General features: G+C 67.8%; 56 protein-coding genes (2 of these 56 cut by a window edge). 21 read left to right on the top strand and 35 right to left on the bottom strand.

Annotated elements, in window-relative coordinates:
- Together LGN10_RS14495 and epsC are read left to right on the top strand one after the other, a co-directional pair.
- Positions 1–139: the 3' portion of a hypothetical protein gene (locus LGN10_RS14495; protein WP_006480138.1), read on the top strand. The gene continues 95 nt to the left of window position 1, outside the view; only the last 139 of its 234 coding nucleotides appear in the window; its start codon lies beyond the left edge, outside the window; the stop codon is at positions 137–139.
- Between the two features lie 137 nt (positions 140–276).
- Positions 277–1,197 (top strand): serine O-acetyltransferase EpsC, encoded by a 921-nt coding sequence (gene epsC / locus LGN10_RS14490; protein ID WP_059581299.1) that lies wholly within the window; start codon positions 277–279, stop codon positions 1,195–1,197.
- 45 nt (positions 1,198–1,242) lie between these two features.
- Here the strand turns inward: epsC and LGN10_RS14485 are convergent, their stop codons facing one another.
- From LGN10_RS14485 to LGN10_RS14475, 3 genes are all read right to left on the bottom strand, one after another.
- On the bottom strand, positions 1,243–2,046 hold the full coding sequence (locus LGN10_RS14485; protein ID WP_124659257.1) for an SDR family oxidoreductase: 804 nt from the start codon (positions 2,044–2,046) through the stop codon (positions 1,243–1,245).
- Complete coding sequence (gene folE, locus LGN10_RS14480; protein WP_059645050.1) at positions 2,046–2,681, bottom strand: GTP cyclohydrolase I FolE; 636 nt, start codon at positions 2,679–2,681, stop codon at positions 2,046–2,048. Before folE ends, LGN10_RS14485 begins: the two co-directional genes overlap by 1 nt.
- 96 nt (positions 2,682–2,777) lie before the next feature.
- The gene (locus LGN10_RS14475) at positions 2,778–3,704 is read right to left on the bottom strand and encodes a LysR family transcriptional regulator (protein ID WP_226224057.1); all 927 of its coding nucleotides are present in this window, start codon (positions 3,702–3,704) and stop codon (positions 2,778–2,780) included.
- A gap of 116 nt (positions 3,705–3,820) precedes the next feature.
- On the opposite strand from LGN10_RS14475, the gene pobA reads away from it, so the two are divergent.
- The 7 genes from pobA (at position 3,821) to LGN10_RS14440 (ending at position 10,864) form a co-directional block, all read left to right on the top strand.
- The gene (gene pobA / locus LGN10_RS14470; protein WP_226224056.1) at positions 3,821–5,053 is read left to right on the top strand and encodes a 4-hydroxybenzoate 3-monooxygenase; all 1,233 of its coding nucleotides are present in this window, start codon (positions 3,821–3,823) and stop codon (positions 5,051–5,053) included.
- Between the two features lie 144 nt (positions 5,054–5,197).
- Entirely contained in the window at positions 5,198–5,914 is a 717-nt protein-coding gene (locus tag LGN10_RS14465; RefSeq protein WP_034205770.1) for a 3-oxoacid CoA-transferase subunit A, read from the top strand.
- A 69-nt stretch (positions 5,915–5,983) separates the two neighbouring features.
- Positions 5,984–6,640 (top strand): 3-oxoacid CoA-transferase subunit B, encoded by a 657-nt coding sequence (locus LGN10_RS14460; protein ID WP_226224055.1) that lies wholly within the window; start codon positions 5,984–5,986, stop codon positions 6,638–6,640.
- Positions 6,641–6,728: 88 nt separating this feature from the next.
- Positions 6,729–8,102, top strand: a complete 1,374-nt coding sequence (locus LGN10_RS14455; protein ID WP_226224054.1) for a 3-carboxy-cis,cis-muconate cycloisomerase — start codon at positions 6,729–6,731, stop codon at positions 8,100–8,102.
- On the top strand, positions 8,102–8,887 hold the full coding sequence (pcaD, locus tag LGN10_RS14450; protein ID WP_226224053.1) for a 3-oxoadipate enol-lactonase: 786 nt from the start codon (positions 8,102–8,104) through the stop codon (positions 8,885–8,887). The genes LGN10_RS14455 and pcaD overlap by 1 nt, the downstream gene beginning before the upstream one ends.
- Before the next feature lie 9 nt (positions 8,888–8,896).
- The gene (pcaC, locus tag LGN10_RS14445; RefSeq protein ID WP_059581279.1) at positions 8,897–9,283 is read left to right on the top strand and encodes a 4-carboxymuconolactone decarboxylase; all 387 of its coding nucleotides are present in this window, start codon (positions 8,897–8,899) and stop codon (positions 9,281–9,283) included.
- A gap of 222 nt (positions 9,284–9,505) precedes the next feature.
- Entirely contained in the window at positions 9,506–10,864 is a 1,359-nt protein-coding gene (locus LGN10_RS14440; RefSeq protein WP_060968130.1) for an MFS transporter, read from the top strand.
- Positions 10,865–10,994: 130 nt separating this feature from the next.
- Here LGN10_RS14440 and LGN10_RS14435 read toward each other — a convergent pair whose 3' ends face one another.
- From LGN10_RS14435 to LGN10_RS14405, 7 genes are all read right to left on the bottom strand, one after another.
- Entirely contained in the window at positions 10,995–11,243 is a 249-nt protein-coding gene (locus LGN10_RS14435; RefSeq protein WP_060317524.1) for a hypothetical protein, read from the bottom strand.
- 108 nt (positions 11,244–11,351) lie between these two features.
- Complete coding sequence (locus LGN10_RS14430) at positions 11,352–11,969, bottom strand: LysE family translocator (RefSeq protein WP_059581272.1); 618 nt, start codon at positions 11,967–11,969, stop codon at positions 11,352–11,354.
- 127 nt (positions 11,970–12,096) lie between these two features.
- Positions 12,097–13,305 (bottom strand): MFS transporter, encoded by a 1,209-nt coding sequence (locus tag LGN10_RS14425; RefSeq protein ID WP_226224052.1) that lies wholly within the window; start codon positions 13,303–13,305, stop codon positions 12,097–12,099.
- A 107-nt stretch (positions 13,306–13,412) separates the two neighbouring features.
- A complete protein-coding gene (locus LGN10_RS14420) occupies positions 13,413–13,748 on the bottom strand; it encodes an ectoine synthase (protein ID WP_264163152.1) in 336 nt (111 codons plus the stop codon).
- 378 nt (positions 13,749–14,126) lie between these two features.
- Entirely contained in the window at positions 14,127–14,861 is a 735-nt protein-coding gene (locus tag LGN10_RS14415) for a polysaccharide deacetylase family protein (protein WP_226224050.1), read from the bottom strand.
- Positions 14,862–14,884: 23 nt separating this feature from the next.
- On the bottom strand, positions 14,885–15,037 hold the full coding sequence (locus tag LGN10_RS14410; RefSeq protein ID WP_155634572.1) for a hypothetical protein: 153 nt from the start codon (positions 15,035–15,037) through the stop codon (positions 14,885–14,887).
- A gap of 2 nt (positions 15,038–15,039) precedes the next feature.
- A complete protein-coding gene (locus LGN10_RS14405; RefSeq protein WP_226224048.1) occupies positions 15,040–16,188 on the bottom strand; it encodes a glycosyltransferase in 1,149 nt (382 codons plus the stop codon).
- Between the two features lie 495 nt (positions 16,189–16,683).
- Here LGN10_RS14405 and LGN10_RS14400 point away from each other — a divergent pair, with 495 nt between their 5' ends.
- The 3 genes from LGN10_RS14400 (at position 16,684) to LGN10_RS14390 (ending at position 21,568) form a co-directional block, all read left to right on the top strand.
- Positions 16,684–17,982, top strand: coding sequence for a dicarboxylate/amino acid:cation symporter (locus LGN10_RS14400; protein ID WP_059645106.1), 1,299 nt, complete (start codon positions 16,684–16,686; stop codon positions 17,980–17,982).
- A gap of 457 nt (positions 17,983–18,439) precedes the next feature.
- Positions 18,440–20,374, top strand: coding sequence for an SMP-30/gluconolactonase/LRE family protein (locus LGN10_RS14395; RefSeq protein ID WP_226224046.1), 1,935 nt, complete (start codon positions 18,440–18,442; stop codon positions 20,372–20,374).
- A gap of 342 nt (positions 20,375–20,716) precedes the next feature.
- Positions 20,717–21,568 carry a peptidylprolyl isomerase gene (locus tag LGN10_RS14390; protein ID WP_226224045.1) on the top strand — a complete coding sequence of 284 codons (852 nt, stop codon included), beginning with the start codon at positions 20,717–20,719 and terminating at the stop codon, positions 21,566–21,568.
- 31 nt (positions 21,569–21,599) lie between these two features.
- Here LGN10_RS14390 and LGN10_RS14385 read toward each other — a convergent pair whose 3' ends face one another.
- The 16 genes from LGN10_RS14385 to LGN10_RS14310 all read right to left on the bottom strand — a co-directional run bounded on the left by LGN10_RS14385 (position 21,600) and on the right by LGN10_RS14310 (position 38,895).
- Positions 21,600–22,037, bottom strand: coding sequence for a GNAT family N-acetyltransferase (locus tag LGN10_RS14385; RefSeq protein ID WP_226224043.1), 438 nt, complete (start codon positions 22,035–22,037; stop codon positions 21,600–21,602).
- A 42-nt stretch (positions 22,038–22,079) separates the two neighbouring features.
- Positions 22,080–23,036, bottom strand: a complete 957-nt coding sequence (locus LGN10_RS14380) for a hypothetical protein (protein ID WP_319001235.1) — start codon at positions 23,034–23,036, stop codon at positions 22,080–22,082.
- A gap of 287 nt (positions 23,037–23,323) precedes the next feature.
- Positions 23,324–24,358, bottom strand: coding sequence for a MerR family transcriptional regulator (locus tag LGN10_RS14375; RefSeq protein WP_226224039.1), 1,035 nt, complete (start codon positions 24,356–24,358; stop codon positions 23,324–23,326).
- Between the two features lie 82 nt (positions 24,359–24,440).
- Positions 24,441–25,907 (bottom strand): xylulokinase, encoded by a 1,467-nt coding sequence (gene xylB, locus LGN10_RS14370; RefSeq protein WP_226224037.1) that lies wholly within the window; start codon positions 25,905–25,907, stop codon positions 24,441–24,443.
- Entirely contained in the window at positions 25,904–26,839 is a 936-nt protein-coding gene (locus LGN10_RS14365; RefSeq protein ID WP_060968105.1) for an AraC family transcriptional regulator, read from the bottom strand. Before LGN10_RS14365 ends, xylB begins: the two co-directional genes overlap by 4 nt.
- A gap of 29 nt (positions 26,840–26,868) precedes the next feature.
- Positions 26,869–28,062, bottom strand: a complete 1,194-nt coding sequence (locus LGN10_RS14360; protein ID WP_226224036.1) for an ABC transporter ATP-binding protein — start codon at positions 28,060–28,062, stop codon at positions 26,869–26,871.
- A gap of 3 nt (positions 28,063–28,065) precedes the next feature.
- Positions 28,066–29,100, bottom strand: coding sequence for an NAD(P)-dependent alcohol dehydrogenase (locus tag LGN10_RS14355; RefSeq protein WP_226224035.1), 1,035 nt, complete (start codon positions 29,098–29,100; stop codon positions 28,066–28,068).
- 10 nt (positions 29,101–29,110) lie between these two features.
- Positions 29,111–29,941, bottom strand: coding sequence for a carbohydrate ABC transporter permease (locus LGN10_RS14350; protein ID WP_059581236.1), 831 nt, complete (start codon positions 29,939–29,941; stop codon positions 29,111–29,113).
- On the bottom strand, positions 29,929–30,825 hold the full coding sequence (locus LGN10_RS14345; RefSeq protein ID WP_059581234.1) for a carbohydrate ABC transporter permease: 897 nt from the start codon (positions 30,823–30,825) through the stop codon (positions 29,929–29,931). The genes LGN10_RS14350 and LGN10_RS14345 overlap by 13 nt, the downstream gene beginning before the upstream one ends.
- A 46-nt stretch (positions 30,826–30,871) precedes the next feature.
- Positions 30,872–32,137: an ABC transporter substrate-binding protein gene (locus LGN10_RS14340; RefSeq protein ID WP_264160034.1), complete on the bottom strand. Its 1,266-nt coding sequence runs from the start codon at positions 32,135–32,137 to the stop codon at positions 30,872–30,874.
- Positions 32,138–32,348: 211 nt separating this feature from the next.
- A complete protein-coding gene (locus LGN10_RS14335) occupies positions 32,349–33,308 on the bottom strand; it encodes an amidohydrolase family protein (RefSeq protein ID WP_226224034.1) in 960 nt (319 codons plus the stop codon).
- 1 nt (position 33,309) lies between these two features.
- Entirely contained in the window at positions 33,310–34,257 is a 948-nt protein-coding gene (locus LGN10_RS14330) for a YncE family protein (RefSeq protein WP_060968100.1), read from the bottom strand.
- 43 nt (positions 34,258–34,300) lie between these two features.
- Entirely contained in the window at positions 34,301–35,593 is a 1,293-nt protein-coding gene (locus LGN10_RS14325; RefSeq protein ID WP_060968099.1) for an MFS transporter, read from the bottom strand.
- 97 nt (positions 35,594–35,690) lie between these two features.
- Positions 35,691–36,608: a dihydrodipicolinate synthase family protein gene (locus LGN10_RS14320; RefSeq protein ID WP_226224033.1), complete on the bottom strand. Its 918-nt coding sequence runs from the start codon at positions 36,606–36,608 to the stop codon at positions 35,691–35,693.
- 8 nt (positions 36,609–36,616) lie between these two features.
- Positions 36,617–37,789 (bottom strand): L-rhamnonate dehydratase, encoded by a 1,173-nt coding sequence (locus LGN10_RS14315; RefSeq protein WP_104013218.1) that lies wholly within the window; start codon positions 37,787–37,789, stop codon positions 36,617–36,619.
- Positions 37,790–37,839: 50 nt separating this feature from the next.
- Positions 37,840–38,895 carry a 4-hydroxythreonine-4-phosphate dehydrogenase PdxA gene (locus LGN10_RS14310; protein WP_226224032.1) on the bottom strand — a complete coding sequence of 352 codons (1,056 nt, stop codon included), beginning with the start codon at positions 38,893–38,895 and terminating at the stop codon, positions 37,840–37,842.
- Positions 38,896–39,014: 119 nt separating this feature from the next.
- Between LGN10_RS14310 and LGN10_RS14305 the strand changes: the two genes are divergently transcribed.
- Positions 39,015–39,962: a LysR family transcriptional regulator gene (locus LGN10_RS14305; RefSeq protein WP_226224031.1), complete on the top strand. Its 948-nt coding sequence runs from the start codon at positions 39,015–39,017 to the stop codon at positions 39,960–39,962.
- Between the two features lie 279 nt (positions 39,963–40,241).
- Here LGN10_RS14305 and LGN10_RS14300 read toward each other — a convergent pair whose 3' ends face one another.
- The 4 genes from LGN10_RS14300 to hchA all read right to left on the bottom strand — a co-directional run bounded on the left by LGN10_RS14300 (position 40,242) and on the right by hchA (position 44,668).
- Entirely contained in the window at positions 40,242–41,513 is a 1,272-nt protein-coding gene (locus tag LGN10_RS14300; RefSeq protein ID WP_226224030.1) for an MFS transporter, read from the bottom strand.
- A 332-nt stretch (positions 41,514–41,845) separates the two neighbouring features.
- Complete coding sequence (locus LGN10_RS14295) at positions 41,846–42,931, bottom strand: ATP-binding protein (RefSeq protein ID WP_059574784.1); 1,086 nt, start codon at positions 42,929–42,931, stop codon at positions 41,846–41,848.
- Positions 42,928–43,665 carry a response regulator gene (locus tag LGN10_RS14290; protein ID WP_059574782.1) on the bottom strand — a complete coding sequence of 246 codons (738 nt, stop codon included), beginning with the start codon at positions 43,663–43,665 and terminating at the stop codon, positions 42,928–42,930. The genes LGN10_RS14295 and LGN10_RS14290 overlap by 4 nt, the downstream gene beginning before the upstream one ends.
- 121 nt (positions 43,666–43,786) lie before the next feature.
- On the bottom strand, positions 43,787–44,668 hold the full coding sequence (hchA, locus tag LGN10_RS14285) for a glyoxalase III HchA (RefSeq protein ID WP_226224029.1): 882 nt from the start codon (positions 44,666–44,668) through the stop codon (positions 43,787–43,789).
- A 358-nt stretch (positions 44,669–45,026) separates the two neighbouring features.
- On the opposite strand from hchA, the gene LGN10_RS14280 reads away from it, so the two are divergent.
- Positions 45,027–46,694, top strand: coding sequence for a fatty acid--CoA ligase (locus tag LGN10_RS14280; RefSeq protein WP_226224028.1), 1,668 nt, complete (start codon positions 45,027–45,029; stop codon positions 46,692–46,694).
- A gap of 272 nt (positions 46,695–46,966) precedes the next feature.
- Here the strand turns inward: LGN10_RS14280 and LGN10_RS14275 are convergent, their stop codons facing one another.
- From LGN10_RS14275 to LGN10_RS14265, 3 genes are all read right to left on the bottom strand, one after another.
- A complete protein-coding gene (locus LGN10_RS14275; protein ID WP_226224027.1) occupies positions 46,967–47,104 on the bottom strand; it encodes a hypothetical protein in 138 nt (45 codons plus the stop codon).
- Positions 47,105–47,282: 178 nt separating this feature from the next.
- Positions 47,283–48,014 (bottom strand): hypothetical protein, encoded by a 732-nt coding sequence (locus LGN10_RS14270; RefSeq protein WP_226224026.1) that lies wholly within the window; start codon positions 48,012–48,014, stop codon positions 47,283–47,285.
- 14 nt (positions 48,015–48,028) lie between these two features.
- The gene (locus LGN10_RS14265) at positions 48,029–48,457 is read right to left on the bottom strand and encodes a hypothetical protein (protein ID WP_226224024.1); all 429 of its coding nucleotides are present in this window, start codon (positions 48,455–48,457) and stop codon (positions 48,029–48,031) included.
- A 182-nt stretch (positions 48,458–48,639) separates the two neighbouring features.
- On the opposite strand from LGN10_RS14265, the gene LGN10_RS14260 reads away from it, so the two are divergent.
- Positions 48,640–49,755 (top strand): LuxR C-terminal-related transcriptional regulator, encoded by a 1,116-nt coding sequence (locus tag LGN10_RS14260; RefSeq protein ID WP_319001233.1) that lies wholly within the window; start codon positions 48,640–48,642, stop codon positions 49,753–49,755.
- A 24-nt stretch (positions 49,756–49,779) separates the two neighbouring features.
- Here LGN10_RS14260 and LGN10_RS14255 read toward each other — a convergent pair whose 3' ends face one another.
- Complete coding sequence (locus LGN10_RS14255; RefSeq protein ID WP_196755121.1) at positions 49,780–50,673, bottom strand: LysR family transcriptional regulator; 894 nt, start codon at positions 50,671–50,673, stop codon at positions 49,780–49,782.
- A gap of 71 nt (positions 50,674–50,744) precedes the next feature.
- Here LGN10_RS14255 and LGN10_RS14250 point away from each other — a divergent pair, with 71 nt between their 5' ends.
- From LGN10_RS14250 to LGN10_RS14240, 3 genes are all read left to right on the top strand, one after another.
- The gene (locus LGN10_RS14250; protein ID WP_226224022.1) at positions 50,745–51,884 is read left to right on the top strand and encodes an NAD(P)H-quinone oxidoreductase; all 1,140 of its coding nucleotides are present in this window, start codon (positions 50,745–50,747) and stop codon (positions 51,882–51,884) included.
- 138 nt (positions 51,885–52,022) lie between these two features.
- Positions 52,023–53,006, top strand: a complete 984-nt coding sequence (locus tag LGN10_RS14245; RefSeq protein WP_059574772.1) for a LysR family transcriptional regulator — start codon at positions 52,023–52,025, stop codon at positions 53,004–53,006.
- 48 nt (positions 53,007–53,054) lie between these two features.
- Positions 53,055–53,432, top strand: coding sequence for a BON domain-containing protein (locus tag LGN10_RS14240; RefSeq protein ID WP_099318171.1), 378 nt, complete (start codon positions 53,055–53,057; stop codon positions 53,430–53,432).
- 127 nt (positions 53,433–53,559) lie between these two features.
- On the opposite strand, the gene LGN10_RS14235 is transcribed toward LGN10_RS14240, so the two are convergent.
- Positions 53,560–53,715: a DUF3309 family protein gene (locus LGN10_RS14235; RefSeq protein WP_006483086.1), complete on the bottom strand. Its 156-nt coding sequence runs from the start codon at positions 53,713–53,715 to the stop codon at positions 53,560–53,562.
- A 204-nt stretch (positions 53,716–53,919) separates the two neighbouring features.
- Here LGN10_RS14235 and LGN10_RS14230 point away from each other — a divergent pair, with 204 nt between their 5' ends.
- The 3 genes from LGN10_RS14230 to LGN10_RS14220 form a co-directional block, all read left to right on the top strand.
- The gene (locus tag LGN10_RS14230; protein ID WP_059574768.1) at positions 53,920–54,594 is read left to right on the top strand and encodes a histidine phosphatase family protein; all 675 of its coding nucleotides are present in this window, start codon (positions 53,920–53,922) and stop codon (positions 54,592–54,594) included.
- A gap of 19 nt (positions 54,595–54,613) precedes the next feature.
- Positions 54,614–55,645, top strand: a complete 1,032-nt coding sequence (locus LGN10_RS14225; protein WP_060314680.1) for a phosphotransferase — start codon at positions 54,614–54,616, stop codon at positions 55,643–55,645.
- Positions 55,646–55,724: 79 nt separating this feature from the next.
- On the top strand, positions 55,725–55,892 hold the start of the coding sequence (locus LGN10_RS14220) for an SDR family oxidoreductase (protein WP_226093831.1). The gene runs 597 nt beyond the window's last position; 168 of the gene's 765 nt are visible here — the first part of the coding sequence; its start codon is at positions 55,725–55,727; its stop codon lies beyond the right edge, outside the window.

Raw genomic sequence — 55,892 nt, 5'->3', positions numbered from 1 at the left:
CTCCCGATCGAGCGACGGGGAACTCGTGGCGAACCGTTTTTTCCCGATCGAGCTCCAGTTCAACGACGAAGGCGACGCGATCGCGCACGCGCGAGACTGGGCCGTGCGCTGGATCGACGCGAGCAGCATCTCGATGTGATGCCGTCGCGCGCGTACGGCGTCGGCCGTCCGGCCGATCCCCCAAGGGCCGCTCCCGGACAAAAAACGCGGTAATCTTGCGGAACCCGTCACTTTATTAGCGGCCGCGCGACTGAGCGCGGCTGCCCGCTTTGGCCTATGTCGACATCAGCCGCCCGTCAGTGGGGCCTCGAAGAAATCGTCGCCGGCTTGCGCGAATCGCGCGAGGAACTCCATCGCACGCGCCATCCGCGTGGCATCCGCGAACTGCCGTCGCGCGATGCAATCTGCAAGATTGTGACCGGCCTGCGCGCGTCGATGTTTCCGACGCACTACGGCGCGCCCGACCTGACCGACGAAAGCGTCGACTACTACGTCGGCCATACGCTCGAAAGCACGCTTCGCATCCTGTCCGAGCAGATCCGCCGCGCGTTGCCGTTCCTGCCCGAGCACGTCGATACGCCGTTCGCCGAGCTCGACGAACGCGCGTTCGAGATCGCGCGCGAATTCGGCCGGCAGTTGCCGGCGATCCGCGCGCTGCTCGTCAGCGACATCCAGGCCGCGTACGCGGGCGATCCGGCCGCGCAGCACATCACCGAGATCCTGCTGTGCTACCCCGGCGTGTTCGCGATGATGCACCATCGGCTCGCGCACGCGCTGCACCAACTCGGTGTGCCGTTGCTCGCGCGGTTCATCAATGAAATCGCGCACTCGGCCACCGGTATCGACATCCATCCGGGTGCGCAGATCGGCCCGAGCTTCTTCATCGACCACGGCACCGGTGTCGTGATCGGCGAAACCGCGATCATCGGCGAGCGCGTGCGCGTGTACCAGGCCGTCACGCTCGGCGCGAAGAGTTTCCCCGCCGATGGCGAAGGCGCGCTGGTGAAGGGCAATGCACGGCATCCGATCGTCGAGGACGACGTGGTGATCTATGCGGGCGCGACGATTCTCGGCCGCGTGACGATCGGGCGCGGCTCGGTGATCGGCGGCAACGTGTGGCTCACGCACAGCGTGCCGCCCGGCACGAGCGTCGCGCAGGGCAAGGTCCGCGAAGGCGGGAGCGCCGAGAAGCCGTAACGCGGCGGGCGGCGCGCCCGGTTCGCCCGGCGCGCGCCGCATGCGTCAGTGCTTGCCGTCCGGCGAGCGGTGCTTGTACAGCACGTCCTGATCCACGCGGATCAGGTTCTGGCCCGCATCGACGACGAAATCCACACCGTTGTACGCATTGCCCGTCAGCAGCAGGATCGCGCTTGCGACGTCGTCGGGGCCCGCGATGCGCGCGAGCGGCGTCGAGGCGCGGCTCGCGTGTTCGAAGTCGGCTTGCGTCTGGTCGTCGCTCGGCAGCATCAGCCCCGGGAACACCGCATTCACGCGCAGCACCGGCGCGGACGACAGCGCGAGCATCTGCGTCAGGTTACCGAGCGCGGCCTTCGCGACCGTGTAGCTGAAATGGTCGCGGTGGAAGTTTTCCTTGATCTTCTGGTCGACCACGTTCACGACGACGCCCTGCGTGCCGGCCGCGCGGGCCCGTTCGTAGAACGCGCGCGTGAGCAGGATCGGCGCGCGGCAATTGACGGCCCATGCCTGGTCGAACGCCGCGAGATCGAAGCTCGGGAAATGGTCCTGCCAGAACACCGACGCGTTGTTGACCAGCACGTCGAGACGCCCGAAGCGCGCGTAGACCTGGTCGATCAGCGCGGTGATCTGCGCGGCATCGGACAGGTCGGCCTGCAGCGCCGCCGAATCGTGCCCGCGTTCGGCAATCGCGCGGGCGGCGGCCCGCGCGGCATCGGCCGAACGGTCGTAGTGCACCGCGGTGCGATAGCCGTGCGCGGCGAAATACTCGGCGAACGCGCGCCCGGCCCGGCGCGCGGCGCCGGTCACGAGCACGACGGGCGCGTGTGCCGTTTGCTTCGTCTGCTCCATCAGGTATTCGTCAGGTTGACCGAGGAAGGATTCGCGACGATCGACAGGAATTCGCGACGCGTCGACGGATCGGTGCGGAACGTGCCCAGCATGCGCGACGTGACCATCTCGACGCCCGGCTTGTGCACGCCGCGCGTCGAGATGCACTGGTGCGCGGCTTCGAGGATCACGCCGACGCCCTTCGGCTGCAGCACGTCGAACAGCGTGTCGGCAATCTGCACGGTCATCTTTTCCTGGATCTGCAGGCGCTTCGCGAATGCGTCGACGAGGCGCGCGAGCTTCGAGATGCCGACGACGCGATGGTTCGGCAGATACGCGACGTGCGCGCGGCCGATGATCGGCACCATGTGATGCTCGCAGTAGCTCTCGAAGCGGATGTCCTTCAGCACGATCATTTCGTCGTAGCCGTCGACCTCGCTGAACGTGCGCGCGAGGATGTCGCGCGGCTCCAGCGCATAGCCGGCGAAGAACTGCTCGTATGCGCGCACGACGCGTGCGGGCGTGTCGAGCAGGCCTTCGCGCGCGGGGTCGTCGCCGGCCCAGCGCAACAGCACGCGCACGGCGTCTTCGGCTTCTTCACGGCTCGGCCGGGAGGCGACCGCCTCGGGCTGCGCGGATTTCTTTCCCTTACCCATCTAGTGGCTCCATCGAAGGCCGCCTGCGGCGGCCGATATCCGGGCATTGTTTCATGCTTTTGCCGGCCGTGCGTGCGGGCCGCCGCGCGTGCTTCTTCACTTCGGCCATTCGTCCTGCTCGTCGTTGAACAGCGCCGCGACGACGCCGCGCAGCCACGCGGTGCGCGGGTCGTTGTGGTACTTGCGGTGCCAGTGCTGCTTCAGGTCGAAGCGCGGCAGTGCGAGCGGCGGCTCGACCGGCACGATGAACGCGTGCTCGGCCGCGTACGCATAGCCGATCGCGTGCGGCACCGTCGCGATCAGGTCGGTGCGGCTCAGGATGAACGGCAGGCTCATGAAGTGCGGCGTCTCGAGCACCGCGCGGCGCTGCATGCGCTGCTTCGCCAGATATTTCTCGAGCACCTCCTGGCTGCGGCCCTCGGCGCGCACCACCGCGTGTCCGCACGCAAGGAACTGCTCGACCGTGAACGGCGGCGTCTGCTCGAACGGATGGCCGCGCCGCATCAGGCAGACGAACCGGTGCGTGAACAGCCGCTGCTGGAAGAAGTTGTTGCCGTCGAGATCGGGGAAGTAGCCGACCGCGAGATCGATCGACCCGGCCTCGAGGCCGCGTCCGACTTCGTCGTGCGCGAGCGAGACCGAACGCAGGTTCGCGTGCGGCGCATGCGTCGCGAACGCCTGCAACAGCTTCGGCAGGAACACGATCTCGCCGACGTCCGACAGCGCGATCGAGAACGTATGCGTGCTCGCGGCCGGGTCGAAATCGTGCGGCGCGACGAGGCCGCGCTCGATCTGCGCGAGCGCGTCGCGGGCGGCCGGCAGCAGCGCGAGCGCGCGCGGCGTCGGCTCCATCCCGCGCGACGTGCGTACGAACAGCGGATCGCCGAAGTACTCGCGCAGCCGGCCGAGCGCGGTGCTCACGCGCGGCTGGCTCACGCCGAGCAGGTCGCCCGCGCGGCTCACGTTGCGCGCGTCGTCGAGGGCGACGAGGTAGGGAATCAGGTTCAGATCGAGCGCTTCCATCGCCGGGCCGGTATCTCCAGAACGTATACAACATATCTCCTGAATCGCGTTGCCGCATAGTCGGGAAAGCGCTGAAATGTGTTTCATTACTCGAACCAATGTTCTGGAGACGAACAATGCGCACCCAAGTCGCGATCATCGGCGCCGGTCCGTCCGGCCTTCTGCTGTCCCATCTGCTGCGCCTGCAAGGCGTCGATTCGATCCTCGTCGAAGCGCGTTCGCGCGAATACTGCGAGAACCGCATTCGCGCCGGCGTGCTGGAGCAGGGCACGGTCGACACGCTGAACGAAGCCGGCCTCGGCGACCGGATGCGCCGCGAAGGGCTCGAACATCACGGCATCGAGCTCTTGTTCGACGGCCAGCGGCACCGCATCGACCTGTCCGAACTGACCGGCGGGCGCGCGATCACCGTCTACAGCCAGCACGAAGTCGTGCGCGACCTGATCGCGGCCGGCGTCGAGCACGGCCATCAGATGCACTTCGAAGTCAGCGACGTCGCGCTGCACGATGTCGAAAGCGAGCACCCGTTCGTCACGTTCAAGCATGCGGACGGCCGCGCGGACCGCATCGACTGCGATTACATCGCCGGTTGCGACGGCTTCCACGGCATCGCGCGCCAGACGATTCCGGCCGAGCGGCTGAACACGTTCGAGCGCGTCTATCCGTTCGCGTGGCTCGGCATCCTCGCCGACGCGGCGCCGTCGCTCGACGAGCTCGTCTACGCACATCACGACAACGGCTTCGCGCTGTTCTCGATGCGCTCGCCGACGGTCACGCGCCTGTACCTGCAGTGCAAGCCCGACGAGGATCTCGCTCAATGGTCCGACGCGCGGATCTGGGACGAGCTGCACACGCGCTTCTCGAACGACACCGGCTGGACGCCGACCGAGGGCAGGATCACGCAGAAGAGCGTGACGCCGATGCGCAGCTTCGTGTCGGAGACGATGCAGCACGGGCGTCTGTTCCTCGCCGGCGACGCCGCGCACATCGTGCCGCCGACCGGCGCGAAGGGGATGAATCTCGCGGTGGCCGACGTCCGCGCGCTGTCCCGCGCGCTGGGCGCGCGCTACCGGACCGGTGACGCGACGCCGCTCGAGCGCTATTCGGCGACCTGTCTCGAACGCGTGTGGCGCGCCGAGCACTTCTCGTACTTCATGACGAACATGTTGCATGCGTCGCCGGACGATTCGCCGTTCGTCAATCGCCTGAAGTTTGCCGAGCTGAAATACGTGACGCGCTCGCGAGCCGCCGCGCAGTCGCTCGCCGAAAACTACGTCGGCCTGCCGTTCGAAGACGCGACGGCCCCCGAGGGAACCCGCCTTGACAATGCGCTGTGCGCGCCCCTATGATCGGCCCATCGTTCGCTAATCGAATCTGGGTTCGATTAGCGAACAAATGCCGAGGGTCGACGAAGGCCTCCGGCGCGGCACGCGGCACGCGCGTGTCCCCTCGACAGGCCGCGCACGAGCCGCGGGTTCGCATCAGGAAGAGACATGGTCAACAAGATTTTCGAATCGCTTCAGTCGGCGGTCGCCGACGTCCACGATGGCGCGACAATCATGATCGGCGGTTTCGGCACGGCCGGCATGCCGTCGGAGCTGATCGACGCGCTGATCGAACAGGGCGCGCGCGACCTGACGATCGTCAACAACAACGCGGGCAATGGCGAGACGGGCCTCGCGGCGCTGCTGAAGGCGAAAAAGGTGCGCAAGATCATCTGTTCATTCCCGCGCCAGAGCGACTCGCAGGTGTTCGACGCGCTGTACCGCGCGGGCGAGATCGAGCTGGAACTCGTGCCGCAAGGCAACCTCGCCGAGCGCATCCGCGCGGCGGGCGCCGGCATCGGCGGTTTCTTCACGCCGACGGGCTACGGCACCAAGCTCGCGGAAGGCAAGGAAACGCGCGTGATCGACGGCAAGCCGTATGTATTCGAGACGCCGATTCACGCCGATTTCGCGCTGGTGAAAGCGTACAAGGGCGACCGCTGGGGCAATCTCGTCTATCGCAAGACCGCGCGCAATTTCGGGCCGATCATGGCCAGCGCCGCGAAGGTCGCGATCGTCCAGGTGTCGGAAGTCGTGCCGCTCGGCGCGCTGAACCCGGAACACATCGTGACGCCGGGCATTTTCGTCCAGCGCGTCGTCGAGGTGCCGCAGGCCGCGCACGCGGCCGAGCTGGCCGCCGAACACGCTGCATCGCAAGCCGCCTGACCCGCCTGGAACTTTGTATGGGACCGGAGTAAGCGCTGAAGCGCCAACTCCGGTCGACAGGAAACCGACATGAAACGACTGACCCGCGATGAAATGGCCAAGCGCGTCGCCCAGGACATCCCCGAAGGCGCGTACGTGAACCTCGGCATCGGCGTGCCGACGCTGGTGGCGAACCACCTCGACCCGAGCAAGGAGATCTTCCTGCACAGCGAGAACGGCTTGCTCGGCATGGGCCCGGCGCCCGCGCCCGGCGAGGAAGACGACGAACTGATCAACGCCGGCAAGCAGCACGTGACGCTGCTCACTGGCGGCGCGTATTTCCACCACTCGGATTCGTTCGCGATGATGCGCGGCGGCCATCTCGACTACTGCGTGCTCGGCGCGTTCCAGGTGTCGGCGAGCGGCGACCTCGCGAACTGGCATACGGGCGCGCCCGACGCGATTCCGGCCGTCGGCGGCGCGATGGACCTCGCGATCGGCGCGAAGCAGGTGTTCGTGATGATGGAGCGCCTGACGAAGCAGGGCGAGAGCAAGATCGTCGCGCAGTGCTCGTATCCCGTCACCGGCGTGCAATGCGTGAGCCGCATCTATACGGATCTGGCCGTGCTCGACGTGACGGCCGACGGCCTCGCGGTGAGCGAGATCTTCACCGACCTGTCGTTCGACGAGCTGCAGAAGCTGACCGGCGTGCCGCTGATCGACGCGACGCAGAAGGCCGCCGCCTGAACGGCAAGCGTGCCGGTGCGCGCATTCGAGCGCACGCCGGCGCGCTTGGGTAGACAATAGGCGCACGCCGTTTCCCCATCTTGATGCCATGCTCGAAGACAGCGCCCGCCTGACCTCCCTGATCTGCGGCACCGAGCCGCTCAACCGGATCTGGTCGCCCCGCGCGACGATCCAGCGGATGCTCGACGTCGAGGCCGCGCTCGCGCGTGCGCTCGCGGCGCAGCAGGTGATTCCCGCCACCGCGGTCGCGCCGATCGAACGCGCGTGCGACGCCGGCCGGCTCGACGCCGATGCGCTCGCGCACGGCGCGGCGCTCGGCGGCAATCTCGCGATTCCGCTCGTCAAGCAGCTCACCGCGCAAGTGAAGGCCGACGACCCCGAGGCCGCGAAGTTCGTGCACTGGGGCGCGACCAGCCAGGACATCATCGATACCGCGACCGTGCTGCAGTTGCGCGACACGCTGGACGTGCTCGAGCCGATGCTCGACGAAGCCTGTGCGTCGCTCGCGGCGCTCGCGCGCACGCATCGCGCGACGCCGATGATCGGCCGCACGTGGCTGCAGCAGGCGCTGCCGATCACGCTCGGCCTCAAATTCGCGCAGTGGCTCGACGCGCTGCTGCGCCATCGCACGCGTTTCGCCGAGTTGCGCGAGCGTTTGCTCGTGCTGCAGTTCGGCGGCGCGGCCGGCACGCTCGCGAGCCTGCGCGAGCATGCGGCCGGCGTGAGCGCCGCGCTCGCGTCCGACCTGAATCTCGCGCTGCCGGCCGTGCCGTGGCATACGCAGCGCGACCGCATCGCGGAAGCCGCGGCGTGCTTCGGCATGCTGACCGGCACGCTCGGCAAGATCGCGCGCGACGTGTCGCTGCAGATGCAGACCGAAGTGGGCGAGCTCGGCGAACCGGCGGCCGCGGGCAAGGGCGGCTCGTCGACGATGCCGCACAAGCGCAACCCGGTCGGCTGCGCGGCCGTGCTGACGGCTGCCGTGCGTGCGCCGAACCTCGTTGCGACCGTGTTCGCGGGGATGGTGCAGGAGCACGAGCGCGCGCTCGGCGGCTGGCAGGCCGAATGGGACGCGTTGCCCGATCTCGCCCGCCTGACGGGCGGCGCGCTCGCGCAGGTCGCGCAGATCGTCGCGGGCCTCGACGTCAACACCGAACGCCTCGCCGCGAACCTCGACCTCACGCACGGGCTGATTCTCGGCGAAGCGGTGATGCTCGCGCTCGGCGACAAGATCGGCCGGCTCGATGCGCACCACGTCGTCGAACATGCGTCGAAGGAAGCCGTGCGCACCGGCGCGACGCTGTTCGACGTGCTCGCGGGCGACGCAACCGTATCGGCCCACCTGTCGCGCGACGCGCTCGCGCGGCTGCTCGATCCCGCACATTACGTCGGCGAGGCGCAGGCCTACGTCGATGCCGTGCTCGCGCTGCACGCGGGCGCGAAACAACCAGGAGAACATTGATGCCTTTCGCCACTGTCAACGGCGTGAAACTGCATTACCGGATCGACCGTGCCGCGCGCGACGACGCGCCGTGGCTCGTCTTCTCGAATTCGCTCGGCGCCGATCTGCAGATGTGGGCGCCGCAGATCCGCCCGCTCACGCAGCACTTCAACATCCTGCGCTACGACACGCGCGGCCACGGCCATTCCGACGCGCCGGCCGGCTCGTACACGATCGACCAACTGGCGGGCGACGTGATCGGCCTGCTCGACCATGTCGGCATCGAACGCGCGCATTTCTGCGGGATCTCGATGGGCGGGCTGACGGGCGCCGCGCTCGCCGCGCGCTACCCGTCGCGCATCGTGCGCGCGGTGCTGTCGAATACCTCGGCCAAGATCGGCTCGCCGGAAGTGTGGGTGCCGCGTGCGCAGAAGGCGCGCGCCGAAGGGATGGCCGCGCTCGCCGGCGCCGTGCTGCCGCGCTGGTTCACCGACGCATTCGTCGAGCGCGAGCCGCGCCTGTTCGACGCGATCCGCGACACCTTCGTGCATACCGACAAGGACGGCTATGCGGCGAACTGCGACGCGCTGAACGCGGCCGACCTGCGCGAGGAAGTGAAGGGCATCGCGCTGCCGGTGCTCGTCGTGACCGGCGACAAGGACATGTCGACGCCGCCCGACCAGGGCCGCGCGCTGGCTGCCGCGATTCCCGGCGCGCGGCACGTCGAATTCGACGCCGCGCACATTTCGAACATCGAGTGCACGGACGGTTTCAACCGTGCGCTCGTCGAATTCCTGACTGCGTGAGGCTCTGCGATGGACGACCAGCAACGTTATGAAGCAGGGATGAAGGTGCGCCGCGCGGTGCTCGGCGATGCGCACGTCGACCGCTCGCTCGAGAACCGCACGGAGGTGACGGAGGAATTCCAGAACCTGATCACGCGCTACGCCTGGGGCGAGATCTGGACCCGCGACGGGCTGCCGCGCCATACGCGCAGCCTGCTGACCATCGCGATGATGGTCGCGCTGAACCGCGGCGAGGAACTGGCGCTGCACCTGCGCGCCGCGCGCAACAACGGCGTGACGCGCGACGAGATCAAGGAAGTGCTGCTGCAGACCGCGATCTATTGTGGCGTGCCGGCCGCGAATTCCGCGTTCCATCTCGCGGACAAGATCTTTAAAGAACAGGATGGGGCCGCCTAGGCGGGGCCGCGCAAGACGGCCGGCCGAGTGCCGGCGGCGATCCGATCGCATGGCCGCTGATGCTGGCGAGCCGTGACGCTCAACGAGCGCACCGGCAGCGAATCGGCGCGTGAACGAAGGAAAGGCGCGGCCACGAGGCCGCGCTTGTTGCATATATATCAATGTTGGATGCGACCGGTTCGAGCGCTGACGCGCCCACACCGGCCGACAAGGAGACAAGCGATGAACCGCACACCCGTGGTCGATGTCCAGACCTTCATCAACGAGCAGCCGTTCGGCGGCTTTCAATGGCTCGTATTCCTCATGTGTTTCGTGATCGTGCTGCTCGACGGCTTCGATACGGCCGCGATCGGCTTCATCGCACCGTCGCTGCTCGGCGAATGGAACCTCACCAAGCCCGATCTCGCGCCCGTGTTGAGCGCCGCGCTGTTCGGCCTGGCGTGCGGCGCGCTCGTGTCGGGCCCGCTGTCCGACCGGCTCGGCCGCCGCTCGCTGCTGCTCGGCTCGGTGTTCCTGTTCGGCGTCGCATGCCTGATGTCCGCGTTCTCGAACACGATCGGACACCTGACCATCCTGCGCTTCATCACCGGCGTCGGGCTCGGCGCCGCGATGCCGAACGCGGTCACGATGATGGGCGAATTCTGCCCGGACAAGCGCCGCGCGACCGTGATCAACCTGATGTTCTGCGGCTTTCCGCTCGGCGCCGCGTTCGGCGGTTTCCTCGCCGCGTGGATGATTCCGCATTTCGGCTGGCGCAGCGTGCTGGTGCTCGGCGGCGTGACGCCGCTGCTGCTCGGCGTGCTGTTGCTGCTGAAGATGCCGGAATCGGTGCGCTTCATGGTCGCGAGCGGCCAGGGCATCGACAAGATCCGCGCCACGCTCGCCCGCATCTCGCGCGACGCGCTGAACGCCGGCTCGTTCGCGCTGACCGAAGCCGCGCCGCAGACCGGCGGCAAGGGCCTCGGCGTCGTGTTGTCGCGCTCGTACATCGTCGGCTCGGTGATGCTGTGGCTCGCGTACTTCATGGGCCTCGTGATCTTCTACGCGTCGATCAACTGGATGCCGATCCTGCTGAAGGATGCCGGCCTGACGCCGAAGAGCGCGACGCTGATCTCGGCGCTGTTCCCGCTCGGCGGCGTGGGTGCCGTGCTGTGCGGCGTGCTGATGGACCGCTTCAACGCAAACCGCGTGATCGCCGTGTGCTACGCGCTGACGGCGGTGAGCGTGTATGCGATCGGGCAGGCGGCCGGCAACGTCGGGTTGCTGGTGCTGGTGGTGTTCGTGGCCGGCGTGCTGATGAACACCGCGCAATCGTCGATGCCGGCGCTGGCCGCCGCGTTCTATCCGACCGAAGGGCGCGGCACGGGCGTCGCGTGGATGCTCGGCGTCGGCCGCTTTGGCGGGATCGCGGGGTCGTTCCTCGTCGCCGAGCTGACGCGTCGGCATTTCTCGTTCGCGGGCGTGTTCGCGACGATCGCCGTCGCGGGCGTGCTCGCGTGTGTCGCGCTGCTGATCAAGCAGATGGCGCGGCCGCATGGCGTGGCGCAGCCGGCAGGCAAGATCGAGTCGCTCGGGCATTGAGCGACCGGGGGCCGGTACGTTGTGCCGGCCCAGTGATGATGGATTCGGGGCAGTTGCAAGCAGATCGACCGACGCACGACAGCAGACCAGGCCGCCTTCGCGGCCCGTCGACATTCCGGCCGGCGCACCGTTACTCTTCCGCGTCGTGTTCCTTGACGAAGGTGCGCAGATACGCGCGCAACGCGGCTTCACGGCGGCGATGATCGTCGTGGTTCGCGGCGCCCATTTCCTCCTCGTCGCCGAACAGCGTCGGCGGCGCGCAGTAAGTGCCGACTTCGATGTTCTCGCGCAGCACGCGGATATCGTGCGTGAGCGGATGATACTCGGCGATCCAGTGCATGCCTTCGATGTGCTCGCCCGCTCTCAGCATTGGCTTCATCGGCAATCTCCATACAGAGCAGCGGCGCAACCGCCGAAGCGGTTGCACGCGCCCGTATCGAAAGGGTACGCCTGCCTCACGTGAAGCTCAACGGGCGCTTGTGAGCGCTTACTGCGGCAACAGATGGGCGACGAGCGGATACAGCGACAGGATCAGCAGCACGGCCATCGTCACGTTGAAGACGCGCAGCGCGCGGGGATTCGACAGGAAGCGGCGCAGACCCTGGCCGAACGCGGCCCACAGGCAGATGCACGGGAAGCCGATCAGGATGAACACGACGGACATCCACGCGGCGTTCATCCCGTAGTCGGCGGACAGGCGGACCGTCGTCGCGGCGGTCAGCACCATCATCCACGCCTTCGGGTTGACCCACTGGAACGCGGCGGCTTCGATGAACGTCATCGGCCGCGGCTTGGCGCCGTGTGCCTTTACTTCTCCCGACGTGCCGATGCGCCATGCGAGGTACAGCAGATAGGCGACGCTCGCGGCTTCGAGGACGGTGTACAGGACCGGCACGCGACGGAACGCTTCGCCGAGACCGAAACCGACGCAGAGCATCAGGATCGCGACGCCGATGCTGATGCCGAACAGGTGCGGCATCGTGCGGCGGAAACCGAAGTTGACGCCGGAGGCGAGCAACATCGTGTTGTTCGGGCCGGGCGTGATCGACGTGACGAGCGCGAACAGCATGCCGGCGGGCAGCGCGCTGAGGGTGAGGAATTCCATCGCGGATTCTCCATTCGGTTCTAGGCTGGGATGGAGTCAGTGTAGCGACGGTTTTCTGTACAGTACCGGTACAGTTGGATTGACGAATGCCGGTACGGGGAGGGGGTGAAGTTTGGTAGGCGCCCGTTTATTTGTGTGGGCTCTCAGAAAAGATGTGGTCTTTTCGAACGCGGGGCGCGAGCGAGACCAGCAACCCGAGGCAACCCATGCACACGGACAGCACCATGATCACCGTGTCTGGTCCGAAACGCGTCGAGAACACGCCTACCGCGACGCCCGCGAGCGGCTGTGTCATGTTGTTGAGGAGGATGACGACGCCCGTCGTCTTGCCGTAGTCACGCGCGGGGATGATCTTCTGCCGCGTGCTGCGGATGTACACGTTGAACATCTTGTCGAACCCGACGATCAGCAGGAAGCCGAAAACGTACCCCGCAATTCCCGGGCTGGCTGCCGCGATCACGCCGCCGACACAGATCGAACCGAAGCCGACGAGGCCGAGGACGCGCCGCGGAACATGCAACCTCGCCGTCATCAGCAGAATCGCGATCGTCACGCACGCGCCTGCCGTTTGCAGTCCTGCGTAATAGCGTCCGCTTTCGTGATGAAAGCCGGTGACCATCGCAGCGGATGTCGCGAGCGTGACGCCGATCACGAGGTTCTCCGCGGCAGCCAGCATGATGACGGACTTGAGGCCCGGCAGATGGACGACGTGAGACAAGGCCGCCTTGATCGGCTTGAACCAGGTGCCGTGCGAACCTTCCGGCATCGCGAATTCGAACGCGCTGGCCTTTTGCCAATAGGCGAGCGCGACGTCGGCTGTGACGAACAGCACGGCCGCGGCCGCCACGACGAATTCCCAGCGCCACCAGGACAGCAGAATCGCCGCGAGCATGGGGCCAAGCACCAGGCCAAGCTGATCGGCCAATTGCGAATACGACAGCACTTTTTCGAAGCGATGGCTGCTGAATATCTGCGGCAGCATCACCTCGCGCGCAACGATGCCCTGACTCGTCAGCATGCCGCACAACGCGGACAGCGCGATCAGCCATCCGATGCCGCCGACGAGGTCGTAGGCGGCGACGCCCGCGACGCATACCGCCGCGCGGAGAACCTGACTGACGCGCATCAGCTTCGTGGGCGAATACCGGTCGCAAAGCGCGCCGAGAAACGGGAAGCACAGGTATCTCGGCAGTGTTTCGAGCGAAAACGCGATGCCCGACCAGGACACGCGTCCTGTCATCTGGAAGATGACCAGCGGCACGAGAAACAACAGAATCTGGTCGGCGAGGCGGGCAAGGAAAAGCGAATGAAAAAAGGCTTGATGCTGGGCACGCACGAACGGTCACCTTTCTTTTGCGCGGAGCACGCGATGCATGCGCGCTCCCGCGGACGTTGCCGGGAGGGCTGCTACCCCGGGGCCTCCCGGAATGAGCGTATCGGGCCTCAGTACTCGGATGCTTCTGCAGACTCAAGGTTATGCCGTTCGTGTCCCTTGAGCGGGGGATTGAAGACGCTGACAAGCACCAGATCCCCGTCATTGCCGCCGCGCAGATAATGCTGGTCGTGTTGATCGAGCACGTAGACGATGCCCGGGCGGATCGGAAAGACGTTGCCGTTCATGTCCTCGACCTCACCTTCGCCCGCAATGCAATAACAGGCTTCGAGATGGTTGCGGCATTGCAGCAGCGATTCCGTCCCCGCACGCACCACCGTATGGCACACGCCGTAGCCCATGCCGTCCTTTTCCGTCAACAAGCGACGACTTGTGCCGGACCCCATTCGACAAGCAGTCCGTCTTTCTCGACATCTCTCAGGTTTCCGACAAACAGCATTCCTTTCCTGTGTGTAAGAAATTATTGTCCTGCTCTCAGCGGAAGCGAACCCACGAAGAAGCAAGCCAGTATCCGTAACTGGATGGCCCGCTAGATCATGTAGTTTTTCAACGTTAACCGCGGACGGCCAGGCTGGTCAAGGACGGAATATGGGGGGAATTTCGGGTGCTTATCCAAATCTGACTTGAGCGTGTTGAGGGCGGAACTGAATAAGTGTGTTGTAGTTTATCTACATTTTCTGTGGGCTGCGTGGCTTGTGGTCGACAGGACGATTCGCGCTGGCCGGCTCTCGTTCCTGCTCACCGCGTCGATCTGACGGCGAGGGTTACCCGCCCGCCGCAACCCGTCCCTTCACACACTTGAACCACAGCCTCGCAGCCCCCACCCCACCCGCGACCGGAATCCGCGGCAACAGAAACGAATCGTCGGTCGCACCGGCGCATCCGCGCCGGGTCGTCGTCGCATTGCCGTAACCGGCGGCGATGACCTGGTCGCGCACGCGCGCGTCGAGATCGCCGTACGGATAGCAGAACGATTCGACGCATTGGCCGCTCAGCATTTCGAGCTGCCGCTTCGATTCGGTCAACTGAAACGCCGATACATGTGACGGCGCGTACGAGAGGGCCACATGATCGAGCGTATGCGAGCCGATTTCATGGCCGTGATCGCGCCACGTGAGCATGTCCGCGCACGTCATCAGCGGCGAGCGCGCAGTCGGCGCACCGGCATCCCAGTCGTTCGCGCCGCCGAACCGGCCGGCGACGAAATAGCAGGTCGCGGTGAACCCGAGCGCGTCGAGCACGGGCATCGCATGCGTCAGCACGTTGTGAAAGCCGTCGTCGAACGAGATGCCGAAGACCTTGCCCTGCCGTTCGCCGCGCAGGTACGGCTGCAGTTCGCGCACGCTCAACCCGCGGTAGCCGAGCCGACTGAACAAGGTCATCTGGCGGCGGAACGCGTCGGGCGCGACGCTCAGGCTGCGCAGTCGGTCGGTCGGCGGCGGGAGCGGGCGGATCTGGTGATACATCAGGATCGGATAGCGTGGGGTGCGCGCAAGCATCGGTGGATCGCAGGAAAGTGGGGTTATGCGGCCTTGCGGAAAATCCGCAGGGTCTTGAAGTCGCCAATCTCGGCGAAATCGGCATGCGCGGCCCACTTCGCGATGATCGGCTCGGCTTTCCGGTAGGCCGACGATTCCTTGTGGCGCCGGTCCCGGTACTTCTTCCAGATATTCATTGTCATTTCGCGGATCTCAACGAGGTCACCCAGCGGGAGGAGTTGTGTCGAACCGATTGCTGATAAACGGACAAGGTCGCGTCGACGAACGCGTCGAACGAGAACTCTCGCTTGCCTTTCAGCCGCGCGCTGCGTCCCATCGCGCGGACGCGGCCCGGATCCTCCGCGATCGTGCGCAGGATCGCTTCGATCGCGGCGGGCTCGCGTGGCGGGACGACCCAGCCGTCCACGCCCGGCTCGACGTTCTCGGGCAGCCCGCCCACGCGCGTCACGATCGCGGGGCAGCCGAGCGACATCGCTTCGCGGCACGCATACGACAGGCTCTCGTGATACGACAGCACGAACGACACGTCGATGATCGAGAACGGCGCCCGCACATCGTCGAGTCGCCCGGTGAATGCGGTACGCGACGCCATGCCGTGCCGCGCGAGCTGCTCGCGCTGTTCGCCGGATGGCTCCGCGCCGACCAGCAGCACGCGAAACCGCTCGCGTTCGGTTTCGGGCAGGCGGCCGAGTGCGGCGATCAGGTCCATCCAGCCTTTTTCTGGCGCGGTGCCGGCGCTGCTGCCCAGCACGATCGCATCCGCGCCGGCCGCGCCGAACAGCGCGATCTTGCGGCGGCGGATCTCGTCGGCCGCCAGTCGTTCGGCGGCCGGCCGGCGCACGCCGTGCTTGACGACCGTGACGTTGCCGTACGGCGAGCGCAGCGCGAGCATGCTCGCGACGTAGTCGCTGACCGCGATCGTGTGGTCAGTGGCCAGCCGGGCGCGCAGCAGGTTGCCGAAGCTGTCGGCGCGATAGGTGTTGTGCTTGGTCAGCACGACCGCGGGCCGATATCGGCAACCGAGCAGCGCGAGCATGACCTGCCGGTGATCGGCGGACCCGTTCACATGGATGACATCGAAGCGCTCGGCGGCGATCCGCTCGCGCAGCCGGAGAATCTCCCGGCACAGCCGGTTCCAGCGCGGCTTGAATTCCATGTCGAAGATGGCCACGTCGGGAGTGTCCTTCAGCAGTCGCGACAAGCGGCTGCCTTCCGGCGACGCGACGGTTACGCGGTGATGACGGCTCATCGCGACGGCGAGATCGCGGACGTAGGTGTCCTGTCCGCCGCCATAGTCGCCGTGGAAGTTGGTGTAAAGAATGTTCATCACGATGCCGCTTTTTCCCGATCCTTCATTTCAAGGAATACTGACGAAATGAATAACTCGGCCTGATGGAAGCCATGGCGCGAACGCGGTGCCGCATTTCCGGCTCGGAATTGCGCGTTGACGTCGATGCACGATGTCGACGCGAATCATTTCCAAATATTACAGACCGTTTACGTACCGTAGTGTCGAGGTCTGCGCAGGTTTGTGAGAATGTGTCGCGATCGCTCGATCATGTCGCTGCCCGCGTGACGATTTCCGGCGGGCCGGGCGTGGCAGGCGTCCCTTTCCCGGCGGGTTCAGGACGCGGATCAACCCGTGCCGCTTTCAGATTTGAAAGCCGGCGAGCCATTTGCGTTAGAATGCCCCCCCCTGTCCGCCATGGCGAGCGCCGATGGCGGGGAGGTCGCACCCAGTGAGACGTGGGTTTCGATTCGCAGCCGGACGCGGAAGCTGTGCCAGCCGTTAGCAACATACGCTTTGTGATTTGGATTACTAATGAAGAAGAAGCACAACATCACCAGGTACATCGTCGTCGCGATGATGCTGGGTATCGCCGTGGGTTACGCCTGCCATAGCGCGTTTCCCGACCCGAAGATGGCGAAGGAGGTCGCCGGGTACGTGTCGTTGCTGTCCGATGTGTTCCTGCGCCTGATCAAGATGATCATCGCGCCGCTGGTGTTCGCGACGCTGACCGTCGGCATCGCGCAGATGGGCGACGGCAGCGCGGTGGGCCGCGTGGGCGTCAAGGCGTTCGGCTGGTTCTTCATCGCGTCGTTCACGTCGCTGCTGCTCGGCCTGCTGACCGCGACGATCCTGCAGCCGGGCAGCCACCTGAGCCTGCCGCTTCCGGCATCCGATGCGGCACTCAACCTGAAGACGGGGGCGTTCACGCTGAAGGATTTCGTCGTGCACCTGGTGCCGAAGTCGATTGCCGAGGCGATGGCGAACAACGAAATCCTGCAGATCGTCGTGTTCTCGATCTTCTTCGGCTCCGCGCTGTCCGCGCTCGGCGAAGCGGGCAAGCGCCTGACCGCCGTGATCGACGATCTCGCGCAGGTGATGCTGAAGGTAACGGGCACGGTGATGTGGTTCGCGCCCGTTGCGGTGTTCGCGGCGCTCGCGTCGACGATCACGACCGAAGGGCTCGGCATCCTGCTCACGTTCGCGAAGTTCATGGCGAGCTTCTATCTGGCGCTCGCGCTGCTGTGGGCCGTGCTGACGCTCGCCGGCGTGACGTTCCTCGGCAAGCGCGCGTTCACGCTGCTCCGGCTGATCCGCGAGCCGTTCCTGCTGTCGTTCGCGACGGCCAGCTCCGAGGCCGCGTATCCGAAGCTGCTGGACGCGCTCGACCGCTTCGGCGTGAACCGCAAGATCTCGAGCTTCGTGCTGCCGATCGGCTATTCGTTCAACCTCGACGGCTCGATGATGTACTGCACGTTCGCGGTGCTGTTCATCGCGCAGGTGTACGGCATCCATCTGCCGCTCGGCACGCAGATCACGATGCTGCTGATGCTGATGGTGACGTCGAAGGGGATGGCCGGCGTGCCGCGCGCGTCGCTCGTCGTGATCGCGGCGACGCTCAATCAGTTCAACCTGCCCGAAGCCGGCTTGCTGCTGATCATGGGCGTCGACATGTTCCTCGACATGGGGCGCTCGGCCACCAACGCCGTCGGCAACTCGATCGCCGCGGCCGTGGTCGCGAAATGGGAAGGGCAGCTCGACGCGCCGCGCGATGGCGACGATCCGGACGGCGCGCGCGTCGCCGAGGTGAAGGTGAGGGAAACGTCCGCTTGACGCACGGCAATGCGGTGGCGCAAACGCTGCATTGCCTGACCCGCAGCAAATGAATATTCGCCGGCCTGGATTCGACACGGATTCAGGCCGGCGTTTTCGTTTTGGGACAGCGGATTTTTCCCGATACTGCCGAAATGGCATTCGCCGTTTCAATCCATCGTCGTTGAATCCCCGGCGATATTCCCGGCGGCGAATGCCTGATTTTCTCCATTTCCGATCCGGCGCGTAAGTGACCATTTACTGACGCGAAGCTGCGCTCGCCGCAAGCGCGGGCGATTCGCAATTTTTTTCGATTTATATAACGCTATTCTCGCCCTGCGCATTATCGAACGCATGCCGTACGTCATACCGACTGCGCCGGATGATTCAGGGAAGAATTTACATCTCGCGGACTTCAAGCCATCTGGCCGGCCGATCCTTCATGTGAATGTTTGTCTCATTCAGGAGAGCCTCCGTCATGGTCGCCAGACAACGAATCCGGGCCGCGCTTGTTGCCGCGGCGATCGCTGCATGTGCATCGGCCGCGCATGCAGCCAACACGACCGACTGGATCGCGAACACGTACGGCACGCTCGCGGCGCACGTCGGCAACGTGGCGCGCGCGATGTGGGTCGCACCCGAAGGCGTGATCTACACGGCGTCGATGTGGGACGAGGACGAAGGTGGCGTCGCGATCTACCAGAACGGCAAGAGCATCGGCTCGATCGGCGCGCATTCGGAATTCCAGGGCAGCGCGATCACCGGCAACGCGACATCGCTGTTCGTCGCGCTGCAGCCCGGCAAGACCTACGGCAGCGGCGCGGTGGGGCGCTACAACCGCGCGACGAAGTATCGCGACCGCGTGATCCAGGTCAGCGCGGCGACCAACCAGCCACGCATCGACGTCGTCACCGGGCTCGCGACGGCCGGCTCGCTGTTGTATGCGAGCGATTTCTACGGCAATCGCGTGCGCGTGTTCACGACCGATGGCGTGTGGCAGCGAGACATCGGCGTATCGGCGCCGGGCGCGCTCGCGGTGGACGGCGCGGGCAACGTGTGGGTCGCGCAGAAGCGTGCCGGCTCGATCGTCGGCTTCAGCCCGGCCGGCGCGCTGCTGAACACGATCCGCATGCCGGCCGGCTCGCAGCCGTCGGCGCTGTATGTCGACGCGGCGGCCGGGCAATTGCTGGTGGGCGACGAAGGCCCGGACCAGAACATCAAGCGCTATTCGATCTCGGGCCGGCCGGCGCTCGTCGGCACGTTCGGCGTGCGCGGCGGCTATCTCGACACGACGACGGGCATCAAGGGGCAGGTCGGCCCGCAACGCTTCACGCGTATCGTCGGGATCGGCAAGGACACCGGCGGCAATCTCTATGTGCTCAACAATCCGTGGGGCGGCAGCTGGGATCTCGGCCGCAACGGCGCGACCGATATTCACGCGTACAGCAGCACCGGCAACCTGCGCTGGACACTGCAGTCGCTGAACTTCGAAGGCATCGCCGCGCCGGACCCGGTCACGGACGGCGCGCTGTTCTACGGCGGCACGCACATCTACAGCGGCAGCGCAGGCGGCAAGTTCGTCGCGAACACCGTCGACCCGTTCACGTATCCGTCGGACCCGCGCATCAACATGAGCGATACGCAGCGCGACGAACACTTCGGGCTGCTCACGTCGGTCGGCGCGAACCGGATTCTCGTCGCGGCCGGCCAGAACCCGCCGGTCTTCTACTTCTATCATTTCAACGCGGCGAACGGTTACGTCGCGATTCCGGACGGCTCGCTTCCCGGCCCTGCGTTCAACACGACGCAGCGCGTGACGGGCGGCTTCAGCCTCGACAGCCAGGGCGGCGTATGGGCCGGCCTCGACAAGACCGGCGCGATCACGCATTACCCGCTGACCGGTTTCGACGCGAACGGCAAGCCGTCGTGGGGGCCCGGCGTCGCGACCCGCATTCCGGCCAGCATCCAGCCGCTCACGCGCATCGTCTATCTCGCGGACAGCGACACGATGGTGCTCGCGCAGGGCGCGCTCGGCAGCAACGACTGGACGTCGATCGGCACGCGCATCGAGGTGTATCACGGCTGGCGCGCGGGCAACACGACGAAGCCCGACCCGGTGATCACGCTGCCGCACAGCGGCGCGAAATCGATCGACGCGGCGGGCAACCATCTGTTCGTCGGCTACTGGTTCAGCAGCAGCGGGCCGCTGTGGCCGAACGTCGACGCGTTCAACCTGACCACGGGAAGCCTCGACACGACGCTGGTCAACACGAGCCCCGCGACCGTCGATACCAGCAGCGCGATCGATGCGATGTACAGCATCCGTGCGTATCGCCGGTCGAACGGCGAGTACGTGGTGATGAAGAACAACGTGAAGGGGAACAGCATCACCGTGTACCGGTGGACGCCCTGACGTCGATCACGCATGCGCGGCCGCGGTCCGTCGGCCGTGCCCGCGCGGCAACGACGGAATTCACCGCGTGTCGCCGGACGTCCATCGTGCTTCCACGCAATTTCCGCATCGCGCGTGCGTAATGAGCGGCGTGCGCAACGCGCGCCTCACTGCCCGCCGGGCGGTCGTTCCCAACCACACGGCGCGGAAAGCCCGATCCGGGCACAATAGCGGCGGCACCGGCAGGCAGTGCGCGTGCATACGACGATGAACCGAATCGACCGACCGGTTGCGCCGGCACATTGCCACGCCGGTGAACTTGCGCGGCAGCCGATGCCGCGATTTTTGAGCCGAAGTGACGACATGACGAAAATGAAAACGACACCGAACCGCCTGTTGCTGATCGCTGCGCTGGCCGGCGCGCTGGCGGGCCCCGTCCACGCGGAAACGGCGGCGGGCGCGGCGACCGTCGCGACCGTCGCGACCGTCAACGGCACGCCGATCACGCAGGCCGACGTCGATACGCTGCTGCGCGCGTCCGGGCAGGCCGATTCGCCGCAGATCCGCGAGGCGATCAAGAATCAGCTGATCACGCGCGTGCTGGTGCAGCAGGCGGCCGAGAAGGCCAGCTACGCGGACAGGCCCGAGGTCAAGGCGGCGATGCAGCAGGCGAAGGTGACGGCCGAGGTGCAGCTGTACCTGCGCGACAACGTGAAGCCGGAGCCCGTGACAGACGAGCAGGTCAAGGCGCGCTACGACGAACTCGTCGCCGCGCTCGGCAAGAACGAATACAAGCCGCGCGTGATCGTCGTCAAGGATCCGGTCGCGGCGGCCACCGTGCTGAGCGAGTTGAAAGCGGGCAAGTCGTTCGACGGGCTCGCGCGCCAGTACAGCGTCGCGCCGAGCCGCGATACCGGCGGCGAGCTGCCGTGGGTGAGCTTCAACACGCCGGCGGCGGCGGGCAAGACGGCCGGGTTGCCGTTGCCGGTCGCGCAGGCGCTCGAGAAATTGCCCGTTGGCGCGGTGACGAAGGATTCGATTCCCGTCGATGGCGTGCGCGCGATCGTGAAGCTGGATGCGAAGCGGCCGACGCAGGTGCCGGCTTTCGAGACCGCGAAGCCGACGCTTCAGCAGCAGTTGCAGGCGATCGCGGTCGAGAAGGCGAGTGCGCAGATGATCGGCAACCTGCTGAAGGGCGCGAAGATCACGCAGTAATGGAAAAGCGGTGCGGTTGCATCGATGCGCGTCACGCGCGCCGGATCATGTTCGCGCTCGTATCGGTTTCCGATACGACGCGAAAGCCGAGCCGTTCGTAGAGCCGCCGCGCCGGGTTGCCGTGCAGCACGCTCAGCGATACGGATACGCGCTCGCGTGCCGCGTCGGTCAGCAATGCGTTCAGTACGGCCGCGCCGATTCCACGACCCTGGCACGCGGGAAGGATCTGGATCTGATGGACGTGCCATTCGCCGGCCGCGCGCGTCACCTTCAGCAGGCCGATGGCGTCGGCGCCTTCGCAGACGATCATTGCGTCATCGAAGTTCGCGCGGATGCGTCGGTCGTGCGCGTCGTCGTCGGTCGGCGCGCCGACGCGCTGCAGGTGCTCGGTCATCGTGAGTCGACGGAGCGTCAGCAGGAAGGGGAGGTCTTCCCGCGAGGCGGCACGCAGATGGATCGCCGGTTTCATGAGTGGTGAGAAGTTGCGTCGGGCGCGAGGCGGCGACGTGGATCAGAGGCCCGACAACGGAATCTGCAGGCCCGCCGGGCGATGTTCGAGGACATCCGTGACCTCGTATTCGGTTTTTGCGCCGTCCGAAGTTTGCCACTGCTGCATACGGACATTGCACAAGAGCACGTCGCCCTTGCTGAAACTGATCTGGCTGTTGTTCACGCGCGACAGGAAGCCGGCGTCGGTGATCGTCGCGTGAATCGTCGACGTGCCGTCGTACAGCCGCCACTTGTTGTCGTCCTTGAACGCGAGCGACACGATCGAGAACGCCATCTTGCGATGCTCGTCGAGCAGCAGCGCATCGGCTGGCTCGGGCGCGTGAAACCATGCGATCTCGTTGCGGGCGACTGTCTCGTACACCTCGGTATCGGTGCCCGCCGCGAAAATCTCGATGCCTTCGCGCGCGAGCGGCGCAAGCACTTGCGCGGTTGCACGGCGAACGCGGACGTCGCGCAGCAGTGTGAGCACGGGCAGGTCGATCTCGAGTGTGCCGCCATCGACGTGCAGCACCGCGGTGTGGTCCTTCATCCGCACGTGCGTGATCTCGCGCCCGCGCAGCCATTTGAGGACGGCGAAAAGCCCCTTTCTCGCCCTGGGTGCGGCAATGCCGAGCGCGGTCAGGATCGTGACCGCATTGGCGAGCGCGGTGCCTTCGTTGCCGCTCAGCAGATCGCGCATGCGGCCGAGCAGCGAGGTGGCGAGCGTGAAGTCGATGCCGAAGCTGCCGGTCTTGAAGCTGCCGCGCACGTTCACCCGCGGCCGAACCTGATCGCCGCACAGGGCGCGGGTCGACGCGTCGAGCAAATCGCCGAAGGCGAGCAGCGCGGGCGCGAGTTCGCGCACGTCCATCTCGGACGATTCGAGCGCGGGCCCGTCGTACGTGATGCGGAATCGGCTCATCGCGTCGAAGGGGCCGATATCGGCCGGGGCGGTGCTGTTTTCATTGCGTGCGGTCATGTGGAATGCTGGCGGCAGAGGTGGACGATACCTCGGAACGAACGGTTTCGGATGCCCTTCATCGTAGCGGCGATCGTCCGGCCGCGCGCGTTTTTGGCCATCCGGACAAGACGGCTTGCGGACCTGTCCAATAGCGCTTGGCAAGCACCGGACTTTTCCGAACCTTTCCCGGTCACGATCGCAGGCTTGCGGGCACGCTTGTCGTCCAGGTCGATGCCTACCCGCTTGACGCGTGCTGCCAGATTCGCCGACGAGGCGGACCGGCAAAACTTCTGTTCAGCTCCCTATCAGGCCTGACAGCGCGCCGCTTCCGGGCGCCGCGCGACCCGCTCCCGAACTTCCGGCGCCGCCAGGCACGTGGCCACGGCTTCATACCCCGGCGCGCCCGGGTAAGGCGCCACGCGCACAGGCGGGCTGTGATTGGCCGGGCGCAGCAGAATGGTTTCGTCGGGGCCGACCGCCGCGAGATCGAGGATCGCCGACGAGCGCGTCAGCAAGAACAGCGGCCGCATGCCGGCGGCCGCGCATTCGCGCAGATGCGCGATCAACGCCAGTTGCGTGGCGCGATCGAGACCCTGTTCGATCATGTCGACGATCCGCACGCGCGGGCTTGCTGCTTCGAGGCCGACGAGCAGTGCGGTCAGCGCCGCCGACGGCGTCGCGCCTCTGCCGATGAGCAACGCCGACGTGCGGTCGACACGCGACTTCAGTTCCGGATCGGCACGCAATGCATCCGATGCGGCTGCACCATCGTCGTCCAGCCGATCGAGGCCGACGAACACGGCGCCGGGCAGCGCGTCGGCCAGCCGAAGCGCGAGCCGCGTCTTGCCGCTCCCGAGCGAACCGATGATGTAGTTCAACGGCCGGATATCGCGACACTCGAACCGTTCGCCGCCCCACGGCCACGGCAGGCTGAACGCGACGCCGGCGCTGCCCGTGTCGAGCAGCCGCGTGAGTTCCCCGTCCGCCGGCATCCGTCCCCGAGCCAGGCCGGCGCGCATCGCACGCACGCGGTCGAGCTTGCTCACGAGATCCTGAATTCCGCGATCGAGCGCCGCTTCGTGAGCGCCGAGCGCTGCATCGAGGCTGCGCGCATCGCCGCCGAGCACGCGCGCCACCTGCGCGAGCCCGAGGCCGAGCTTGCGCAGCGCCGCGATGTCGGCGGCGCGCGCGAGGTCGTCCGGGCCGTACGCGCGGTAACCGGCCGGCGTGCGCTCGGGCGTGACGAGGCCGTGCCGCTCGTACAGCCGCAGCGCCTTGATCGAGACGCCGAGCCGCGCGGCGGCGGCCGATGCGTTCAAACGGGGCGTGGAAGAACCCATCCGTCACCTCTTTGCTGTCGATTCGTTGCGGTCAGCATAAAGGCGATCCCAAGGGCCGGGTCAAGCGCGATCGCTCTAACGCTCAGTCGGCGGCCGCGAACTCATCCCGCAGCGCGCGATACAGCCGCCGATACCGTGCAAGCCGCCCCGCCAGCAGATCGACCGACGCGGCATCGGGCGCGACCGTTTCCGTGACGGGCGGCGCGACACAGACTTCCGCGAGGGTGTCGTTCGTCGCAGCCAGCCGCGCGAGCCGCGCCGCGCCGAGTGCCGCGCCGACCGCGCCGTCCGCGTGGCGCTGCATCGCGAGCCCGGTCGCATTCGCGCACAGCCGCGCCCAGAACGCGCTCTTCGAGCCGCCGCCGATGAACGACACCGCGTCGAGCGTCGTGCCGGCCGCGCGCAGCGCGTCGTAGCCGTCGGCCATCGCGAACGCGACGCCTTCCATCACCGCATACGCGAGCTCGTCCGCACCGTGTTCGTTCGACAGCCCGAAGAACACGCCACGCGCATGCGCATCGTTGTGCGGCGTGCGCTCGCCGCCGAGATACGGCAGGAACAGCGGCGCTCGGGCCGGATCGGCGCGTTCGGCACACGCCGCGAGCACGCCGGGCGTCGTGCCGTGCGCGCGCGCGAGCCAGTCGAGGCTCGCGGCGGCCGACAGGATCACGCTCATCTGGTGCCAGCGCCCTTCGACGCAGTGGCAGAACGCGTGCACGGCGGCGTCCGGATTCGGTGCGAAGCGGTCGTTGCCGGCGAACAGCACACCCGACGTGCCGAGCGACAGGAAGCCGCTGCCGGCGCCCGTGACGCCCATGCCGATCGCGGACGCCGCATTGTCGCCGGCACCGCCGGCGATCGTCACGGGCCCGGCGACGCCCCATTCGCGCCGCAGCGTGTCGCGCAGTTGCGCGGCGGCCGCGTTGCCTTCGACGAGGCGCGGCATCTGCGCGCGCGACAGCTCGGTCGCGGCGAGCATCCGGTCGGACCAGTCGCGGCGCGCGCAGTCGAGCCATAGCGTGCCCGACGCGTCGGACATGTCGGACACGAATTCGCCGGACAGCCGCCAGATCAGGTAGTCCTTCGGCAGCAGCACCTTGTGCACCGCGCGAAACACGGCCGGCTCGTATTTCGCGAGCCACAGCAGCTTCGGCGCGGTGAAGCCGGGCATCGCCATGTTGCCGGTGATCGTGCGCGATTCCGGCACCAGCGCCTCGAGCTCCACGCATTCGGTGCCGGCGCGCGTGTCGTTCCACAGGATGGCGGGGCGCAGTACCTGATCCGCGCGGTCGATCAGCGTCGCGCCGTGCATTTGCCCGGACAGCGCGATGCCGCGCAGCGCGGCGAAGCCGGCCGGGTGCGCGGCCCGCACCGACGCGATCGCGTCGAGCATCGCGTGCCACCACGCCTGCGGGCTTTGTTCGGACCAGTGCGGATGCGGACGGCTGATCGACAGCGTGGCCGAGCCGGTCGCGAGCGGGACCGATCGGGAGTCGGTGAGCAGAACCTTGACCTCGGACGTGCCGAGATCGATGCCGAGATATGTCACGTATGGAGCGTCCTGTCTGGGGCGCGCGGCGGCGCGCGTCGCGGGGGCGGCGCGTCGTCGCGGCCGTGCGGTTCGTTGAGCCGGTGCAGCGCGCGGAACTTCGACGGCGGCACCTGCTTCATCGCGAGAAACTGACGGTTGAAGTTCGACAGGTTGTTGAAGCCAACCCGGTAGCAGATGTCGGTCACCGTCAGGTCGGAAAACATCAGCAGCTCGCAGGCCTCGTTGATGCGCAGCCGGTTCAGGTAGCGCACGAACGACGAGCCGGTGTGACGCCGGAAAAACCGCGTGAAGGTGCTCACGCTCATGCCGGCGAACGCGGCGACGTCGGCTTCGCGCAGCATGCCGGGCAGGTTCTGCTGCAGGTACGACAGCACCTGGTTGATGGTCGACGACATGTAGTGCTGCGCGTCGCTGCGGTAGCCGGGGCCCGCGAGCACGCGCCGCTCGCGGCACGACGACAGCCGGTCGAACAGCGACATCAGGATCTCGACGCGCCGGCAGCCGTGCGCGTTAGCGAGTTCGAGCATCAGCGGCGCGACCTCGATGCCGACGCGATCGGGAAACTGCACGCCGCGCGCCGCGTCGTCGATCAGCTCGATCACCGGCTGCAGCTCGCTGAACGCGTCGACCATCTTCTCGATCGCATCGCGCGAGAACTGCAGCACGACGTCGCGCGACGGCACGCGTTCGCCGTCGGCGAGCTCGCTGACCCAGTTGTGCGGCAGGTTCGGCCCGGTGACGATCAGGTTGCCGGGGCCGAAATCGCCGATGTGGTCGCCGACGAACACCTTGCCGCGCGACGCCTGGATCAGGTGAATCTCGTACTCGGGATGAAAGTGCCACTTCGCGACCGAATGCGGATAGTCGTGGACCCACGCGCGGAACGATTCGTCGCGGTGGGTGGGAACGATCTCGAGATCCGGGTTCATCGTGTGCTCCGTCGGGGCGTGCCGGCGTGCTACGGGCGGGACATCGACCAGCCCGTCGCGGCAGGCGGCGTGGTGTGCGTCGCGGCCGCCGGCGGCGCCGCGTGCGCGATCGGGTTCGCGTCCGGCAGCGTGACGTTGCGCTCGGTGCCGGCGTCGAACAGATGCAGGGCTTCTTCGTCGAAGCGAAACGCTACCACGGCGCCCGGCGTCGGGGCCATCGGGGCCGGCACGAGGGCCGCGCACGGCTGGCCGCGCCAGTCCAGCGTGACGAGCGCCTCCGCGCCGAGCAGCTCGACGAGCTCGACCGTGCCGGTGAGCGATAGCGTGCCCGGGGTCGGATCGCCTTCGGCGGCGAGCCGCAGGTGGTTCGGGCGAATCGCCGCCTTGACCTGCTGGCCGTCCTGCAGCCGCGCGAAGCGTGAAGACGCGAGCGGCCAGCGCGCGCCGTTGCAGTCGAGCAGCACGGTCGCGCCGACGCGCTCGATGGTGCCGTCCGCGAAGTTCATCGCGGGCGTGCCGACGAACCCCGCCGCGAATATCGTATGCGGGTGGCCGTACAGCTCGGCCGGCGTGCCGATCTGTTCGATGTGGCCGCCGCGCATCAGCACGACGCGGTCGGCGAGCGTCATCGCTTCGAGCTGATCGTGCGTGACGTACAGCGTGGTCGTCTTCAGTTGCCGGTGCAGCCGCTTGATGTCGCCGCGCAACTGCGTGCGCAGCTTCGCGTCGAGGTTCGACAGCGGCTCGTCGAACAGGAACACGGCGGGCGTCTTGATCATCGCGCGCGCGATCGCCGCGCGCTGCTGCTGGCCGCCCGACATCGCACGCGGGCGGCGCTCGAGCAATGCATCGAGGCTCAGGATGCGCGCGACGTCGCGCACGCGGCGGTCGATTTCGTCGGCGGGCACCTTCAGCCGCCGCAGGCCGAACGCGATGTTGTCGTACACCGTCATGTGCGGGTACAGCGCGTAGTTCTGGAACACCATCGCGACGTTCCGCTCGCGCGACGGCAGATCGTTGACGACCGCATCGCCGATCACGAGCTCGCCGCCGGTGATCGCCTCGAGGCCGGCGATCATCCGTAGCATCGTGGACTTGCCGCAGCCGGACGGGCCCAGCAGCACGATGAATTCGCCGTCGGCGATCTCGAGGTCGAGCGGATGCAGCACGGCGGGGCCGCCGTCGTAGTGCTTCGACAAAGCCTTGCAGGTGATCTGGGCCATGGCTTAATCCATTTCGATCTGAATCTTGACGTCGCGCGGGTGCCCGCTCGCCGCTTCCTCGAACGCGCGCACGCCTTCGGAGAACGGGAACGTGCGCGAGATGAACGGCTTCACGTCGATCGCGCCGGACGCGATCAGCGCGAGCGCGCGCGGGAAGATGTTCGCGTAGCGGAACACCGATTCGATGCGGCCTTCCTTCGCCTGCAGCGCGACCACGTCGAGCGGCACCGGCGCGACCGGCATCCCGATCAGCACCGCGCAGCCGCCCGGGCACATCAGGTCGATGAGCCCCGCATACGCATTCGCGCTGCCGCTCGCCTCGAACACGACGTCCGCGCCCCAGCCGCCGGAGGCGTCGGCCACCGCGTCGGCCAGCAGCCGCGTACGCACGTCGACGGTCGTGACGGCCGGGTTGGCGGCGAACAGCGCGAGCTTCTCCGGCACGACGTCGGCGAGGATCACGCGCGCGGCGCCGCCGGCGAGCGCGGCGAGCGCCGTCATCGCGCCGATCGTGCCGGCGCCGATCACGACCGCGAGGTCGCCCGGCTTCATCGCCGCCTTCTTCGCGGCCTGCAGGCCGATCGACAGCGGCTCGACGATCGCGCCTTCGGCGAACGACACGTTGTCGGGCAGCCGGTACGTGAACGCGGCCGGATGGACGACGAACGGCGTCAGGCAGCCGTGGATGGGCGGTGTCGCCCAGAAGCGCACGTCGGGATCGAGGTTGTAGAGCCCGCGCAGCGTCGCGGGCGAATCGAGGCGAGGCACGCCGGGCTCCATGCACACGCGGTCGCCGACGCGCAGGTGCGTGACGTCGCTGCCGGTTTCGACGACCGTGCCGGACGCCTCGTGGCCGAGCACCATCGGCGCGTCGACGCGGAACGGGCCGATCCCGCCGTGCACGTAGTAATGCACGTCGCTGCCGCAGACGCCGACCGTATGGACCTTGATCCGGACGTCGCCGGGGCCGACCTGTTGCGGCAGGTCGATGTCGCGCAGCGCGAGTTCGCGCGTGCGTTCGAGTACGAGTGCTTTCAACGTGTTCTCCTTATTTTCCCTTGACGATCGAATTGAGCAGCCGGCTCAGCATGCCGACGAAGACGAGCGGCGGCAGCGCGAGCAGCACCGTCGATGCGTTGATCACGCCCCACGGCACTTCCTGGCCGAGCGACGTGAACGCGGACGCGACCACCGGCAGCGTCGCGCTGCGCGACGACGTGAGCGCGAGCGCGATCATCAGTTCGTTCCACACCAGCACGAAGCTGAACACGATGCCGCCGAGCAGCGTGCTCGCGCACACCGGCAGCGCGATATGCCAGAACACCGCGTACGGGCCGTAGCCGTCGAGCGCGGCGGCTTCCTCGATCTCGCGCGGCAGCCGGCGGAACACGGGGATCGACAGCCATGTGATGGTCGACAGCGTGACGAGCAGGTACGTGACGATCATCGACAGCTTGGTGTCGTACAGCCCGAGATCGACCCAGATCGCGATCAGCGGCAGCGCGACCGCGACCGGCGGCAAAAAGCGCAGCGACAGCAGGAAGAACTGGATGTCGCGCTTGCCGCGCACCGGGTAGCGCGCGATCGCATACGCGGCCGGCACGCCGAGCACCGCGCCGATCAGCACGGCCGCGCCGACGATCGCGATGCTGTTGCCGAGGCCGATCAGCACCTCGGGGCTCGACAGCACCTGTTCGTAGTTCGCGAGCGTCGGCGTGAAGAAGAAGCGCGGCGCGGGCGTGACGATGTCGAGCAGGTGCTTGAGCGAATTGAGCACGGCCCAGAATAGCGGGAACGCGGCGACGAGCAGGATCGCGCCGGCGATTACGGCGGTGGACACGGTGGCGGCGGGGCCGCGGCGGGCCGTCAGTCGTCCCATTTGTTGACCCTCTTCCAGATGAGCGTGAAGACCAGCGTGGTCGCGACCATCATCAGCACCGCCATGCCCGACGCATACGACACCTTGCCGGCGAGGCCGATGCCCTGCTGGTACGCGTAGAGATCGAGCGTTTCGGTCGCGATGCCCGGGCCGCCCTTGGTCATCACGTAGATCAGGTCGAACGAGCGCAGCGACTCGACCATCTTGATGAACACGAGGCTCACGAGCGGCGCCTTCAGCATCGGCAGCGCGATGTACGCATGCACCTGCCACGTCGTCGCGTAGTCGAGCCGCGCGGCTTCGAGCGGCTCGGGCGGCAGCGTCTCGAGCAGCTTCAGGATCACGACCGCGAAGAACAGCCCCCATTGCCACACGTCGACGAGCGCGACCGCGTACAGCGCGAGATGCGGATCGGCGAGGAACGCGGTGTGCTCGACGCCGAGCGTGCCGAGCAGCCAGCTCAGGATGCCTGTGAGCGGCGCGTACATGAACTTCCAGATGAACGCGGCCGACACGCGCGGCAGCAGCACCGGCATGATCAGCACCAGCGACGCGAAGCGGCGCCAGCGGCCGTGCACGCGCTCGAACAGGAACACCGCGAGCGCGATGCCGACGAGCACCGCGCCGGCGACCGTGACGACTTCCCACAGCACCGACACCTCGATCGCGTTCAGGAAGCGGCGGTCCGACGCGAGCCGGATGAAGTTGCGCAGGCCGACGTATTCGCTGTCCGGGTAGCGCAGCACGCGATTGCGCAGCGCAAGGTTGATCGCGGCGATCGTCGGGACGAGGCTCAGGACCGCGAGCAGCGCGAGCGTCGGCGCGAGGAACACCCACGGCAGGCTCGTGCGGTCGCGGCGCGTGCGGCCGCGCCGGGCCGACATTGCGGAAGGGGCCGGGCGGACGCCGAGCGCGCGTCCGCCGGCGCCGTCATTTGCGAGCGCCATGTTCGAGCGCGTCCTTCGCGTACTGGTCCGCATCGTCGAGCGTGCCGCGGATATCCGTCTGCGTGCCGGTGAACACCTGTTCGAGCGCGATGCCGAGGTTGTCGCCGATATCCGGCCACTGCGGCGTGCGCCAGATCGTCACCTGCGTGACGGGGTTCGTGTCGTTCAGTCCGGCCTGGATCTGCGGCGCGACGTGCTGCTTGAAGTACGGGCTGCCGATCGTGCTCGAACGGTTGTAGTCGCTGAACACGCCGTTGCGCAGCCGCGCCTGTTCCTGGTCCTTGCTGGTCGCCCATGCGATGAAGCGGCCGGCGGCCGTCCGCGTGCAGTCGTCCTTCGCGCCGACCGCCGAGATCGCGAAGCCGTGGCCGTATGCGGCCGACGGCAGCGGCGCGGGCGGGCGCGTGTAGCCGACCTTGCCGGCCACGCTCGACTTGCTCGCATCTTCCATCCAGTCGGCGAACGGCGTCGATTCGATCATGAACGCGACCTTGCCCGAGCGGAACGCTTCGAGCGCGTTGCTCCAGTCGTAGGTCGCCGAGCCGGGCGGCGCGTACTTGAACAGGTCGCTGTAGAGTTGCGTGGCCTTCACCGCGGCCGGCGAGTCGAACGCGGGCTGGCCGCCCTTGTCGGTCCACGTGCCGCCCATGCCGAGCATGAACGGCGACCAGCGCCACACGTTCATTCCCGAGCCGCGCTGGCCGCGCGCGACCCAGCCGTACACCTTCGGCGGCGCGTTCAGCTTCTTGATCGCGGCGACGAGCTGGTCGAGCGTCTTCGGCACCGGGATGTGCGCGGCGTCGAGCAGGTCGCGGCGGTAGAACAGGAAGTCGCCGCCGCCGATCAGCGGCGCGAAGTACGCGACGCCGTTGTAGCTCGCGACCGCGCGGCGGCCGGGCAGGAAGTCGTCGTAGTCGTAGTCCTTCGGGTAGTACTTGAGGAGCGGCACGATCCAGTTGGCCGACGCGAATTCGGCGACGTTCGCCTCGTCGACGTAGTAGATCTGGTAGGAACCCGCGCCGGTCGACGCGTCGAGCCGCGATTTCGCGCGGCGATCGTTCTCGCCGAAATAGCTGATCTCGACCTTGGTGCCGCTCTTCTTCTCGTAGTCGGCCAGCGATTTCTCCATCACCGACAGGCCGAGGCTCTTCTGCGCGAGCACCCGAAGGGTCGGCACCTTGCAGGTTTGCGCGGCCGCGACGCCCGGCAGACAGGCGCCGAGCAGCAGGCCGGCTGCGACGATTCGCATCTTGTTCACCCGTGTCTCCTTGATTCTGCTTGTTCGAATGCCGCCGATGACGGCAGGAACAATGGTGTGACGCGGGCGATGCGATCACCACATCAAAAGAGTTCGAGAACCGATACTTTTTGCTCAGGGTCGGTCGTGCGATGCACAAAATGTGGTGGTGCGGGTGCGGCGCGGTGCCGGCCCGACGAGGCGGAACGGCGGGAAAGTGGCGCTACCCGCGCGCGGGTTGATGCGGCGCGTCGAGTGCGATCCGGTACACCCGCAGCGCGTTGTCATGCCAGATCGCGCGGCGCGCGGGGCCGTCGAGGTGCGCGATCGCGCCGGCGAACGTGCGCAGCAGCGCGGGATAGGACACGCGCAGCCCGGCCACCGGAAAATTGCTCGCGAACAGGCAGCGCTGCCAGCCGAAGATTGCGATCGTGTCGCAGATGATCCGCGCGTTGTCCGCGTCGTTCCACCCCGCGTCGCGCAGGCCGAGCTCGGAGATTTTCACGGTCACGCGCGGCAACTCGGCGAGCGCCGCCATCCCGCCGCGCCAGCGCGCGAGCCCGGCTTCGGACCGGTCCCACGGCAGCCCGGCATGTTCGAGCACGACGTCGACCGCGGGTGCATCGGTCAGCATCGCGGCCGCGTCGCCGAGATGCCAGAACGGCACGCGCAGATCCCAGCTCAGACCGTGGGCGGCAAGGCGGTCGAGTGCGGCCGGCCAGCGCGGATCATGCAGCGTGCCCGGCCCGTCGATCGATGCATCCGGCGCCGCCGCGGTGCGCGGCTTGAACCGCACGCCGCGCACGCGAGGCCACGCGGCCTGCTCGGCGAGCCGTTCGTCCGCATCGCGAGCCAACAGGTCGACCCACGCGACGATCGCCGAGGGCAGCGCGTGCGTGGCCGCGACCTCATGCAGCCAGCGCGTTTCCACGAGCGCCTCGGCGCGCGCGCGTTCGGCCTCGACATGCACGCTGGCGACGAGCGGCGCGCATTGCGCCGCTCGCCGGAAATCGTCGACGTCGAAGTTGCGGCACAGCGCCGCGTAGTCGCCGAACATGAAGCGCGCCGGATCGTAGTGCGTCTGCAGCCACGGATAGTGCGCGCCCGCATCCAGCCGCCACAGATGGTGATGCGCATCGACGAGCGCATCGGGCATGCCGCCGGGCGGCCCTTCGTCGCGCATGTCAGAGCGCGCCGGCGAGCACGTACGACGCATCGGGTTCGCGCAGCGTCGCGAGCGCACCGACGAAACGCCACCCGTCGAGGTCGAGCTCGCGCACATGGTCGTCCTGGAACGACACGTACGCGACGCGCCTCGACGGATGGAACGACAGCGCGGTCGGGTTCGCGGGCAGCGCGATGCGCTCGATCTCCTCGAGCTGCCGCGCATCGAATACGGAAATCGACCGCTCGCCCGAATTGGTCAGCAGCAGCAGGTCGCGGCCGTCCCGCGTGCTGGTGCGGTAGATGCGATTCGGATCGCTGCGCGTCTTCACGCGACGGCCACAGGTCATCGTTTCCGTGTCGATCTCGACCAGCGTATCGTCGCCGCGGTTCGCGACGAACAGCGTGCGCTCGTCGCTCGACAGCGCATTGCCTTCGGGGCGCGGGCCGGGCATCACCGCGCGCGGCGCGACCGTTGCGTCGCGCGGATGGAATTGCGTGACCGTGTTCGACAGCAGATGCACGCCGTACGCGCGGCTCGCGTCGCGCGTGAGCGTCACGAGGTGCGTCTTCACGCCGCCGGACGGCACGGCCATGTTCGGTACCGTCTGCCGGGTCGGCTCGTCGAATACGAGCAGCATGTCGTGCGCCTCGCTCATCGCATACAGCCGACCGTCGCGGTCGCTCGCCATCCCGTGCGGCCGGTAGTACGGCCACAGGTCGAGCATGCGCGTATGGGCGCGCTCGACGAGATCGATCTCGGCGATCCGGTGATCGCCTTCGTGGCCGCGCGACCATGCGGTCTCGATCCCGAAAATGCCGACGTACGCGTATCGGTCGTTCACGTCGACGGTGAATTCATGCGGGAAGTTCGGCAGCACGATGTGCTTGAGCGGCGCTTTCGTGTCGAGGTCGTAGAAGCTGAAAGTGTGCGCGCATTTCTGCACCAGCAGCAGGATGTCGTTCATGGTGGGTCTCCGGTGTGTCGTTCGCTGTCTCGTGTCGTCGTGGTCAGCCCTCGCAGCGCTTCGGCAGCGTCAGCGCGAGCAGGCCGGCCACCGCGAGCGTGGCCGCGAGGCTGTAGACGCCGGCCGCCGCGCTCACGTGCTGCGTCAGCACGCCGACCGCATACGGGCCGCAGAAGCCGCCGAGATTGCCGAGCGCGTTGATCAGGCCGCGTGCGCTGCCGGCCGCCTCGACGCTGCAGAGTTTCGGCGGAATCGCCCAGAACACGCCGGCCGCCGCCTGCAGGAAGAAGCCGCATCCGATCAGGAACGCGAACGACACGGCCATCGACGCATGCGTGAGCACCGACAGCGCAAGGCAGGCGGCGAACGCGACGAGCGGCAGCAGCACGAACAGGCGCCGCTTGCCGGTCCGGTCAGACAAATACGACGTGGCGAGCATCCCGATCACCATCGCGACGTACGGCAGCATCGCGAGCAGGCCGACCCGCCCCATCCCGCCGTGCGTGAGGTTTTTCAGCAGGGTCGGCAACCACATCGTGTAGCCGTAGACGCCGGCCTGATAGCAGAAGTTGATCGCGATGAGCAGCCAGATCGTCGGGTGGCGCAGCAGCGCGCCGAACGATGCGGCCGCCGGCGTGCCGGCCGCGCGCTTGCGCTCCTGCTCGTCGCGCAATGCGTCGAGGATGTACGCTTTCTCGCGCGGCGACACCCAGCGCGCGGTCTCCGGGCCGTCGTCGGCGAACAGCATCCAGACGACGAGACACAGCACCGACAGCGCGCCCGCGCTGTAGAACAGGTGATGCCAGTCGTACGCGGCGAGGATGAAGCCGGACAGCGGCGCGGTGATCATGCCGGCGAGCGGCACGAACAGGATGACCATCGCGTTCGCGCGGCCGCGTTCGCGGTCGGGAAACCAGTGGCTGACCATCGTGAGCACGACGGGCAGCATCCCGCCTTCGGCCACGCCGAGCAGGAAGCGCAGCGCCAGCAGCTGCCACGTGTGCGTGACGAGCCCGGTCAGCACCGACAGCACGGCCCAGCTCACGAGCGACCACGCGATGAAGGCCTTGCCGCTGCCGAGCGCCGCGCGCCGGCCGCCGGGAATCTGCAGGAACAGATAGCCGAAGAAGAAGATGCCGCCGGCGAGGCCGGCCATCGTCGCGTCCATGCCGAGATCGGCGTTCATCCCGCCGGGCATCGCGAACGCGATGTTGACGCGATCCATGTAGGAAATGATGCAGGCCAGCAGCAGCGGCGGAATCACGCGCAGCCAGCGGCGGCGCGGAATGGCTTCGCCGGCGTCGTAGGCCGGGGTCGCGGGGTTCAGCAGGTTCATGGTGTCTCCATCCATCCGATGAGCGGCGGCGGCCTTCTGTCGGGCCGCCGTCACGCCGATGCGCAACGCACGCGTGTTGCGGGTGAAAAAGCGGTGTCTAGCGCCCCCAGTGCAGTACGAGCGGATCGAGCCGCCGCGCCGTGTCGAGCAACCCCGCGCGTACCAGCGGATGCAGCTCGGGCCACGGCGAGCGCGGCCGGTCGCACGCGATCACGCCGCCTTCCTTCATCAGCGCCTTCGCGGTGAGGAAGCCCGACTGGCGGTTTTCGTAGTTGATCAGCGGCAGCCAGCGCGCGTACTCGTCGTATGCATCGTCGCGGCGTCCGGCGAAATACGCGTCGGTGATCCGGCGAATTCCGTCCGGATAGCCGCCGCCCGTCATCGTGCCGGTCGCGCCGGCATCGAGATCGGCGAGCAGCGTGATGCCTTCCTCGCCGTCCCACGGCCCCTCGATCGCGTCGCCGCCGAGCGCGATCAGCTCGCGCAGCTTCGACGCGGCGCCGGCCGTCTCGATCTTGAAGTACGACACCGCGTCGATCTCGCGCGCGAGCGTCGCGAGCAGCGACGCCGACAACGCGACGCCGCTCGTCGGCGCATCCTGGATCATCAGTGGAATGTCGAGGCCGTCGGCGACTTCGCGGAAGTACGCGCGCACCTGTCCATCGGAGACGCGGAACGTCGCGCCATGGTACGGCGGCATCACCATCACCATCGCCGCGCCGAGCGCCTGCGCGTGCCGGTTGCGTTCCGCGCAGATCCGCGCGCTGAAATGCGACGTCGTGACGATCACCGGTACGCGGCCCGCGACGTGTTCGAGCGTGGTGCGGGTGAGGAGATCGCGTTCGTCGTCGCCGAGCGCGAACTGCTCGGAATAGTTCGCGTGGATGCAGAGGCCGTGCGAGTCGGCATCGACCATGAAATCGATGCAGCGGCGCTGGCCGTCGAGATCGAGCGCGCCGTGCGCGTCGAAGATCGTCGGCACGACCGGAAAGACGCCCTGGTAGCGCGCGTTCATGGCCGGCCTCACTCGACGATGTCGAACTGGTCGAGGAACGCGGTCTTCAGCGTGAGGCCGAGGCCCGGCACGTCGTCGCGCAGTTGCAGGAAGCCGTTCTCGGCCACCGGCTCGCCGTCGAAGATGTAATAGAACAGCTCGTTGCCGACCTCGACGTCGAACATCGGGAAGTACTCGCTCATCGGCGACGCGAGCGTGCTCATCGTCAGGTGATAGTTGTGCATCTGGCCCGCATGCGGAATCACCGGCACGCTGTACGCCTCGCACAGCGCGTTGATCTTGTGCGCCATCGTGATCCCGCCGACGCGGTTCGTGTCGTACTGGACGACCGACACGGCCTTGCGGTCGAGCAGTTGCTTGAAGCCGTACAGCGAGAATTCGTGCTCGCCGCCGGAAATCGGGATGCGCGTCAGCCGGTTCAGCTCCGCGTAGCCGTCGATGTCGTCGGCGATCACCGGCTCTTCCAGCCAGCGCGGCTGATACTTCTCGAGCTTCGGCAGGATGCGTTTCGCGTATTCGAGGTTCCAGCCCATGTAGCACTCGAGCATCAGGTCGTTGTCGTAGCCGATCACCTCGCGGATCGCCGCGACCGATTTCAGGTTTTCGGTCACGCCCTGCTGCCCGTGCGCGGGCCCGTAGCCGAAGCGCATCTTGAACGCGCGAAAGCCTTCGGCCAGATAGCGTTGCGCCTCGTCCTGCATCGCCTTCAGGTCGGTGCGGTAGAGCTTCGAGTAGTAGCAGGGGATCTGTTCCTTCGTGCGGCCGCCGAGCAGCTTGAACACCGGCTTGCCAACGCTTTTGCCGAGGATGTCCCAGATCGCGATGTCGACCGCCGAGATCGCCGCCATCCCGATGCCCTTGCGGCCCCACGCGTGGGTTGCGCGGTACATCCGCTGGTTCAGGTATTCGTAGTCCCACGGGTCCTGGCCGATCACGAGCGGCGCGAGGTACTGGTCGATGATGACCTTCGCGACGTGCGGCGCGAGCGCGACGTTGCCGAGGCCGACGATGCCGTCGTCGGTCTCGACTTCGACGACCGTCCACGCATGGAAGCGGAACGTGCTCATCGTTTCCTGCGGCGCGTACAGCAGATCCATCGCATTCGAGCAGAAGTTGCCCTGGGGCGGAACGGTCTTGCCTTTCCACTGGAATACGCGAGCGCGTACGGAACGGATTTTCATGATGGTGTCTCCGGGAATCGATGTTGTCGTGTGTAAAGGGCGCGGGAACGTCACGCCGAAACGGTGGGCGTGCGGCGCGCGGCGCCCATCCGGCAGGCGATCTGCAGCGCCTGCCAGGTCGCGCCGACGTCGGCCGTGCCGCGGCCCGCGATGTCGTACGCGGTGCCGTGCGCGGGCGTCGTGATCGGCACGGGCAACCCGCCCTGCACGGTCACGCCGCGCGAGAAGCCGAGCAGCTTGATCGCGATCTGCCCCTGATCGTGGTACATCGTGACGATCGCCTGGTAGTCGCCGGCCTGCGCCTTCAGGAAGATCGTGTCGGCCGGGAACGGGCCGTGGAATGGTGCGTCGGTCGGCCAGTCGCGCGACTGCAGCTTGCGCACCGCCGGCTCGATGATGTCGACTTCCTCGCGGCCGCAGCTGCCGCCGTCGCCGCCGTGCGGGTTGAATGCGGCGATCGCCACCTTCGGCGCCGTGACGCCGTTCTCGAGCAGCGACCGGTAGATGAGTTCTGACGCCTGTTCGATTCGTTCGACACTCAACTGCGCCGCCGCATTCTTCAGCGGGATATGCGACGAGATCCGCGCGGTCCACAGCTCGCCGAGCGTATTGAACTCGCAGAAGTAGCCGGTCACGCCGAGCGCGGCGGCGAAGTGGTGCAGCTCGTCCTCGTGCTTCAGGCCGCCGAGCTTCATCGCGTACTTGTTCAGCGGCGCGAAGCAGATTGCGTCGATGTCGCCGGCGAGTGCGGCGTCCAGGCACTGGTCGAGCACGGCGAGCGTCGAGCGGCCGCCCGGCGCGCCGGCCTGGCCGACCTTGACCTGCGCGGGATCGACCGTATCGACCGCGACGAACGCGGCGCGCGCGGTCGACGGCCGGCCGCGCGCGGCGGCGAGCGATGCGACCGGGTCGACGTCGATGGAGACGCCGGCGACGCGCTGACCGGCTTCCCACAGCCAGCGGTCGCCGATCAGCACGAGATTCGCGCGGGCGGTCGCGTCGGGGCGGGCGAGCAGTTTCGCGATCAGTTCGGCGCCGATGCCGGCGGGGTCGCCGAGCGTCAGCGCGACGACGGGCCGGGTGGCGGTGGACGAGGGGGTGTTCATGCGGTGTCTCCGGTGGCGGCATGCGGCCGTTCGTTCGTCTACGGGGTTCATGCTAGGTAGACGGAATGAGTCGGTAAATTGAAAACTCTTGATGAATCGATAACCTGGAGTAATCAGAGATGGGCTCGATCGACCGACGAGATTCGACGCCGCAGTTGCTGAACCGGCTGCGCATGCGCCAGATCGCGCTGTTGCTGGCCGTGGACGAATGCTCGACGCTGCGTGCCGCGGCCGAGCAGATGGGCCTCACGCAACCGGCCGCGACGAAGATGCTGGCCGAGCTGGAGAGCGCGCTCGGCCAGCGGCTGTTCGATCGCATCGGGCGCGGGCTCGTGCTGAACCCGGCCGGCGAGCGCGTGCTCGGCTATTTCCGCGGCATCCGCGGCAGCATGGAGGCGCTGAACCGCGAGCTCGGCGAACTGCAGCTCGGCAGCGCGGGGCGACTCGCGATCGGCAGCATCATGGCGGCGTCGCCGGGGCGGCTGACCGAGGCGCTGGTGAGGTTGAAGGCGCGTTATCCGCTGCTCGCGATCGATATCGCGGTCGACACGAGCGACCGGCTGATGCCGCAGTTGCGTGAAGGTGTGCTCGAAGTGGTGATCGGGCGCCACGTCGGGACCGACTGCGACTTCCGCGTGGTGGACGACGAGGCGCTCGCGATCATCGCGGGTCGCGACCATCCGCTCGCGGGCTCGGGGCCCGTGGAATTCGACGCGCTGCTCGATTACGCGTGGATCCTGCAGCCGGCCGGCAGCCCGGCGCGCGAGGTCGTCGAGCGCGAGTTCCGCGCGCGTCACCAGCCGATGCCGCGCGGGCTCGTCGAAACGGGGTCGATCCTGACCACGATGAACCTCGTCGATCGTTCGTCGATGCTCGGCGTGATTCCGCTGACGGTCGCGCAGCGCAACGCGGCGCACGGGCTCGTCGCGATCATCGATTACACGCTCGAACAGAAGCTGCCGTCGTACGGCAGCCTCGTGCGGCGCGACCGGCCGCTGAGCATTCCCGCGCAGCAGTTTCTCGCGCTGTTTCACCGGGACGGGGCAGGGGATGACGGCGCCGCGTAATGGCGCGGCTTGCCAGCCGAGGCGGCCGAGTCAGCCGCGCCAGCCGCGTCGGCCGAGCAAGCCGCGCAGACCGAATCAGCCGAATCAGCCGAATCAGCCGAGCAGGCCGATCAAGCCGATCAAGCCGATCAAGCCGATCAAGCCGATCAAGCCGATCAAGCCGATCAAGCCGCGCTGGCCGACCCAGCCGACCCAGCCGACCCACCATCGCGGAACGCAGTGAAGCGTGACGGCGACGCCAGCAGGACGACTGCGGCAGGCGAACCGCGGCGAACGGATTCAGTGCGCCGACGGCGCGGCCGGCGCGTCCGCGAGCGCCGGTATCGATTCGGACAGCGCGCGGTCCGGGCGAATCCGCAGCGCGGCGACGATGCCGATCAGTAGCATCGCGACCGAGCCGATGAACGGCACCATCCAGCTGCCCGTGCGATCGACGAGATAGCCGAACAGGATCGGCGACAGGATTCCCGAGATCGCGGAGCCGGCGTTCATCATCCCGCTCGCGATGCCGGCGTGCGTCGGCGCGATGTCGCTCGGCACGGCCCAGATCGGTCCGATCGTCAGTTCGAGGCACAGGAACGACCCCGACAGGCACAGCGCGACGCCGGCCGTCGAGTGCACGAACGCGAGCGGCAGCAGGCAGACGAGCGCGCCGACGAAGCTTGTGACGATCACGCTTTGCCGCGACATCGCGAGATTGCCGGTCTTCCGATAGATGCGGTCGCACAGCCAGCCGCCGAGCGTGTCGCCGACGACGCCCGCGAAGAACACGCCGGACGCGAACAACGCGGTCGATTTCAGGTTCAAGCCCTGGCCGTTCAGGAAGAAGGTCGGCAACCACGTGAAGAACAGCCAGGCGGTCCAGCCGTAGCAGAAGTAGACGAAGATGGTCGGCGCCATGCGCCGGAACAGCGGCCCCCACGGCGTCGGGCCGGACGGTGCGGCACGGCGCGTTGCGCGCCTGCGGCCGTCGTCGTCGCCCACCGGATGCTCGCGGAAGCCGACGATCCACCACGCGAGCCAGACGAGCGTGACCGCACCGATCACGAAGAACGCGGCGCGCCACGACAGCCATGTCATCAGCGCGGCGACGATCGGCGGCGTGACCGCGTTGCCGAGCCGCGAGAAGGAGTGCGTGAAGCCCTGCACGACGCCGCGCCGCTCGCGCGGGAACCAGTGCGTGATCGCGCGGGCCTGGGCCGGCAGCGTCGCGCCTTCGCCGACGCCGAGCAGCAGGCGCGCGGCGAACAGCAGCGTGAGGCTGTGCACGAGCCCGGTCGTGAACGTGGAGACCACCCAGATCAGCCCGCAGCCGATCAGCGTGATGCGGGCGCCGAACCGGTCGGCGATCCAGCCGCCGCCGATCTGGCAGATCGCATACGAATACGCGAACGCGGAGAACGCGATGCCAAGCTCGGTATTCGACAGCCCGAGTTCGGCCTTGATCGCGCCGGCGGCGGTCGCGAGATTGACGCGATCGACGTACAGGATGAATGAAAGCGCGCACAGCAGCCACAGTGTGTGGCGCCGTTGACGGTGGTCGTTGGGCATCTGTCTCACTCCATGTTCGTGCGCGGCGTTGCAATGACGCTGCGTTCACGGGCCGGCCCAGCATCGCGCGGCGGCGGAGACACTGTCCAATGAATCTTTGGGATCAATCGATAACCCCAGGTGTTCATTTCCGTTTCACCCGCGCGGCTTCGGCGCGGTACGGACGCCGGCGACCGCGCGAGGCGAGGAACGGAGGGATTGCGCTACGTGGCCGTCGGTACGCGGCCGGGAAGGGGGACGGTGCCCGTGATGGCGTGCACGGCGCCGGGTTCAGCCCGCCGCTCGAACAGGCCGGGCGCGAACCGCGTGCGTGAGCGGGGAGCGGCGTCGTGCTACGCCGGAAAGCGCGCGCTATCGGGCGCCGGCACGAGATCGTCGGGCCACTGCACCTCGAACCGCGTGCCGCCCGCGCCGGTCGGCACGCACAGCGCTTCGCCGCGGTGCGCGCGCGCGATCGCCGCGACGACGGCGAGCCCGAGGCCCGTGCCGCCGGGTTGCGTCTCGTCGACGCGCCGGAATGCCTGGAACACGTGCGGCGCGAACTCGGCCGGGATGCCCGGGCCGTCGTCCTCGACGCGCAGCCGGCACATCCCGTTCTCGATGCGCGTCTGGATCCGGATCGCGCCGGGCACCGCGTGGCGGCGTGCGTTTTCCAGCAACGCGAGCAGCGCCTGGCGGATGCGGACCGGATCGCAGCGCATGTGCCGCGGGTCGAGATCGAATTCCGGATGCTGGCCGGCGGCCTGCAGCGCGTGCGCGAACGCGTCGACCACGGCGCGCACCTCGGCGGCGAGGTCGGTGTCGCGGATCTCGATGCTCAGGTGGCCGCTGTCGGCGAGGCTGACCACGCGCAGATCCTCGATCAGCCGCGTCAGCCCTTCGACCTGCGCGAGCAGGCTGCGGTACAGCGCGTCGCTCGGCGTGAACACGCCTTCGGCGAGGCCCTGCAGCCGCCCGCGCAGCACGGTCACGGGCGTGCGCAGTTCGTGCGCGATCGCCGCGTTCCAGAAGGTTTGCTCGGCGGTCACGCGCTGCAGCTCGCTCGCGAGCGCGTTGAAGTTGTCGGCGAGCAGCGCCGCTTCCTTCAGCGAACGGTCGCCGGCGACGGCGCGCGCCCCGAGATCGCCGCGCGCGACGCGGCGGATGCTGTCCGTCACCGAATTCAGCGGCACGAGGATGCGGCGCGACAGGTTGATCGCGACGACGACCGCGATCAACAGGCCGACCAGCGTGGTCGAGATGATCCACACCCACTCCGGCCCGCTCGGCAGCCAGCTCACCGTCTGGAACGACTGGGGCGAGTACTGGTACAGCAGGTAGTAGAACGCGTAGGCCGTCACGACGATCAGCACCGTGACGCCGAAGGCGATCGCACCCATCGTCAGCGCGATCTGGCGGCTCAGGCCATCGAGTCTCACTCGCCGCTCCACAGTTTGTAGCCGACGCCGCGCACGCTTGCCGGCACGCCCGCGACGCCGAGATCGTCGAGTTTCTTGCGCAGCTTGCTCACGTGGCTGTCGACCGTGCGCTCCAGCGCGTCGCCTTCCGGCAGGCAGGTGGCCATCAGCTCGGCGCGGCTGAACACGCGGCGCGGCGCGCGCGCGAGCTGCGCAAGCAGCTTGAATTCGGTGAGCGTCAGCACGAGCGTGCGGCGCGTGCCGTCGATTTCGACCGTCGCTTCGTGGTGCTCGAGATCGATCTCGAACGGCGCCGCGCGCAGCACGCGCTGTTCGTCCTGGCGCGCGCCGCCCATCGACCGGCGCAGCACGGCCTGCGCGCGCGCGACGACTTCGGCGGGGTTGAACGGCTTGACCACGTAATCGTCGGCGCCGATGCGCAGCCCGGTCAGCTTGTCGATGTCCTGGTCGAGCGCGGTCAGCATGATGACCGGCGTGTCGCCGCGATGGCGGATCTCGGCGAGCACCTTCCAGCCGTCGACGTGCGGCATCTGCACGTCGAGCAGCACGAGGTCGGGCTTCAGCGACAGGTGGAGTTCGAGTGCGCGGCGGCCGTCGGCGGCGTGCACGGTGCGCAGGCCGTTGCGCGCGAAATAGGCGATCAGGATCTCGGCGATCTCGGGTTCGTCCTCGGCGATGAGGACGAGCGCTTGCGCGCCTTGGCCGGCGCCGGCAGATGAAGAAAATTCGGGCATGGCCACTCGTTCGGATCCATCGGGGTTCCATTGGATCGCCATACTACCGTACGGCCCGGTCGATCGATTGGAGACGGGCGGCCACGCCCCGGCGAGACGCCGCCCCAGGCGGCGCAAACCGTCAGTGCCCGACTTCCTTCAGCAGCGCGGCGGCCGCGAGCTTGCCGACGCCGTTCGACGCGAGCGGGCTGTCGCCCGTGATCAGTTTGCGGTCCTGATGGCAGCGGCCGGTCATGTCCTTGTTCAGCACGCGCGCGCCGAGCTTTTCGAGGCTTTGCGCGACGAGCCACGGCAGCGGGCCCGGCATGTAGCCGATGTCGAGGTTCGGCCCGGTGTCGAGCGCATCCGGAAACACGCACATCTCGTAGTCTTTGAACGGGTAGTCGCGCGGATCTTCGTCGACGGCGGCCGACAGCAGGCATGCGGGCCCGTGACACAGCGTGATGATGTGCCGGTCGTGGTCGAGCGCCCAGCGCAGCGTACGCTTGACGTCCTTGCTGTGCGGAATGCCGGCGAGCACGCCATGGCCGCCGGGAATGAACACCGCGATATACGGCGAATCGGCGCCGGGATGCTGGTCGAGCACGTCGGACAGCTTGAGCGGCGTCTTCAGCTTCGGCAGGTACTTGCGGTAGGTGCTCTGCACGGCTTCGTCGTCCCGCGGCATCGCCCAGAGTTCGAGCTTGGCCGGATTGCCGGACAGCGTCGCGATGTCGATCTCGAAGCCGGCCTTGTCCATGTGGTGCATCGGCAGCAGCATCTCGACCGGATGATTGCCGGTCGAGAACATCTTGCCGTTCGTCATCAGGACGTAGCGCTCGTCGGTCGCGATCATCAGAACTTTCCACTTGCCGCCGGTGTACGGATTCGGATAATCCGCGCCGTCGAAGTCCGTCTTCGACGACGTGTACTGCGACAGCGAATATGGCGACGGGAAATACGCATTGTTCTCCGCCGGGTCGGGTGCGGGCGTGCGGCTCATCTGCGTCGTGTCGGAAGTCATGGCTGCTCCTTGCTGGGGAGATGGGGTAGGTGGCGGGCGCGAGCCGGTGGCCGCATGCGCGAGCCGGAGCGGGCGATCCCGCATCGGCGGCGCGGCGTTCCGGTCATGTCCGGTCGGGTGAACGGGCACCCCACGGGAAGGATACGCGCTGCGATGCATCTTACAGCGGCGTGTTGCGGCGAGCGCCTCCCCGAACGGGTGGGTATCGCGTGCCAATCGCCGTGTTACGTGCACGGGCGGCCGGCGGCCGGTTTCGACAAGGGCTGGCTCCCCCCGGACAGGGGGGACGCGAAAGCCGGGCGGTCCGGTATCGTGGCCGCACGCTCGACGACCCGACCGGTCGCCCATGGAGACACTCATGAATTCCTCGTACCCGTACCCGCAAGTCGAACCGGCGCCGTCCGCCCACGCATATCCGCTGCTAATCAAGCAGTTACTTCACGCGCCGCTGGCGACGCGGCCCGAGCAGGAGATCGTGTACGGCGACCGCGTCCGGCACGACTACTGGGCGTTCCGGCATCGCATCGGGCAGCTCGCGAGCGGGCTGTCGTCGATCGGCGTCGGCGCGGGCGACGTCGTCGCCGTGCTGGATTGGGACAGCCATCGCTACCTCGAGTGCTACCACGCGATTCCGATGATGGGCGCGGTGCTGATGACGGCCAATGTCCGGCTGTCGCCCGACCAGTTGCTGTATACGCTCGACCATTCGGGTGCACGCGTGGTGCTGGTTCACCGCGATTTCCTGCCGTTGCTGGCGGGCATGCGCGACCGGCTCGACTCGGTGCGGCACGTCGTGCTGATCGCCGACGGCGACGACATCGACCTGCCTGACGGCTTCGCCGACGAATACGAGCGGCTCGTCGCGGCCGGTTCGCCCGATTTCGCGTTCCCCGATTTCGACGAGCACACCCGCGCGACGACGTTCTACACGACGGGCACCACCGGCCTGCCGAAGGCCGTCGCGTTCACGCATCGCCAGCTCGTGCTGCATACGCTCGCGGGCATGGCGGCGTTGTCGAGCGCGCGCGATCGCGGCCGCGTGCATCGCGACGACGTCTACATGCCGATCACGCCGATGTTCCACGTGCACGCATGGGGGATGCCTTACATCGCGACCGCGCTCGGGCTCAAGCAGGTCTATCCGGGCCGTTATTCGCCGGACGGACTGGTCGCGCTGATCGCGCGCGAAGCGGTAACGTTCTCGCATTGCGTGCCGACGCTGCTCGCGATGATTCTCGACAGCCCGGCGTCGGCGGCGGCCGACCTGTCGGCGTGGAAGGTGATCGTCGGCGGCTCGCCGCTGTCCGACGGGCTCGCGCGGGCAGCGCTCGCGCGCGGGATCGAGGTCTACACCGGATACGGGATGTCGGAAACCTGCCCGCTGATGACGATCGCGCAGATCGACCCGCCGCGGGCGGGCGGCGGCGCGTCGGCCGACGACGACATCGTGCGCCGGACGAAGGCGGGCTTGCCGTTGCCGCTCGTCGACCTGCGCATCGTCGACGCGCAGTGTCGCGACGTGCCGCACGACGGCCGGTCGGCGGGCGAGGTCGTCGTGCGGATGCCGTGGGCGACGCCCGGCTATCTCGGCGACGCGCAGGCGTCGGCCGCGCTGTGGGCGGGCGGCTACCTGCATACGAACGACATCGGCGTGATCGATCCCGACGGCCGGCTGCAGATCACCGACCGGATCAAGGACGTGATCAAGACGGGCGGCGAATGGGTGTCGTCGCTCGAACTCGAGGACATCCTGTCGCGCCACCCGGCCGTGCGGGAGGCAGCGGTGATCGGCGTGAAGGATGCGCGCTGGGGCGAGCGTCCGCTCGCGCTGGTCGTCCTGACCGACGAGCAGGTCGGCCGCGTCGGGCCGGACGAGCTGAAAGCGCATGTGAAGCAGGTGGCCGACCGCGGGCTGATCTCGCGCTATGCGGTGCCGGAACGGCTGCTGATCGTCGACGCGATCGAGAAGACGAGCGTCGGGAAGATCGACAAGCGCGCGCTGCGCGAGCGCTACCAGCCCGATTGAGCGGCGCGCCCGGCCGCCGCCGGCGCCGGCCGCTCGGGACGAGGCGACTTCCTCGCCGCCGGATACCCCCCGAATGGGGGGGGCTGAACAGCGCGCGCCGGTTCGAGAACAATGCGGGTCCCATGTCGCGGCCGATATGCGCAGCGTGCGCACACGCCGGTACGGACATCACCTACTTTTGACGGCCGGCGCCGAATCGTTATGCTGTTTGCTGCGCACGGCGAGACCGGGCTCGGTCGACGGCTTCGCTCGCGGTGCCGGCGGACACGCGATCAGCGCGAGGAGAACAGGAGCAGCATGGCGCCGACGGACAGCAGACAACCGGCCCACCCGCCGGACACCGATGCGATCGAAGTGCTGGTGCGCACGAAGCTGGCGCCGGCGTCGGCCCGCGGGATCGTGGCGCGCATCGCGCGGCTCGGGCGGCTCGGGCGTGGCCTGGACCGTCGGCTGACGCTCGTGAGCGCGCCGGCCGGTTACGGCAAGACCACGCTGCTGGCGGAGTGGCGCCAGGCACTGGTGGCGTCGGGCGTGAAAGTCGCGTGGGTGAGTCTCGACCAGGACGACGACAACGCGTCGATCTTCGCGTCATACGTGGTCGCCGCGATCGTCGACGCGACCGGCGGCGTCGGCGCTCGCGCGCGGCAGTTGTTGCGCGATCGCGCGCTGATTCCGCTGAAGACCGTATTCGACGAACTGCTCAACGAACTGGACAGCGCGGGCGTCGATCTGTTCCTGATGCTCGACGACTTCGATCGCCTCGCGTCGCCGGTCATCCACGACGCGATGTTCGATCTGCTGCGCTACGCGCCGTCGAACCTGCATGTCGTGCTGTCGTGCCGCTCGGTGCCCGCGTTGCCGCTCAGCTATTTCGAGTCGCGCGACGAGCTGGTGCGGGTGGACGAGAACGACCTGCGCTTCGACGACGCGGAGACGCGCGCATTCTTCGAGCGGGTGGCCGGCAAGCCGCTCAATGCGGAAAACGTCGGGCGCCTTCGCGCGGCGACCGAAGGCTGGGTGTCGGGCCTGCAACTGGCGGCCCTGGCGCTGCACGACGACAGCGACGCGGCGCGCGTGGCCGAACAGGTTGGCCGCGCGCGGGCCGGCATCGCCGCGTACATGAACGAGAACGTGATGACGCAGGTGCCGGACGCGATCCGCCACTTCCTGCTGCATACGGCGGTGCTCGACCGGATGACGCCGGCGCTGTGCGATGCGCTGACCGGTCGCGACGATGCGCTCGACTGCCTCGAATGGCTGAGCGCGCACAACCTCTTCATCCGGTCGATCGACGGCGACCGCCAGCGCTACCGTTATCACGCGCTGTTCCTGCACTACCTGCGGGAGGAGCTGGCGCTGCGGGAGCCCGGCGCGGTGGCCGCGCTGCATCGCCGCGCGAGCGCGTGGTACGCGGCCGAGCGGCAATGGCCGGACGCGGTCAGGCACGCGCTCGCGGCCGGCGACTTCGACGCGGCCGCCGGCTGGGTCGAGGCGTGCGCGATGAAGCTCATCGCGTCGAGCGACGTGCGTACCGTGCTCGACTGGGTGTCGCGCCTGCCCGCGCAGGCGCTGACGGGCCGCCTGCGGCTGCGGATCGCGCATACGTGGGCGCTCGCGCTGTCGATGCAGATCGTCGATGCGCGGCGCGCGCTGGAAGCGCTGGAAGCCGACATCGAGATCGGGCGGCTCGATACCGATGCCGTCACGGCGACCGAACTGCTGGCCGTGCGCGCGCTGATCGCCGGGCTGTCGGATCGCGGCATCGAATCGCTGCAGCTCGGCGAGCGCGTGCTGGCGGCCGCACCGCCGGCCGGTTCCTGGGTCGAGCAGATCGGGCAGACGACACTGATCTTCGGGCTGGGCTACGCGGGCCGCCTCGGCGACGTGCTGGATCTCGGCGCGCGCGGAGCACGCGGGGTCGGGGCACGAGCCGCTTTACGCGAACGTGTACCGCCAGAACATGGCGGGCCTGGCCGAGTTCGTCGCCGGGCGGCTGCACGACGCGTCGAAGACGTTCGAGACGGCACTGCGGGCCGCCGAACGCTCGGCGGGGCGCCTGTCGGCGGCGACGGCGCTGTCGGCCGGCTACCTGTCGGCGATCTATTACGAATGGAACGACTGGGCGAAGGTGCGCGACGCCCAGGCCGACCGCTTCGACATCGCGATGCAGGCTTGTTCGCTCGGGCCGTTGCTGAGGTTCATGCAGACTGCCGCGCTGCTGCAATTCCGGTCGGGGAACGACGCGCGCGCGCACGACATACTCGACGAAGCCGATCACATCGCATGCAGCCGGCAATGGCTGCGGTTGCGCGTCGCATGCATGGCGACCGGCATCCGGCTGCATCTCGCCGCCGGCCAGCCGACGCAGGCCCATCGTGTGGGGCGCGCGCTGGCGTCGCTGGTGTCGCCCGTGCCGCCGGACGAAGCGTCGAGCCACGTCGAGACGTGGCAGATGGCGCAATCCGCGCAGGCAAGGCTGCTGTTTGCCGATGCGCGCGCGAACGAAGCCGCGCAGTGCATGGCGACCGTGCATGCGGTGCTGGCCGCGCGCGGATTCGACTGGTTCGCGGCGCAGGCCGCCGTGTTGCATGCGATCGCGCTCGATCAGGCGGGCGACGAAAGCGCGGCGCTCGCGGCGTTGGCGCGTGCGCTCGAATACGGCCAGGGCAACGGGCTCGTCCGAACCTTCGTCGACGAAGGGGCGGCGGCCGAGCGTCTGCTGGCGCGCGTACAGAAGCGTGCCGACCGCTTTCCGGCAGTCGGCGCGTGGTATCTGCGCGATCTGGCCCGTGCGTTCGACGCGCAGCGGGCATCGAGCGGGGCGCCGGCCGCGCGGCAGGGTGCGCCCGGCAACCTCAGCGCCCGTGAAGTCGAGATTCTCGACTACGTCGCGCGCGGCCTGTCGAACAAGGAAATCGCCCGCGCGCTGCGCGTCGCGCCGGAGACGATCAAGTGGCACCTGAAGAACATCTTCGAGAAGCTCAACGTGACGTCGCGCATCCAGGCGGTGCGCAGCGGGCTGGCGCTCGATGCGTCACGGGTGCGACGCGACGACGAATGACCGGCTGACGCGGCGCCGCCCGCGTCAGCCGTGCGCGGCGAACGCGGCCACGATCTCGTCGATCGCCGCGCGGATCCGTGCGGTGTGGCGCAGGTCGCGGTGCGTGACGAGCCAGACCTCGTACGGCGACTCCCGCACGCGGTCCGGCCAGATGCGTGCGAGCCCGTCGCGCTCCCCCATGTGGACGGGAATCTCGCCGACGCCGAGGCCCGCGCGCAGCGCCGCGCGCAGCATCAGGTTCGAGTTCGTGCGCGTGACGATGCGCCCGCCGTCGATCGGTTCGCCGGCGAGGGTGGGCTTGCGGCTGGCCTCGACGTACGGCTGGTAGACGGCGAGGTCGTGGCCCGCGAACGCGCGGCCGCGCTCGGGCTCGCCGTGCCGGTGCAGATAGTCGGGCGACGCGAACAGGCCCATGTCCCAGCGTGCGAGACGGCGCGCGACCAGATCGGGGTTCTCGGGCCGCACCGTGCGGATCGCGATATCGGCTTCGCGTTTCGCGAGATTCAGGATGTGGGTCGACGTGTTCAGCGCGACGGAGACGTCGGGATGTTTCGCGTGCAGCCGCGCGATCGACGGCATCACGAACTCGATCGCGAGCGCGTCGGTCGTCGTGATCTTCACCTCGCCGGCGAGCCGCCGGTCGACGCCCTGCGTCAGCCGCACCAGCTCGTGCGCGTGCTGCTCCATCGCCTCGGCGGCGCGCAGCGCCAGTTCGCCGACCGGCGTGGGCAGATAGCCTTTCGACGAGCGCAGGAACAGCGTCGCGCCGAGCATGTGCTCGAGCGTCGCGAGCCGCCGCCCGACCGTCGCCTGATCGACGCCGAGCGTGCGCGCCGCGCGGCGCAGCGTGCGCTCGCGATGGATCGCAAGAAAGACGCGCGCGTCGTCCCAGTTCATCGTGTGTCCCGACTGATGCATTTTTGCATTCCCCGACCGGTAATTCGCTGCGTGCCCGCACGCGGCATCGCCCATAGACTGGCTTCACTTACATGGCGATGCCGCGATTCGGGGATGGCCCGCGAATCGGCCGTGCATCGACGAACGTTGAGGATCATATCGTGACTGATGACGCGAACGCCCTTCCCACCCACATGACGGCGATCGAAATCGTGCGTCCCGGCGGCCCCGACGTGCTCGTGCCCGCGACCCGCGCCGTACCGGCGCCTGGCCCCGGCGACGTGCTGATCCGGATTCACGCGGCCGGCGTCAACGGCCCCGACGTATTCCAGCGCAAGGGGCTGTACGATCCGCCGCCTGGCGCGTCCGACATTCCCGGCCTCGAGATCGCCGGCGAGGTCGTCGCGATCGGGCGCGACGTCACGCGGTTCGCCGTCGGCGATCATGTCTGCGCGCTGATTCCCGGCGGCGGCTACGCGGAGTACGCGGTGGCGAACGAGAGCAACACGCTCGCGATTCCCGACGGCCTCGGGATGGCCGAGGCGGCGGCGCTGCCGGAAACCTTCATGACGGTGTGGCTGAATCTGTTTCAGCGCGGCGGGTTCAAAGCCGGCGAAAGCGTGCTGATCCACGGCGGCGCGTCGGGCATCGGCACGACGGCGACGATGCTGGCGAAGGCGTTCGGCGCATCGGCGATCGTCACGACCGTCGGGTCGGACGCGCAGCGCGACGCGAGCATGCGGCTCGGCGCGGATCTCGCGATCGACTATCGCAGCGAGGATTTCGTCGATGCGGTCGCGCGCTTCACGGGCGGCAAGGGTGTCGACGTGGTCGTCGACATCATCGCGGGCGACTACGTCGCGCGTAATTTCGCGGCGGCCGCGATGAACGGGCGCATCGTGCAGATCGGCGTGATCAATGGCCCCGCGAAGGAGCTCGACCTGTTTCCGATGCTGACGAAGCGGCTCACGCACATCGGCTCGACGCTGCGCTCGCGCACCTACGCGGAGAAGGCGCAGATCATTCGCGAGCTCGAGGAGGCCGTGTGGCCGCTGATCCGGCAAGGCACGGTCAAGCCGCAGGTCTATCGGCTGTTCGATCTGCGCGACGCGCGCGCGGCGCACGAGCTGATGGATTCGGGGCGGCATATCGGCAAGATCGTGCTGGCGACGCCGGCCGCGGATCGTTCGATTCGGGCGGCCGTCGATGCAAACGCCAAGCATTCCACATGATCGGCCGACGCTTCAGCCCCCCGGTCGGGGGGCTGAAGCCGCGGCGCGGATGGCCCGACAATCGACGACATCGAATGCGCCGCCGCGCTCCGCCGGCGCGTCGCATGGATGCAGCACCGGACCGGACGATCAATCGAAATGGACATGCTCGAAAACATGCGGACATTCGTGCGCGTCGTGCAGGCCGGCAGCTTCACCGCCGTCGCGAAACAGGCCGATATGGCGACCGCGCAGGTGTCGCGGGCCGTCGCGAGCCTGGAGGCGTATGCGCAGATTCGGCTGCTGAACCGGACTACCCGAAAAATCGCGCTGACCGACAGCGGGCGCCGCTATTTCGAGCGCCTGCAATCGATCCTGGGCGAGGTCGACCAGGCGAATGCCGAGGCCCGGAACGCGCTGATCCGTCCGTACGGACGCTTGCGCGTGCATACGATGCCGGGGCTCGGACAGAGCCACGTGACCGCGTCGGCGGTCGCCTATCGGGCGCGCTTCCCCGAAGTCGCCATCGAGATGACTTATTCGCAACGGATGCCCAATCTCGTCGAGGAAGGCTACGACGTCTCGGTCGTGACGGCCGCGAGCCTGCCCGACTCCGCCTGCATCGCGCATTCATGCGGCACGTCCTTCAGCGTGCTGGTCGCGTCGCCGGCCTATCTCGCCCGCTACGGCGCGCCGTCCGTGCCCGCCGACCTGGCGCGCCATACCTGCCTGCGCCTCGACACGCCGGCGGAAGCGAACGACGAATGGCTGCTGCACGGCCCCGGCGGCCAGACCGCGTCGCATGCGGTAACGGCCGCGCCGTTTCACGCGAATGCGCCGGAAGCGCTGTCGATCGCGCTGTGTGCGGGACTCGGCATCGGCTCGCTCGCGATCTATTCGGCGATCGACGACCTGCGCAGCGGGCGGCTCGTGCGCGTGCTGCCGGACTACCGGCTGACGATGCTCGACGTGTACGCGATGTATGCGTCGCGCCGCTTCGTGGACGCGAAGGTCCGCACTTTCATCGACCATCTGCGTGCGACGTTGTCGCCCGCGCTGAAAGCCGACGTGCGTGCGCTTGACGCGCTCACGGCGCCGCACGGGCGCGACCGCGCCCGTGGGTTGTCCGGTGTCACGGCCTGACGGCCGGCCCATTCGTCGTACCCGTTCGTTCCTGTCCAGGAGAATCCGATGAAGTCCCGTTTTGCAATCGTCGTTGCAGGTTTCGTTGCGTTGTCGCCGCTGGCCGGTCATGCGCAGTCCGCCACGGCCGCCGCACCCGCCGAGCAGGCGGCGTCGGCGCCCGCGTCGCCACGCGCGGCAAAGAAGGCCGAACGCGCGGCCGACCGTGCATTCGCGAAGAAGGTTCGCCAGGCGATCGTCAGAGCGCCCGGCGTCGGCCATGCGCAAGTCACCGTGTTCGCGAACGCGAAGACGGGCGACGTGACGCTGGCCGGGCAGATCACCGACGAGTCCCAGGATCGGGCCGCAGTGGATGCGGCCCGCCGGGTACCGGGCGTGACGTCGGTGAAGAGCAGGCTCCAGTTGCGTCTGGAGGGCGGCCAGTAACGGGCCGCGTCGACGGCATCGGGTGCATGTCTTCGCGGGCTTCGTCGTGTAAAGAATCCACGGCGAAGGCTGCGGAAGGCACGCACCCGTGCCGGCTGTGACGCGTCCCCTCGCCGGTGCCGGAGCGTCAGATCCGACCGAGCAGCACCAGTATCACGACAATGACGACGATCAGCCCGACGGTCCCCGATGGCCAGTAGCCCCAGCTTCGGCTATGCGGCCATGCAGGAAATGCTCCGATGAGCAGCAGAATCAGAACGATGATGAGGATCGTACCGAGCATCGCATCCCTCCTGGATTTATTCGACACGGTGTGGGCTGACGCAATTCGCGTGCCGCGACGCGGTGGCCGACGAAAGCGGGCGCGAGGGCGTCGTTTGGATGCTCGGTATTCACACGATGAATACGCGGTGATTCAGAAAATAAATTTCAAAAATGCCCGCCCGGTCGCTATGCTGGGCCTTCGGTTTTCCCTCAGGCGAGCGCAATGGCTGAACTCTTTCTGGTACGGCACGGGCAGGCGTCGTTCGGCACCGACGACTACGACCGGCTTTCCGCGGCGGGCGACCAGCAGGGCGCCTGGCTCGGCGAATACTTCGCGCGGCAGGGCCTGACGTTCGACCGCGTGATCTGCGGCACGATGAACCGTCATGCGCAGACGGTCGCCGCGATCCTGCGCGGGATGGGCCGCGAAGGCGTCGCGGTCGACCGCCATCCGGGCCTGAACGAATACGATTTCCACGGCCTGTTCGCGGCAGCCGCCAGCGACTACCCGGAGATCGCGCGGCTCGCGGCCGGCTCGATGAAGGAGCACTTTCGCGCGCTGCGGCAGGTGCTGCAACTGTGGACCGAGGACAAGCTAGGCGATGCGGCGCCCGAAACCTGGGCTCATTTCCAGCAGCGCGTGGCCGCCGCGCGCGCGGCGATCCGCGCAGGCGGCGGCCGGCGCGTGCTGGCGGTGAGCTCCGGCGGCCCGATCGCGGTGACCGTGCAGCAGGTGCTCGCGGCGCCGCCGTCGAGCGCGATCGCGCTGAACTTGCAGATCCGCAACAGCAGTCTTTCGCAGTTTTTCTTCAACGCCGACGCGTTCCACCTCGCGTCGTTCAACGGTATCCCGCATCTGGAGGATCCCGAACGACACGCGTTGCGCACCTACGGCTGACCCACGAACGATCGCGACGATGACGAACCCTTCCCAGCAACTCGACGTAGCCCGCCTCACGCGCTATCTGGAAACGCACGTGCCGGGCTTCGAAGGCCCGGTCGACACGGAGAAGTTTGCCGGCGGCCAGTCGAATCCGACTTTCCTGCTGAGCGCGAAGAGCGGCCGCTACGTGCTGCGCCGCCAGCCGCCGGGCGAACTGCTGAAATCCGCGCACGCGGTCGACCGCGAATTCCGCGTGCTCACCGCGCTGTCGGGCACCGCGGTGCCGGTCGCGCGTCCGTATCACCTGTGCGAAGACCGCGACGTGATCGGCAGCCTGTTCTACGTGATGAGTTTCGAGGATGGCCGGATCTTCTGGGATCCCGCGCTGCCGGAACTGCCGAAGGCCGAGCGCGCGACCTGCTACGACGCGCTCTTGCAGACGATGGCCGCGCTGCACGACGTCGACGTCGACGCGGTGGGCCTCGCCGATTACGGCCGCCCCGGCAACTACTTCGAGCGGCAGATCGGCGTGTGGACGAAGCAGTATCGGGCGGCCGAAACGGGGCGCCTCGACGCGATGGAGACGCTGATCGACTGGCTGCCGAAAGCGTGCCCCGAGGACACGGGCCGGCCGGCGCTCGTGCACGGCGATTTCCGGATCGACAACCTGATGTTCGCGCGCGACGGCTATCGCGTGCAGGCCGTGCTCGACTGGGAGCTGTCGACGCTCGGCAACCCGCTCGCCGATCTCGCGTATTTCTGCATGTGCCTGCGGCTGCCGTCCGGCGGGCAGGTGCGCGGGCTCGCGGGCCAGGATCGCGCGGCGCTCGGGATTCCCGACGAAGCGGCGATCGTCGCGCGCTACTGCGAACTGCGCGGCATCGCGCCGATCCGCGACTGGCATTTCTACCTCGCCTTCAGTTTCTTCCGGCTCGCGGCGATCGCGCAGGGCGTGAAGGCGCGCGCGCTGCAGGGCAACGCATCGAGCGAGCAGGCGCTGCGCGTGGGCGAAATGGCCGGCCGGCTCGCCGAGCTGGCCGTCGGCGTGATCGACGCGCATCGCTGAGCTCGCCTGCGAAGCGTCGCGATTGCGACGCTCGTCGAGCGGCGACACGACAACACAATCAATGGAGGAGCACAGCAACATGGCAACGAACCTGTTCGACCTGACGGGCAAGATCGCACTGGTGACGGGCGCGAGCCGCGGCATCGGCGAGGAAATCGCGAAGCTGCTCGCGGAGCAAGGCGCGCACGTGATCGTGTCGAGCCGCAAGCTCGACGACTGCCAGGCGGTTGCGGACGCAATCATCGCG

This window comes from Burkholderia sp. AU32262, assembly GCF_020419985.1.
Taxonomy (GTDB): Bacteria; Pseudomonadota; Gammaproteobacteria; order Burkholderiales; family Burkholderiaceae; genus Burkholderia; species Burkholderia semiarida.
The sequence above is the reverse complement of the archived record's forward strand: the minus strand, read 5'-3'. Positions and strand labels throughout refer to the sequence as shown.

What these genes read in the sequence shown, in the direction of transcription:
- epsC (WP_059581299.1), top strand. Translation starts at nt 277, where the DNA reads ATGTCGACATCAGCCGCCCGTCAGTGGGGCCTCGAAGAAATCGTCGCC.
- LGN10_RS14485 (WP_124659257.1), bottom strand. Translation starts at nt 2,046, where the DNA reads ATGGAGCAGACGAAGCAAACGGCACACGCGCCCGTCGTGCTCGTGACC.
- folE (WP_059645050.1), bottom strand. Translation starts at nt 2,681, where the DNA reads ATGGGTAAGGGAAAGAAATCCGCGCAGCCCGAGGCGGTCGCCTCCCGG.
- LGN10_RS14475 (WP_226224057.1), bottom strand. Translation starts at nt 3,704, where the DNA reads ATGGAAGCGCTCGATCTGAACCTGATTCCCTACCTCGTCGCCCTCGAC.
- pobA (WP_226224056.1), top strand. Translation starts at nt 3,821, where the DNA reads ATGCGCACCCAAGTCGCGATCATCGGCGCCGGTCCGTCCGGCCTTCTG.
- LGN10_RS14465 (WP_034205770.1), top strand. Translation starts at nt 5,198, where the DNA reads ATGGTCAACAAGATTTTCGAATCGCTTCAGTCGGCGGTCGCCGACGTC.
- LGN10_RS14460 (WP_226224055.1), top strand. Translation starts at nt 5,984, where the DNA reads ATGAAACGACTGACCCGCGATGAAATGGCCAAGCGCGTCGCCCAGGAC.
- LGN10_RS14455 (WP_226224054.1), top strand. Translation starts at nt 6,729, where the DNA reads ATGCTCGAAGACAGCGCCCGCCTGACCTCCCTGATCTGCGGCACCGAG.
- pcaD (WP_226224053.1), top strand. Translation starts at nt 8,102, where the DNA reads ATGCCTTTCGCCACTGTCAACGGCGTGAAACTGCATTACCGGATCGAC.
- pcaC (WP_059581279.1), top strand. Translation starts at nt 8,897, where the DNA reads ATGGACGACCAGCAACGTTATGAAGCAGGGATGAAGGTGCGCCGCGCG.
- LGN10_RS14440 (WP_060968130.1), top strand. Translation starts at nt 9,506, where the DNA reads ATGAACCGCACACCCGTGGTCGATGTCCAGACCTTCATCAACGAGCAG.
- LGN10_RS14435 (WP_060317524.1), bottom strand. Translation starts at nt 11,243, where the DNA reads ATGAAGCCAATGCTGAGAGCGGGCGAGCACATCGAAGGCATGCACTGG.
- LGN10_RS14430 (WP_059581272.1), bottom strand. Translation starts at nt 11,969, where the DNA reads ATGGAATTCCTCACCCTCAGCGCGCTGCCCGCCGGCATGCTGTTCGCG.
- LGN10_RS14420 (WP_264163152.1), bottom strand. Translation starts at nt 13,748, where the DNA reads ATGGGGTCCGGCACAAGTCGTCGCTTGTTGACGGAAAAGGACGGCATG.
- LGN10_RS14415 (WP_226224050.1), bottom strand. Translation starts at nt 14,861, where the DNA reads ATGCTTGCGCGCACCCCACGCTATCCGATCCTGATGTATCACCAGATC.
- LGN10_RS14410 (WP_155634572.1), bottom strand. Translation starts at nt 15,037, where the DNA reads ATGAATATCTGGAAGAAGTACCGGGACCGGCGCCACAAGGAATCGTCG.
- LGN10_RS14405 (WP_226224048.1), bottom strand. Translation starts at nt 16,188, where the DNA reads ATGAACATTCTTTACACCAACTTCCACGGCGACTATGGCGGCGGACAG.
- LGN10_RS14400 (WP_059645106.1), top strand. Translation starts at nt 16,684, where the DNA reads ATGAAGAAGAAGCACAACATCACCAGGTACATCGTCGTCGCGATGATG.
- LGN10_RS14395 (WP_226224046.1), top strand. Translation starts at nt 18,440, where the DNA reads ATGGTCGCCAGACAACGAATCCGGGCCGCGCTTGTTGCCGCGGCGATC.
- LGN10_RS14390 (WP_226224045.1), top strand. Translation starts at nt 20,717, where the DNA reads ATGACGAAAATGAAAACGACACCGAACCGCCTGTTGCTGATCGCTGCG.
- LGN10_RS14385 (WP_226224043.1), bottom strand. Translation starts at nt 22,037, where the DNA reads ATGAAACCGGCGATCCATCTGCGTGCCGCCTCGCGGGAAGACCTCCCC.
- LGN10_RS14380 (WP_319001235.1), bottom strand. Translation starts at nt 23,036, where the DNA reads ATGACCGCACGCAATGAAAACAGCACCGCCCCGGCCGATATCGGCCCC.
- LGN10_RS14375 (WP_226224039.1), bottom strand. Translation starts at nt 24,358, where the DNA reads ATGGGTTCTTCCACGCCCCGTTTGAACGCATCGGCCGCCGCCGCGCGG.
- LGN10_RS14365 (WP_060968105.1), bottom strand. Translation starts at nt 26,839, where the DNA reads ATGAACCCGGATCTCGAGATCGTTCCCACCCACCGCGACGAATCGTTC.
- LGN10_RS14360 (WP_226224036.1), bottom strand. Translation starts at nt 28,062, where the DNA reads ATGGCCCAGATCACCTGCAAGGCTTTGTCGAAGCACTACGACGGCGGC.
- LGN10_RS14350 (WP_059581236.1), bottom strand. Translation starts at nt 29,941, where the DNA reads ATGGGACGACTGACGGCCCGCCGCGGCCCCGCCGCCACCGTGTCCACC.
- LGN10_RS14345 (WP_059581234.1), bottom strand. Translation starts at nt 30,825, where the DNA reads ATGTCGGCCCGGCGCGGCCGCACGCGCCGCGACCGCACGAGCCTGCCG.
- LGN10_RS14340 (WP_264160034.1), bottom strand. Translation starts at nt 32,137, where the DNA reads ATGCGAATCGTCGCAGCCGGCCTGCTGCTCGGCGCCTGTCTGCCGGGC.
- LGN10_RS14335 (WP_226224034.1), bottom strand. Translation starts at nt 33,308, where the DNA reads ATGCGCGACGAAGGGCCGCCCGGCGGCATGCCCGATGCGCTCGTCGAT.
- LGN10_RS14330 (WP_060968100.1), bottom strand. Translation starts at nt 34,257, where the DNA reads ATGAACGACATCCTGCTGCTGGTGCAGAAATGCGCGCACACTTTCAGC.
- LGN10_RS14325 (WP_060968099.1), bottom strand. Translation starts at nt 35,593, where the DNA reads ATGAACCTGCTGAACCCCGCGACCCCGGCCTACGACGCCGGCGAAGCC.
- LGN10_RS14320 (WP_226224033.1), bottom strand. Translation starts at nt 36,608, where the DNA reads ATGAACGCGCGCTACCAGGGCGTCTTTCCGGTCGTGCCGACGATCTTC.
- LGN10_RS14315 (WP_104013218.1), bottom strand. Translation starts at nt 37,789, where the DNA reads ATGAAAATCCGTTCCGTACGCGCTCGCGTATTCCAGTGGAAAGGCAAG.
- LGN10_RS14310 (WP_226224032.1), bottom strand. Translation starts at nt 38,895, where the DNA reads ATGAACACCCCCTCGTCCACCGCCACCCGGCCCGTCGTCGCGCTGACG.
- LGN10_RS14305 (WP_226224031.1), top strand. Translation starts at nt 39,015, where the DNA reads ATGGGCTCGATCGACCGACGAGATTCGACGCCGCAGTTGCTGAACCGG.
- LGN10_RS14300 (WP_226224030.1), bottom strand. Translation starts at nt 41,513, where the DNA reads ATGCCCAACGACCACCGTCAACGGCGCCACACACTGTGGCTGCTGTGC.
- LGN10_RS14290 (WP_059574782.1), bottom strand. Translation starts at nt 43,665, where the DNA reads ATGCCCGAATTTTCTTCATCTGCCGGCGCCGGCCAAGGCGCGCAAGCG.
- hchA (WP_226224029.1), bottom strand. Translation starts at nt 44,668, where the DNA reads ATGACTTCCGACACGACGCAGATGAGCCGCACGCCCGCACCCGACCCG.
- LGN10_RS14280 (WP_226224028.1), top strand. Translation starts at nt 45,027, where the DNA reads ATGAATTCCTCGTACCCGTACCCGCAAGTCGAACCGGCGCCGTCCGCC.
- LGN10_RS14275 (WP_226224027.1), bottom strand. Translation starts at nt 47,104, where the DNA reads ATGCGCGCCACGATCCCGCGGGCCGACGCCGGCGCCAGCTTCGTGCGC.
- LGN10_RS14265 (WP_226224024.1), bottom strand. Translation starts at nt 48,457, where the DNA reads ATGCCGCGATCCGACAGCCCGGCGATCAGCGCGCGCACGGCCAGCAGT.
- LGN10_RS14255 (WP_196755121.1), bottom strand. Translation starts at nt 50,673, where the DNA reads ATGCATCAGTCGGGACACACGATGAACTGGGACGACGCGCGCGTCTTT.
- LGN10_RS14250 (WP_226224022.1), top strand. Translation starts at nt 50,745, where the DNA reads ATGGCGATGCCGCGATTCGGGGATGGCCCGCGAATCGGCCGTGCATCG.
- LGN10_RS14245 (WP_059574772.1), top strand. Translation starts at nt 52,023, where the DNA reads ATGGACATGCTCGAAAACATGCGGACATTCGTGCGCGTCGTGCAGGCC.
- LGN10_RS14240 (WP_099318171.1), top strand. Translation starts at nt 53,055, where the DNA reads ATGAAGTCCCGTTTTGCAATCGTCGTTGCAGGTTTCGTTGCGTTGTCG.
- LGN10_RS14235 (WP_006483086.1), bottom strand. Translation starts at nt 53,715, where the DNA reads ATGCTCGGTACGATCCTCATCATCGTTCTGATTCTGCTGCTCATCGGA.
- LGN10_RS14230 (WP_059574768.1), top strand. Translation starts at nt 53,920, where the DNA reads ATGGCTGAACTCTTTCTGGTACGGCACGGGCAGGCGTCGTTCGGCACC.
- LGN10_RS14225 (WP_060314680.1), top strand. Translation starts at nt 54,614, where the DNA reads ATGACGAACCCTTCCCAGCAACTCGACGTAGCCCGCCTCACGCGCTAT.